General features: G+C 46.8%; 39 protein-coding genes and 4 pseudogenes. 26 read left to right on the top strand and 17 right to left on the bottom strand.

The genetic code is table 11. The features are described 5' to 3' along the window. The 6 genes and pseudogenes from NDI34_RS17790 to NDI34_RS17765 all read left to right on the top strand — a co-directional run. Positions 1-96 (top strand): annotated as a pseudogene (locus NDI34_RS17790) (IS5/IS1182 family transposase); the annotation flags it as partial. Continuing rightward, positions 86-2,383, top strand: a complete 2,298-nt coding sequence (locus tag NDI34_RS17785) for a CHAT domain-containing tetratricopeptide repeat protein (RefSeq protein WP_348233342.1) — start codon at positions 86-88, stop codon at positions 2,381-2,383. The pseudogene NDI34_RS17790 and the gene NDI34_RS17785, both read left to right, overlap by 11 nt. A gap of 102 nt (positions 2,384-2,485) precedes the next feature. Further along, positions 2,486-5,152: a M48 family metalloprotease gene (locus tag NDI34_RS17780; RefSeq protein WP_348233341.1), complete on the top strand. Its 2,667-nt coding sequence runs from the start codon at positions 2,486-2,488 to the stop codon at positions 5,150-5,152. A gap of 704 nt (positions 5,153-5,856) precedes the next feature. Continuing rightward, positions 5,857-6,264 (top strand): hypothetical protein, encoded by a 408-nt coding sequence (locus NDI34_RS17775; protein WP_348233340.1) that lies wholly within the window; start codon positions 5,857-5,859, stop codon positions 6,262-6,264. Between the two features lie 72 nt (positions 6,265-6,336). After that, positions 6,337-7,821, top strand: a complete 1,485-nt coding sequence (gene gatB / locus NDI34_RS17770; RefSeq protein ID WP_348233339.1) for an Asp-tRNA(Asn)/Glu-tRNA(Gln) amidotransferase subunit GatB — start codon at positions 6,337-6,339, stop codon at positions 7,819-7,821. A 24-nt stretch (positions 7,822-7,845) separates the two neighbouring features. After that, a complete protein-coding gene (locus NDI34_RS17765) occupies positions 7,846-7,980 on the top strand; it encodes a hypothetical protein (RefSeq protein WP_277877538.1) in 135 nt (44 codons plus the stop codon). Between the two features lie 408 nt (positions 7,981-8,388). On the opposite strand, the gene NDI34_RS17760 is transcribed toward NDI34_RS17765, so the two are convergent. From NDI34_RS17760 to NDI34_RS17740, 5 genes are all read right to left on the bottom strand, one after another. Then, positions 8,389-10,437: a response regulator gene (locus NDI34_RS17760; protein WP_348233343.1), complete on the bottom strand. Its 2,049-nt coding sequence runs from the start codon at positions 10,435-10,437 to the stop codon at positions 8,389-8,391. Positions 10,438-10,619: 182 nt separating this feature from the next. Further along, on the bottom strand, positions 10,620-11,234 hold the full coding sequence (locus tag NDI34_RS17755; protein WP_190411999.1) for a chemotaxis protein CheB: 615 nt from the start codon (positions 11,232-11,234) through the stop codon (positions 10,620-10,622). Positions 11,235-11,398: 164 nt separating this feature from the next. Continuing rightward, complete coding sequence (locus NDI34_RS17750; protein WP_190411949.1) at positions 11,399-12,235, bottom strand: protein-glutamate O-methyltransferase CheR; 837 nt, start codon at positions 12,233-12,235, stop codon at positions 11,399-11,401. Between the two features lie 91 nt (positions 12,236-12,326). After that, the gene (locus NDI34_RS17745; protein ID WP_190667542.1) at positions 12,327-19,106 is read right to left on the bottom strand and encodes a HAMP domain-containing protein; all 6,780 of its coding nucleotides are present in this window, start codon (positions 19,104-19,106) and stop codon (positions 12,327-12,329) included. Positions 19,107-19,572: 466 nt separating this feature from the next. Continuing rightward, the gene (locus NDI34_RS17740; protein ID WP_348233338.1) at positions 19,573-20,403 is read right to left on the bottom strand and encodes an Npun_R2479 family HD domain-containing metalloprotein; all 831 of its coding nucleotides are present in this window, start codon (positions 20,401-20,403) and stop codon (positions 19,573-19,575) included. Positions 20,404-21,655: 1,252 nt separating this feature from the next. On the opposite strand from NDI34_RS17740, the gene NDI34_RS17735 reads away from it, so the two are divergent. Then, on the top strand, positions 21,656-23,671 hold the full coding sequence (locus tag NDI34_RS17735) for an AAA-like domain-containing protein (protein ID WP_348233337.1): 2,016 nt from the start codon (positions 21,656-21,658) through the stop codon (positions 23,669-23,671). A gap of 158 nt (positions 23,672-23,829) precedes the next feature. After that, the gene (locus tag NDI34_RS17730) at positions 23,830-27,315 is read left to right on the top strand and encodes a GAF domain-containing protein (RefSeq protein WP_190533648.1); all 3,486 of its coding nucleotides are present in this window, start codon (positions 23,830-23,832) and stop codon (positions 27,313-27,315) included. Between the two features lie 87 nt (positions 27,316-27,402). On the opposite strand, the gene cysE is transcribed toward NDI34_RS17730, so the two are convergent. Beyond that, positions 27,403-28,137, bottom strand: coding sequence for a serine O-acetyltransferase (cysE, locus tag NDI34_RS17725; protein WP_190415958.1), 735 nt, complete (start codon positions 28,135-28,137; stop codon positions 27,403-27,405). 215 nt (positions 28,138-28,352) lie between these two features. Between cysE and NDI34_RS17720 the strand changes: the two genes are divergently transcribed. After that, positions 28,353-28,640 (top strand): Rrf2 family transcriptional regulator, encoded by a 288-nt coding sequence (locus NDI34_RS17720; protein ID WP_339380844.1) that lies wholly within the window; start codon positions 28,353-28,355, stop codon positions 28,638-28,640. An 11-nt stretch (positions 28,641-28,651) separates the two neighbouring features. Here the strand turns inward: NDI34_RS17720 and NDI34_RS17715 are convergent, their stop codons facing one another. Further along, positions 28,652-28,780, bottom strand: coding sequence for a hypothetical protein (locus NDI34_RS17715; protein WP_277877696.1), 129 nt, complete (start codon positions 28,778-28,780; stop codon positions 28,652-28,654). A gap of 32 nt (positions 28,781-28,812) precedes the next feature. On the opposite strand from NDI34_RS17715, the gene cysK reads away from it, so the two are divergent. The 4 genes and pseudogenes from cysK (at position 28,813) to NDI34_RS17695 (ending at position 32,294) form a co-directional block, all read left to right on the top strand. Next, the gene (gene cysK / locus NDI34_RS17710; RefSeq protein ID WP_348233336.1) at positions 28,813-29,775 is read left to right on the top strand and encodes a cysteine synthase A; all 963 of its coding nucleotides are present in this window, start codon (positions 28,813-28,815) and stop codon (positions 29,773-29,775) included. Positions 29,776-29,875: 100 nt separating this feature from the next. Continuing rightward, on the top strand, positions 29,876-30,004 hold the full coding sequence (locus NDI34_RS17705) for a hypothetical protein (RefSeq protein ID WP_277879682.1): 129 nt from the start codon (positions 29,876-29,878) through the stop codon (positions 30,002-30,004). A 176-nt stretch (positions 30,005-30,180) separates the two neighbouring features. After that, a pseudogene (locus tag NDI34_RS17700) lies at positions 30,181-30,701 on the top strand (MgtC/SapB family protein). 576 nt (positions 30,702-31,277) lie between these two features. Beyond that, positions 31,278-32,294 carry a sulfate/molybdate ABC transporter ATP-binding protein gene (locus tag NDI34_RS17695; RefSeq protein ID WP_190427684.1) on the top strand — a complete coding sequence of 339 codons (1,017 nt, stop codon included), beginning with the start codon at positions 31,278-31,280 and terminating at the stop codon, positions 32,292-32,294. 46 nt (positions 32,295-32,340) lie between these two features. Here NDI34_RS17695 and NDI34_RS17690 read toward each other — a convergent pair. Both NDI34_RS17690 and NDI34_RS17685 read right to left on the bottom strand, forming a co-directional pair. Then, positions 32,341-32,532, bottom strand: a pseudogene (locus tag NDI34_RS17690) (DUF202 domain-containing protein); the annotation flags it as partial. Between the two features lie 85 nt (positions 32,533-32,617). Beyond that, positions 32,618-33,208, bottom strand: a complete 591-nt coding sequence (locus NDI34_RS17685; RefSeq protein ID WP_348233335.1) for a Crp/Fnr family transcriptional regulator — start codon at positions 33,206-33,208, stop codon at positions 32,618-32,620. A 201-nt stretch (positions 33,209-33,409) separates the two neighbouring features. On the opposite strand from NDI34_RS17685, the gene NDI34_RS17680 reads away from it, so the two are divergent. Both NDI34_RS17680 and NDI34_RS17675 read left to right on the top strand, forming a co-directional pair. Next, positions 33,410-33,538 carry a hypothetical protein gene (locus NDI34_RS17680; RefSeq protein WP_348233334.1) on the top strand — a complete coding sequence of 43 codons (129 nt, stop codon included), beginning with the start codon at positions 33,410-33,412 and terminating at the stop codon, positions 33,536-33,538. A gap of 33 nt (positions 33,539-33,571) precedes the next feature. Then, positions 33,572-34,102, top strand: coding sequence for an isochorismatase family cysteine hydrolase (locus NDI34_RS17675; protein ID WP_348233333.1), 531 nt, complete (start codon positions 33,572-33,574; stop codon positions 34,100-34,102). Between the two features lie 97 nt (positions 34,103-34,199). On the opposite strand, the gene NDI34_RS17670 is transcribed toward NDI34_RS17675, so the two are convergent. The 3 genes from NDI34_RS17670 to NDI34_RS17660 all read right to left on the bottom strand — a co-directional run bounded on the left by NDI34_RS17670 (position 34,200) and on the right by NDI34_RS17660 (position 40,021). After that, complete coding sequence (locus tag NDI34_RS17670; protein WP_348233332.1) at positions 34,200-35,276, bottom strand: hypothetical protein; 1,077 nt, start codon at positions 35,274-35,276, stop codon at positions 34,200-34,202. Positions 35,277-35,335: 59 nt separating this feature from the next. Then, positions 35,336-36,343, bottom strand: a complete 1,008-nt coding sequence (locus NDI34_RS17665; protein ID WP_348233331.1) for a hypothetical protein — start codon at positions 36,341-36,343, stop codon at positions 35,336-35,338. Positions 36,344-36,631: 288 nt separating this feature from the next. After that, positions 36,632-40,021, bottom strand: a complete 3,390-nt coding sequence (locus NDI34_RS17660; RefSeq protein ID WP_348233330.1) for an ATP-binding protein — start codon at positions 40,019-40,021, stop codon at positions 36,632-36,634. Positions 40,022-40,392: 371 nt separating this feature from the next. Between NDI34_RS17660 and NDI34_RS17655 the strand changes: the two genes are divergently transcribed. The 7 genes from NDI34_RS17655 (at position 40,393) to NDI34_RS17625 (ending at position 48,019) form a co-directional block, all read left to right on the top strand. After that, on the top strand, positions 40,393-41,340 hold the full coding sequence (locus NDI34_RS17655; RefSeq protein ID WP_348233329.1) for a circadian clock protein KaiA: 948 nt from the start codon (positions 40,393-40,395) through the stop codon (positions 41,338-41,340). 104 nt (positions 41,341-41,444) lie between these two features. Then, the gene (gene kaiB / locus NDI34_RS17650) at positions 41,445-41,759 is read left to right on the top strand and encodes a circadian clock protein KaiB (protein ID WP_190415941.1); all 315 of its coding nucleotides are present in this window, start codon (positions 41,445-41,447) and stop codon (positions 41,757-41,759) included. A gap of 94 nt (positions 41,760-41,853) precedes the next feature. Next, positions 41,854-43,419 carry a circadian clock protein KaiC gene (kaiC, locus tag NDI34_RS17645; protein ID WP_190415940.1) on the top strand — a complete coding sequence of 522 codons (1,566 nt, stop codon included), beginning with the start codon at positions 41,854-41,856 and terminating at the stop codon, positions 43,417-43,419. A gap of 426 nt (positions 43,420-43,845) precedes the next feature. After that, positions 43,846-44,691, top strand: a complete 846-nt coding sequence (locus NDI34_RS17640) for a class I SAM-dependent methyltransferase (RefSeq protein WP_348233328.1) — start codon at positions 43,846-43,848, stop codon at positions 44,689-44,691. A gap of 318 nt (positions 44,692-45,009) precedes the next feature. After that, positions 45,010-46,671: a Mu transposase C-terminal domain-containing protein gene (locus NDI34_RS17635; RefSeq protein ID WP_348233327.1), complete on the top strand. Its 1,662-nt coding sequence runs from the start codon at positions 45,010-45,012 to the stop codon at positions 46,669-46,671. Positions 46,672-46,673: 2 nt separating this feature from the next. Further along, on the top strand, positions 46,674-47,510 hold the full coding sequence (locus tag NDI34_RS17630) for a TniB family NTP-binding protein (RefSeq protein ID WP_348233326.1): 837 nt from the start codon (positions 46,674-46,676) through the stop codon (positions 47,508-47,510). Then, entirely contained in the window at positions 47,510-48,019 is a 510-nt protein-coding gene (locus NDI34_RS17625; RefSeq protein ID WP_190529036.1) for a TniQ family protein, read from the top strand. Before NDI34_RS17630 ends, NDI34_RS17625 begins: the two co-directional genes overlap by 1 nt. A gap of 44 nt (positions 48,020-48,063) precedes the next feature. On the opposite strand, the gene NDI34_RS17620 is transcribed toward NDI34_RS17625, so the two are convergent. From NDI34_RS17620 to NDI34_RS17610, 3 genes are all read right to left on the bottom strand, one after another. Then, positions 48,064-49,377, bottom strand: a complete 1,314-nt coding sequence (locus NDI34_RS17620) for a hypothetical protein (protein ID WP_348233325.1) — start codon at positions 49,375-49,377, stop codon at positions 48,064-48,066. Between the two features lie 104 nt (positions 49,378-49,481). Further along, positions 49,482-49,775 (bottom strand): helix-turn-helix domain-containing protein, encoded by a 294-nt coding sequence (locus NDI34_RS17615; protein WP_348233324.1) that lies wholly within the window; start codon positions 49,773-49,775, stop codon positions 49,482-49,484. Next, complete coding sequence (locus NDI34_RS17610; protein WP_348233323.1) at positions 49,768-50,076, bottom strand: hypothetical protein; 309 nt, start codon at positions 50,074-50,076, stop codon at positions 49,768-49,770. Before NDI34_RS17610 ends, NDI34_RS17615 begins: the two co-directional genes overlap by 8 nt. Before the next feature lie 111 nt (positions 50,077-50,187). Between NDI34_RS17610 and NDI34_RS17605 the strand changes: the two genes are divergently transcribed. After that, complete coding sequence (locus NDI34_RS17605; protein ID WP_348233322.1) at positions 50,188-50,448, top strand: helix-turn-helix transcriptional regulator; 261 nt, start codon at positions 50,188-50,190, stop codon at positions 50,446-50,448. Between the two features lie 65 nt (positions 50,449-50,513). On the opposite strand, the gene NDI34_RS17600 is transcribed toward NDI34_RS17605, so the two are convergent. Continuing rightward, the gene (locus tag NDI34_RS17600; protein ID WP_348233321.1) at positions 50,514-50,666 is read right to left on the bottom strand and encodes a hypothetical protein; all 153 of its coding nucleotides are present in this window, start codon (positions 50,664-50,666) and stop codon (positions 50,514-50,516) included. A gap of 25 nt (positions 50,667-50,691) precedes the next feature. Between NDI34_RS17600 and NDI34_RS17595 the strand changes: the two genes are divergently transcribed. After that, positions 50,692-50,889 carry a hypothetical protein gene (locus NDI34_RS17595; protein WP_348233320.1) on the top strand — a complete coding sequence of 66 codons (198 nt, stop codon included), beginning with the start codon at positions 50,692-50,694 and terminating at the stop codon, positions 50,887-50,889. A gap of 74 nt (positions 50,890-50,963) precedes the next feature. Here NDI34_RS17595 and NDI34_RS17590 read toward each other — a convergent pair whose 3' ends face one another. After that, a complete protein-coding gene (locus NDI34_RS17590) occupies positions 50,964-51,206 on the bottom strand; it encodes a hypothetical protein (protein ID WP_348233319.1) in 243 nt (80 codons plus the stop codon). 121 nt (positions 51,207-51,327) lie between these two features. Between NDI34_RS17590 and NDI34_RS17585 the strand changes: the two genes are divergently transcribed. Then, complete coding sequence (locus NDI34_RS17585; RefSeq protein ID WP_348233318.1) at positions 51,328-52,431, top strand: helix-turn-helix domain-containing protein; 1,104 nt, start codon at positions 51,328-51,330, stop codon at positions 52,429-52,431. Next, positions 52,419-52,649: pseudogene (locus NDI34_RS17580) on the top strand (MoxR family ATPase); the annotation flags it as partial. The gene NDI34_RS17585 and the pseudogene NDI34_RS17580, both read left to right, overlap by 13 nt. Positions 52,650-52,757 lie beyond the last annotated feature (108 nt).

The raw sequence follows: 52,757 nt of genomic DNA, 5'->3' as shown, positions 1-52,757 counted from the left end.
TTTTCAGGACGTTATCGCAATCGCAGGCAGAGATTTGGTTTGCGCTTAAACCTAATTGCTGGCTTGCTGAACTACGAACTGGCACATGCCTCCTGATTCATGCAGGAGGTCTATTGTTACCGCATCCGATGATGGTACTGCCCGTATATGGAACTTGTCTGGCAAGCAAATTGCCATTTTGGAGCCGCTATTAAAAATTGCTACGACTCCACAATTAGAAGCAGATAGACTGCGAGACTTAGAATTCTACGCCCCCAATTGTTCAGCAGCGTTTCAGCCTTGGCAAACAGCATTAAAAATCTATCGGGAAATCGCAGACCACGAAAATGAAAGTTTAATGCTGGAAAAATTGGGCAATGCTTATTATTGCCTGAGTGACTATACCAATGCGATCCCATCCTACTCCCAGGCATCGGAAATCGCTAAAGAATTTAATTACCTCAAAATCCAGGTTAAAAATCTCTCAAATCTGGGCAGTGTTTATAATTCCTTAGCTGACTATAACAAAGCAATTCAGTATTACAACGATGCCTTAAAAATCTTAGAGCAGAACCAAGACCAACAAAGCAAAGCAGAAGTTATCAGAGGTAGAGGCAATGCTTACAACTCCCAAGGTAGATCTGACGAGGCAATTAAGGATTATTTGCAAGCATTAGCCATCGACCAAGCAGAGAAAAACAGTTCTGGCGTGGCAGAAGCTAAAGTCTATTTGGCAAGAATTTATCAGTTTTTGGGTGACTATAACAAAGCTCTTCAATATTATAAAGAAGTAGAAGAATTTAACCCAATTGAAGCCCTGACAGGTTTGGGAAATACTTACTTAAATCTTGGCGACACGGCAAAGGCGATCGCTTTACACTCCTCAAGTTTAGAAAAAGCACGGCAACAGGAAGATAAAGAAGGCGAGGCTAATGCTTTAAATAATCTAGCTAATGCTCTTCGTCAAGCTGGTAATTTTGCAGAAGCCGAACAACTCCTACGCAAGGCAGTTGAGATTTGGGAGAATCTGCGAATTAAATTAGATGATTCTAATAAAGTGTCAATCTTTGAAAGGCAAGCTCGTACTTACCGCCTACTACAAGAAGTTTTAATTGTTCAGAACAAAACTAATGAAGCACTGGAAATTGCCGAACGGGGCAGGGCGCGGGCTTTTGTGGAATTACTGGCTTCTCGATTATCTCCTAACCCGAAAGAGCAATTTAGCATTACTACGCCCAATATCGAGCTGATTAAACAAGTTGCCAAGAAACAAAATGCAACTCTTGTTGAATATTCGGTTATTTACGATATTTTCAAATTTGAAGGGAAAGAAAAAAAACTAGAATCAGAACTCTATATTTGGGTTATCAAGCCTACAGGTGAAGTGACGTTTCGGACATCTGACCTCAAACCCCTGTGGCAGAAACAGAATCTTTCTCTACAAGACCTTGTTGCTAACACCCGTGAATCTATAGGGGTAAGGGGGCGTGGTGGCGGTATTGTAGCGGAACTGATAGAGGAAGAAAGCCCGACCAAACGATTACAGCAACTCCATCAACTGCTGATTGAACCCATTGCGGAAGAGCTACCTGTTGATCCAAATGCTCGCGTGATTTTTATCCCACAAGATGCGCTGTTCCTCGCGCCATTTCCAGCTCTCCAAGATGCTTCTGGTAAATACCTGATAGAAAAACATACCATTCTGACGGCTCCCTCGATTCAAGTGCTGGATTTAACCCATCAGCGCACAAAACGGGTTTTGAATGGGGATACACGGACTTTTTCTAGCAAGAATGCGTTGATAGTCGGCAATCCCACGATGCCTAAGGTGGTGCTGAAACCTGGAGAACCCGCCGAGCAGTTATCGAACTTGTCGGGGGCGGAACAGGAAGCTAAAGAGATTGCTAAACTGCTCAAGACTCAGGCGATTACCGGGAAACAAGCGACTAAAGCCGCGATCGCGCAAGCATTGCCTTCTGCCCGAATTATCCATCTGGCAACACATGGGATATTTGATGATATCCAGGGATTGAACAGTGCGATCGCTTTGGCTCCATCCGGTTCAGATGAGGGTTTGCTCACGGCTTCTGAAATCTTAAACCTGAAGCTCAATGCAGAATTAGTCGTTTTGAGTGCTTGCGACACCGGACGCGGCAAAATTACCGGGGATGGCGTGATTGGCTTATCACGTTCATTTATTAGTGCGGGTATCCCCAGTGTCATTGTCTCTTTGTGGTCGGTTCCCGATGCACCGACAGCCTCTTTAATGACCGAGTTTTACAAAAATCTCCAGCTCAACCCCGATCGCTCCCAAGCATTGCGGCAAGCGATGCTAACAACCATGAAACACCACCCCGACCCCAGAGATTGGGCGGCTTTTACTTTAATTGGTGAATCCAACTGAAACGGGTAGCCATCTGCGGTTGAAAATTCAAAATTGGCTGAATGATAGGCGATCGCTGAAGTGAGGGTATCTTGGAAGGAAGCCGAGTGCTGTTGAATTTTTATGGCTTCTGTTCCTAATCCCTCTCTGGAAGCTGGTCTAGCAGCCCTGAAACAGGGAAATTATCCAGATGCGATCGCCCACCTAGAAGGCGTTTGCGAGTTTGAGTTAAGTCAAAAGACAGTCCTCCGCGCTCAGATGGGACTGGTGGTTGCCTATGAACGCACTGGCGAAATCGAGAAAGCGATCGCGCTTTGTCAAACCCTCAGTCAAAGCAAATATCCCAAGGTGAAGGACTGGGGAGAGCGGAATTTGGCTAATTTGGTCAATCGTTATCCTCAACTTCAAAAAACGCCTTCCCCTCCACCAACGTCGGAGGCGACCGGGTTTGTCCCCTTACAAACACCTGCCACTTCACCCGCACAAGGGGCTGCGCCTGCGTCAGATGTCACCGGATTTATTCCCTTAGACCAACCGCCTCAAAAGCCTCAGCCATCCGTGTCGCCTGCTCTAGACGCGACCGGGTTTGTCCCCTTGCAAACGCCTGCCACTTCACCCGCACAGGGGGCAAAAGCCGCTCAACCTGCCTCTAAAAGCGTCAGGGCGAACAGCACTAAGCCAGTACAAAAGGTAACACCCTCCAACTCACCCTTAGTACAGGGCAAAGGGAAAGAAGCGGAAAGCAACCTAGAGGCAGAAGTAGCCGCCCCGACAGAAGCACCGATTGCGCCAGATACAGCAGCAGACACAGGGGTCATTTCTGAGACGTCATCTGAAACGCCATCTGAGACGCCAACAGATGAGAAAATTCTAGAATCGAATCCCAGTATTATTGGCTGGCGTCAAGCAGGACGCGCCAAAGGATGGCGAGCAATGCCAGCAGTGAAACCAGAACGTCTGTGGTTGCTTCAAGCAGGGACTGCGATCGCGCTTTTTTGGGTAATTCGCGTTTTCGTGCAGTTCTTGATGACGACGACGAACAACTTCCTCATCAACCTGCCATTTTTGCAGCCTATCCCAGCTTTTTACGAAGACCCGACTTGGCCTATCGTGACCGTGTTGGTGCTGCTAGCGTGTCTGTCTCCCTGGCTACTAGACTTCTTCCTCAAGCAATTTGAGAAGATGCAACCGCTGTCGCTGTCAGCGCTGTCTAAATTCAGCCCAGAAGCCGCCAAGATGCTACCCCGATATTGCGGACAGCGCCGTTTGCCCGTGCCGACTTTGCGGATCTTACCCATCAGCGCCCCAGTCGCACTCACTTATGGAAATCTGCCTCGCACTGCCCGAATTGTGGTCAGTCAAGGACTCTTAGATCAACTGGCAGACGATGAAATTGCCACAATTTATGCTAGCGAGTTGGGACACATTGTCCAAAACAAGCTAGTCGGTTTGGTGATGGCAACCATAATGTTCCTGATTGGAGGCTTTTTTAGCCTGTTGAGGAACTCAGACTGGGCTTGGACTTGTTGGTGGATTGCCCTGGCTTGTTTACCGTTGGGATTGAATTTGGCAGTGATGTCCCTCATCATGCTAATCGCCCAGATTCCTTACACCTTGTACCGACAAGTCGCGCAGTGGGGAGACCGCTTACAAAGCCCCCTGCTAAAGATTCCAGCGGTGGTTGTTTCGGCTTTGAGTTACGGCTTATTTTGGCTAGTTTGCTTTATCGGTTTGTGGCTGTCGCGGCTGCGAATTATCTATAGCGATCGCATAGCGGCAGATATCACTGGCAACCCAAATGCCTTCTCCCGCGCTTTATTGAAAGTTACCCGTGGCATTGCTGCTGATATCCAAAAACACCAGTCTACCCGCTGGCTTTTGGAAGGCTTTGATTTACTGACGCCAGTGGGATATCGGCAAGCCATCAGCTTGGGCAGCTTTCCCGCCCAGACGCCTTGGGAATCCCTGTTGCAATGGGGCTACCTCAACCCCCATCGGCAGTGGATGGTCATCAACAATAGTCATCCTTTAATGGGCGATCGCCTTTACTTGTTATGCCTCTACGCCCGCCACTGGAAGCTAGAGACAGAACTTGACTTCACTCAAATGTCCGAACAGCGAATTCGAGCATCTTCGCTCAAAACTAAAAAGTCAAAACTTTGGTTACAAGGTGCCCCCTTCTTTGGCATTTTGTCTGGTTTATGCTTGGGGTGCTTGTTCTGGCTGTTGGGGTGGATTGGCAGCTGGCTGGGAATCCAGCAACTAGCTTGGATACTCGACGATTACTGGACGATCCTCGTCGGTTGTCTACCGATAGGTTTTAGCATTGGCACCTTTTTGCGGATCAATCCCTTCTTTCCAGATATCAAAGCTTCCACTCTGCAAACGAACCCCAACCTATCCGATTTATCGACTCGGCTCGATGCTTTACCTGTCGATAGTCAGCCGCTGCGTCTGCAAGGAAAACTCTTGGGGCGTCAAGGGATTAGCAACTGGCTGGGACAGGATTTAATCTTGCAAACCGACACCGGCTTGGTTAAGTTACATTATTGCTCTGGGCTGGGTTCTATTGGTAATCTTTTACCCTTGTCCACTCGTCCCAGCGACTTCGTAAATCGGCAAGTCACTGCAACTGGATGGTTTCGGCGAGGCGCGACTCCCTGGATTGACTTAGAAACCCTACGAACCCAAGGCGGCATTACCAGTCTCAGTCGGCACCCTATCTGGTCAACGATTATTGCCTGTTTAGCTGCGGCTTGGGGAACTTACATTATCTTGTTCGGCATTTAATGCACAAGTTGGCACACGCACAAATGACTGTTTGTAAATAAATATTGCAGCTTTTGAAAAAAATGTGTTACATTCCTTAACAAGGGACGACTTAGTGTATCGAGACGCAGGTTGGCTATCTACGGGATAATTGCATAGCTTTTTCGTCTTGGCATCAGGTTTTCCTCCTCCCAACACAGCAAGCTTGACCAGTCGCCGCGAGTGGCTGGTTTTTTTTAGCATATTCACAAGCCAAAAGGCGTATGCAAAAAGAGAGAATTTCAGCGATCGCGCTTCTTCAACCTGAATCGTCAAAAGATTTAGATCCGTCGTGAATTCATCTATTTCTGTTCCTTTGTTTTCTCGGCGTCGCCTGCTAAGCAACGAGCGATTTTATATTCCTAAAAATAAAATCGGCAATCGTTAGATTAGGAATAATTTCAAAATTTATATTGTTAAATCATTTCGCTTGTATAGACCCATTTTGGAAGTTAACTCGGCTTCTGACTATCTAGCGGAAGCTAAATTCCTAGAGAGTAATCCCGATAGCGCCGAATTAAGGCAGTTCGCAATTTTTAATCTCTCGCTGCAAGATTTAAACTGGACTAGAATCGAGCGATCGCAAGCGTGCATCCTCTACTTTATCCAGATGAAAATGAGCGGATAGACATCTTTAGTTCTGATGCTAAGATGTTGGGCATTCCCTAATTTAGGAGAGTTGGTTGATGAAATCCTCAAAGGTTATTCTAGGAATTTTATTAAGCCTAACTTTATTAGGAGTCGGGGCGAGACTAGGACTCCAAAAAACGCCAGATGATGTCAGTCAAGGTGAGAAGTATCGCGATCGCTATGTTGCCTTTGTTCTGCCTAAGCTAGTTCGGGAAGTTCAAATAAGGCTGAACCTGGGAAAGAATCCAGGGGAAATCAAGCACGATTTAAAAGAATTTGCTCCAAAATATGAAGAACTGATTGCAGACGCCGGTCGAAAAGCAGACGAAAACCTGGCGAATGAACCAAGAGACGCAGCCTTTGCCGAGCGATTCTGGGCGGAGAAGAAACGGATTTTAAAAGCAGAGTACGGAATCGATTGGAAATCCCCAGCAGAAATGAATCCAGAAGTTGTTTTTGATTAATTGAGGGCTGAGAGGTTAAGACAAAGCTAAAATAGAGCCGAAGTGTTGCAATTATCTGCACTCTGTAAGCTCATGACGACTGCTGCTCCGGTTAAAACTCAGTACGAAGCCGTTATCGGTCTGGAAACTCACTGTCAACTCAGTACCGAAACCAAGATTTTCTGTAATTGCTCCACCGAATTTGGTGCGACGCCCAATCAGAACGTCTGTCCAGTGTGTATGGGAATGCCTGGAGTATTGCCAGTGCTGAATCAAAAGGTGCTGGAGTACGCGGTTAAAGCCGGTTTGGCTCTCAACTGCGCGATCGCTCCTTATAGCAAATTTGACCGTAAGCAATATTTTTATCCCGATCTGCCCAAAAATTATCAAGTTTCTCAGTACGATTTGCCCATTGCCGAACATGGTTGGCTGGAGATTGAGCTAACTGACGCAGATGGCAACCCCATCCGCAAAAAGATTGGCATCACTCGTCTGCACATGGAAGAAGATGCTGGAAAATTGGTTCATGCGGGTAGTGAAAGACTCTCTGGTTCTACCTATTCTTTAGTAGACTACAACCGCACCGGCATTCCCTTAGTAGAAATTGTCTCCGAACCGGATATCCGTTCGGGGGTTGAAGCTGCTGAATATGCCCAAGAACTGCGCCGGATTGTCCGCTATCTGGGCGTCAGTGATGGCAATATGCAAGAAGGTTCGCTGCGCTGCGACGTGAATATCTCCGTGCGTCCGGTTGGTCAGAAGGAGTTTGGCACGAAGGTCGAAATCAAAAATATGAACTCCTTCAACGCCATCCAACGGGCGATTGAGTACGAAATCGACCGGCAAATTGAAGCCATCCAATCCGGCGAGCGAATTATTCAAGAAACCAGGCTTTGGGAGGAAGGTAGCCAACGCACAGTGAGTATGCGGAAGAAGGAAGGCTCTAGCGATTACCGCTACTTCCCAGAACCCGACCTAACTCCCATACAAGTCTCCGCTGAGCAATTATCTAAGTGGAAGTCGGAACTGCCGGAACTGCCAGCGCAAAAACGTCATCGTTACGAAAGTGAATTGGGTTTGTCTGCTTACGATGCCCGCGTCCTAACCGACGATAGATCGGTGTCGGAGTATTTTGAAGCGGCGGTTTCTGCCAAGGCGAATCCCAAGCAAGCGGCTAACTGGGTGATGGGTGATATTTCTGCCTATCTCAACACCGCTAAACTGAATATCGCTGAAATTGCCCTCAAACCCCAGATCCTCGCGGAACTCATCTCCTTAATTGAAGACGGAACTATCAGCGGCAAAATCGCTAAAGAGATTCTGCCAGAGTTGCTGTCTAAAGGGGGTTCTGCGAAAGAACTGGTAGAGAGCAAAGGAGTCAAGCAAATCTCTGACAAGGGTGAGCTGGAAAAAATCATCAATGAAGTTCTAGCGGCAAATCCCAAAGAGCTGGAACAGTATCGCAGCGGTAAAACTAAGCTGTTGGGTTTCTTTGTGGGGCAGGTGATGAAGCAAACAGGAGGTCAAGCTGACCCGAAACTCACGAACCAAATGATGGCTAAGAAGTTGAACAGTTAGTTAGACAAGCCAAAATATACCGCCTTGCGGAGTCGTCAAAACCTACTCCGCAAGGCTGAAGCCCAGGCAACGGGTGCTGGTAGAAAATGTAGCGGATGTGCAGGCGATCGCTCGCAGAAATACGTATCTGCTACATTTGCCGCACAACCCTTTGCCTGATTTATGTTGACAATTATCTTCGTCTTCACTTCACATAAAAGCGAGGAAACTTCACGAAAAAAACAAAATAAGGGGTGACACCCCTCATCCCCAAGTGATATATTTTGTTTAGTAGATGCACCCTGATGATCGGGAGAGTCGCCCAAGTGGCTCTCCTTTTTTTATGCCTTTTTTTGTATGGGAATGGGTCACAGCTTCATCGGCTCGACCTACAAGCAGACACGCGAAGCGTCGCTCAAGGCGCTGTACCGGACGTTCGACTTCTTCGACAAGACGATCGGCGCGAACAGATAGTCCTGCTCCCATCGCGGGATATCTATCTCCTAACCAACGCTTACAGCCGTGCGGCTAGCAAGCAATGTCGTTATAGAAATCGCCTGATTGAAAGAACGATTGGTTTAGAGATTGCTACACGTCTGCGAGCTTTGTACTCAGCCCCGCCAAGTTTGCCACAGAAGCAATTAATTTGATTGCCTCAACGGGTTTAGGCAGGTGTACCTGGAAACCTGCTTCGAGTGCCTGCGATCGCTCCTCACCCCTGGCATAAGCAGTCAGCGCGATCGCGGGAATGCTCGTTTCTCCTCGCTGAGATTCCAAAGCTCTAACTTTGCGGATCAAGCCATAACCGTCCTCATTCGGCATTCCGATGTCGCTCACCAGTACATCGGGTTTTAAGTGTTCCAGAGCTTGCATCGCTTCCTGAACCGATGCCACAGCCGTCACCTGAGCGTGGTATTGTTCTAGCGCCGCCCTCAAAAAATCGCGGGTATCTGTATCGTCATCCACCACCAGCACCTGCAACGTTTCTAGAGAGGGAGGAGACGCGATCGCGACTTTTTTACCTGAGGAGATAGACTCCAAATCGCAAGTCTTGAGCTGATCGGATACTACTGGCAGCTTCACGATAAATGTTGACCCTTTCCCTTCTCCCTCACTTCTTGCCTCAATCGTGCCGCCTTGCAGTTCCACTAAGTTGTGGACAATTGCTAAACCAAGTCCCAAGCCACCATAGCGCCTGGTGGTGGTGCTATCTGCTTGACGGAAGCGATCGAAAATATAGGGGAGAAAATCTGGGCTGATGCCCACGCCGGTATCGCTGATGCTAATTTGAGCGCGATCGCCATCCTTGAAAAGGCGCACCTGCACCTTTCCCCCTGAAGACGTGAACTTGATCGAATTGGAGAGTAGATTCCAAACAACTTGCTGCAAGCGGTTAGGATCGCCAGGAACCAGTTCCACGGCGCGATCGAGTACGCTTTCCAATTGAATCCCTTTATCCTCAGCCGCCGGACGAACCGCATCCAGCGCCGCCTCAATCACGGGGACAAGATTAACTTGACAGATATTTAACCGTAGCTTCCCGCGAATAATCCGCGAGACATCGAGAATATCCTCAATCAGTTGCGCCTGTAACTTGGCGTTACGCTCAATCGTTTCCAGGGCACGGGCTGTCGTCTTTTCATCATACTTGCGACTGCGGAGCAGTTGAGTCCAACCCAGCATCGAGTTGAGGGGAGTGCGGAGTTCGTGAGAGAGGGTGGCGAGGAACTCATCTTTAATCCGGTTCGCCGCCTCGGCTTCCTGTCGTGCCACCTGTTCGCGGATCATCTGAGCGCGGGCTTCCTCTGCGGCTTTGCGCTCGGTGATGTCTTCTAGGGTGCCGACATGACCGATAAGTTCGCCGGTATCGGTCAGCATCGGGGAGGAGCGCAGGTAAACCCAACGCACAATCTCCTCCGGAGTTTGGCAGCGAAACTCGTTAGAGCATTCCTGACCGATGCTCATGCAAGTAGACCAATGTCTATAGACGCGATCGCGGTCTTCTGGATGTACCGACTGCAACCAGCCTTCTTCATAGAGCGAGGCTAAAGTTCCCGTTCCTACATCAGGCGTCAAGCCACAAATCGCTTGGCAGCGCGGATTTGCGTAGGTACAGCGCCCTTCAATATCGGTCATAAAAATGCCCAAGGGCGAGCAGGCACTTAACGAGCGAAAACGCTCTTCACTTTGCTTAAGTTCTGAGTTAACAGCAGTCAGTTGTGCCGCTTGTCGTTTCACCTCTGCGGTTTTCTTGAACAAGTCAACAAACACCCCCACCTTGGAGGTTAATATTTCCGGCTCCAGCGGTTTCAGCAGGTAATCTACTGCACCCAGAGAATAACCTTTGAAAACCAGAGAGTCGCTGCTGCTAAATGCGGTCAGGAAAATAATCGGCGTGTGGCGCGATCGCTGTCGTTGTCGAATCAGCTTTGCCGTCTCAAATCCATCTAGACCGGGCATCTGGACATCAAGCAAAATCACGGCAAAATCCCGCTCAAGCAGACATCGCAAGGCTTGTTCGCCCGATGTAGCTCTGACCAAATTTTGACCGAGGCTGCCCAGGATCGCCTCCAAAGCCAGTAAATTTTCTGGGTGATCGTCCACAAGGAGGACGTTAACTATTTCTTCGGGCTGCATTTTCTGGAAGGTCGGGACTTGTTTGAGCGGCTTTGTCGAGCCTGCCACTGTTTCGCTATTGATACCACTATCCAAAGTTACAAATTTTAGAAACCAGAATCCAGGGTTTTTAGATGAAGATTTGATGTGTCTAGATTCGGCTGTTGAGCTACTAGGGCTTTGGCGTCACATATCTGATTTTTTCACCTCACAGCCGATTGACAAAGGTTGACTAAAAGAGGGGCAATGTCTTGGAGCTGCACAATCCAGTCTACCGTTACAGATGCGATCGCGGCTTCTGGCATGATCCGGCTTTCTGCTGTTGCAGGCTCTTGTACTATAGCCCGTCCGCCGCGTGCTTTAATTTTTGCCAAGCCTTTCGCACCATCCTGGCTTGCTCCGGTTAAAATCACCCCGATAACTCTCTGTGCATAAGCATCAGCCGCCGATTCAAACAGCACATCAATCGACGGTCGGGCATTGCATACAGGAGCCTCAGTGGAGAGTGCTAATGTGGCGATGCCTCCGTACCGACCTTGGCGGTGTCCCCATGCCTGTCGGGGTTCCACCAGTAAGTGATAATCAGCGGGAGCTAGGTATACCCGTCGAGGCAGAATTTCTTCTTTATCTTCCGCTTCCGCCACCGGCAAAGTGCTGTACTGCTGGAGAAAGAAGCTCAGCGTGTTATCAGAGGCTTTGTGACGGTGTTGGACGACAACCACAGCCGCTGGGAAAGTATTTGGTAGACCTGCGAGCATTACGGTTAAAGCTTGTAACCCACCTAATGATGTGCCGACAACAACAATATCAAAAGTCATACTCACCATGAATCAGTAGATGGGCAAAACTCAATAAAACGGGTGGGTAGTGAAGGATTTCCAATTACCTACTACTCTTGACCTAAAAAATGTTCACCTCCTTTTTATTCCATTGATTTGGGAAATCTTGCATTTATGTGTAATTTGTAATTATAAAGTTTTAATTAAGCCAATTTTCGGTAAATCTTTTCATGATTTTCTAACTCCTCATAGTGTTTTTCGTATAGAGTGGTTTTCAGGGATTCCTGACGACCTAATCCTAAAATCCCAAATCTACAAAGGCTATCGTACAAAAGATTGTGAACCCGTTCCTGAAGAAATGGATTGAAATAGATTAGGACGTTGCGACATAAGATGACATTAAATTCATTAAAAGAACCATCAATCGCTAGATTATGTTGAGAAAAAATAATGTTTTCTTTGAGTGACGCCCGAAAAATAGCGCTATCATAAGCAGCGGTATAATACTCCGAAAAAGACTTAATCCCGCCTGCTTTGAGATAATGCTGAGTATATTCCTGCATTAAATGGAGGGGAAAAATGCCACTTTTGGCTTTTCTTAATACCATCTCATTCATGTCGGTTGCATAGATGCGGCAACGGTGATAAAGCTCTTCTTCTTGCAACAAAATTGCGATTGAATAAACTTCCTCTCCAGTTGAACAACCTGCACACCAGATCCGAATAAATGGATATGTTCGCAATAAGGGAACAACTTTATTTCTAAATGTTAAATAAAAGGTCGGATCGCGGAACATGGCGGTCACGTTGACGGAGAGACCGAGCAGAAATCGCTCCATCGCGTTTGCATCGTGGAGGACTCTTTCCTGAAGCGCGGATACACTGCTTAAATGCTCCGCACGAATCGCATTCCAGATGCGGCGCTTGAGTGAAGCGGGAGCATAATTTCGGAAATCAAATCCGTAGTAACGATACACGCCCTCCAATAGCAACTGAATTTCAATATCTTCAAGTTCGCTGCTATTTTTGGGCGTGTTCATACAGTAAAAAGTAAAAAGTAGAAAGGTAAAAGAAACAGAGACAAAGAAACAGCAAGAACTTTTGCTGCTTCTTTGCCTTTTTTCTTTTGCCTTATCGATAGAGCCAGACGCGAAGCAGGGAGAGCAATTGCTCGGTATCCACAGGTTTGGTGATGTAGTCGGACGCACCCGCTTCAATACACTTTTCGCGATCGCCTTTCATGGCTTTGGCGGTGAGAGCGATCATCGGTAGTGTTGCGAATGAATCGAGTTGGCGAATGGCTTGCATGGTTTCGTAACCGTCCATTTCCGGCATCATCACGTCCATCAGGACAATATCAATGTCGGGGCGTTCTTGCAACTTCGCAATGCCATCTCTGCCATTTTCGGCATACAACACTTCCATTTGATGGAGTTCCAGCATACTGGTGAGGGCAAAGATATTCCGCACATCGTCATCAACAATCAAAACTTTCTTGCCAGTCAGAACCGGATCGGTTTGATGCAATTGTTCCAGAATTTGTTGTTTCGGGCGGGGTAAATTTGCCTGCACTCGGTGAAGGAACAAGGCGGTTTCATCCAGAAGACGTTCTGGCGAGCGCACGTCTTTGATGATAATCGTCTCGGCAATGCGCTTGAGTTCGGTTTCTTGTTGTTTGGTTAATTCCCTGCCGGTATAAACAATGATCGGGAGTGTCGTCAGGCTAGGCTCCTGTTTGATTTGCTCCATCAACTCAAATCCAGTCATATCCGGCAGTCCCAAATCCAGTACCAGGCAATCATAGTGCCCGGTTCTCAGCTCTTCGAGTGCCTCTGTCCCAGTGCCTACCGCTGTCGTCTGCACGTCGCTATTGCCGATTAGTTCGACAATGCTGTGGCGTTGAGTTTCATCATCTTCTACGACCAGCAAGTTCTTCACGGGGCGCTCGACAAATCCCTTAATGTCAGATAGCGCCTGCGCTAACGCTTCGCTGCTGACAGGTTTTTGTAGATAAGCGATCGCTCCTTGTTGCAAGCTGCGCTGCTGGACTTCTTCGACGGAGATGATATGCACGGGGATGTGACGAGTGCCTGGGTCGTGCTTCAAACGGTCTAACACCGTCCAGCCATCCATCACCGGCAACCGGATATCTAGAGTAATCGCATCCGGCTGATATTCTCGCACCATTGCCAGAGCCGTATCGCTTCGCAACGCCACCAGCCCTTTGAAGCCCTGTTGTCGTGCCATATCTAACAAGATCCGGGCGAAATTGATATCGTCCTCCACAATTAGCAACACGCGATCGCCCGCTTGGATATCGTCCCGGTCATCGCTAATGTCAGCCATGTGTGCAGAACGCGGGTAGGGACTCGCGGCGACACTTGCCTCTCCGAGACTGGAGGAACGAACGCCGTCGTTTCGATTCGCCGGTGGAGTCGCCAGTGGAGTTGCTGGTGGAGTTGCTGGTAGAGTTGCCGATGGAATCGCCGGTCGAACATCAAGGGTCTGAGGGATACTGGGTGCGAGGGTACTGGGGGCGACGGGACTCCTCGCTCCTGGAAGGATACTTCGCACTTCCGGACTCATTCCTGCTGCCCCATCTTGATAAGCTTGCGGCAAATAGAGGGTAAACGTGCTTCCCTGTCCCGGACTGCTCACCAGACGAATTTCTCCGCCCAGCAGTCGGGCAATTTCTCGACTGATTGACAAGCCCAAACCCGTGCCGCCGTATTTGCGGCTGGTTGTTCCATCCGCCTGCTGAAAAGCCTCAAAAATAATTCTCTGCTTATCTGGTGCAATCCCAATCCCTGTGTCGCTGACGGCAAAAGCAATGACGGTCTGGGCGCGATTTAAACTCCCCTGTTCGGAACTCCAGCCGCCTGTGGCTAGCTCGACTCGTAATCGGACTGCACCCTGATCCGTAAATTTAAAGGCATTCGAGAGCAGATTCTTCAGGACTTGTTGTAACCGTTTCGAGTCGGTATACATTCCCTTGGGCAGTCTTTCGTCGGATTCGACAGTAAAGGCGAGTCCTTTGTCGTGCGCCACTTGCTGGAACGTTCGCTCCATCTGGCTCCGCAAATCGGTAAATAACATCTGATCGATGTCAACTGACATCGTTCCCGATTCAATTTTTGCCAGATCCAAGATGTCGTTAATCAGTCCCAACAGATCGGTGCCTGCGGAATGAATGGTGCGGGTGTATTCGACTTGCTTCGGCGTCAAGTTACCCTCTGGATTATCAGAAAGTAGACGAGCCAAAATCAACAAGCTATTTAGCGGCGTCCGCAATTCGTGGGACATATTCGCCAAGAATTCCGACTTGTATTTCGAGGTGAGCGCCAGTTGCTCGGCTTTTTCCTCCACCGACTGTCTTGCCTGTTCGATTTCTCGATTCTTGCGCTCGACTTCGCGGTTTTGCATCGCGAGTAAGCGCGATCGCTCTTCCAGTTCTTCGTTGGTTTGCTGCAACTGTTCCTGTTGATTCTTGAGCAGTTCCTCGGATGCCTGGAGTGATTTGGCTTGTTGTTCCAGTCGCTTATTCGTTTCTGTGAGTTCTTTTTGCTGGGTTTGGAGTTCTTCTGCTAGGGCGGTGGATTGCTTGAGCAATTCTTCGGTACGCATCGAAGCGGCGATCGTATTCAGAACGATGGCAATGCTTTCGGTGAGTTGATCGAAGAAAGTGAGGTGAATCTCGCTAAATCGTCGGAAAGAAGCCAGTTCAATCACTGCGGTCACTTGTCCTTCAAAGAGGACGGGCAACACAACAACATTCAGCGGAGTCGATTCCCCTAAGCCAGAGCTGATCTTGATATAGTTGTCCGGCACCTCGCTGAGCAGAATCCGCTCTTTTTCCAGGGCGCATTGTCCCACCAAGCCTTCTCCTAAATGGAAGTGATTGGCGAGATGCTTGCGCTCGCGGTAGGCATAGGTACTCAGGAGTTTCAAGAATGCCTGATGTTGCTCGCCACTTTCCATCAGGTAAAACACACCGTGTTGCGCGGATACCAGAGGAGCGAGTTCCGAGAGAATGAGTTTGGAGACGGTTTCCAAATCTCGCTGTCCCTGAAGCATCCGGGTAAATTTGGCGAGGTTGGTTTTTAACCAGTCCTGCTCGGTATTTTTCTGCGTTGTTTCCCGCAGGTTGGCAATCATCTGGTTGATGTTGTCTTTGAGGATGGCGACTTCGCCTTGTGCGGCGACGGAAATCGATCGGGTGAGGTCGCCTCTGGTTACAGCGATCGCGACTTCTGCGATCGCTCGTACCTGCGTGGTTAAATTCGCCGCCAGTTCGTTCACGTTGTCGGTCAGCGCTCTCCAGGTTCCGGCAGCTCCAGGCACCTTCGCCTGTCCCCCCAGCTTCCCTTCAATTCCGACCTCTCGCGCCACTGTCGTAACTTGATCGGCAAAGGTTGCCAGGGTGTCGATCATCTCGTTGATCGTATCGGCTAAGGTTTCAATTTCTCCCTTCGCCTCCAGCATTAGTTTTCGCTTCAAGTCCCCATTGGCAACTGCCGTTACCACTTTGGCGATGCCTCGCACTTGCGCGGTTAAGTTCCCCGCCATTGAGTTCACGTTGTCGGTCAAATCTTTCCAGGTTCCGGCAACGCCGCGTACCTCCGCTTGACCGCCCAATTTCCCTTCGGTTCCTACCTCTCGCGCCACCCGCGTCACTTCTGAGGCGAAGGAGGAAAGCTGATCCACCATCACGTTGATCGTGTCTTTGAGATCCAAAATCTCACCTTTGACATCAACCGTGATTTTCTTAGAAAGGTCGCCATTTGCCACCGCCTTCGTCACTTCGGCGATGTTCCGCACTTGTGCGGTTAGATTCCCCGCCATCAAGTTGACGTTATCGGTCAAATCTTTCCAGGTTCCGGCAACCCCTCGGACATAAGCTTGTACGCCCAATTTGCCTTCCGTTCCCACCTCTCGTGCTACCCGCGTTACCTCCGAAGCAAAGGAGTTGAGCTGATCCACCATCGTATTGATCGTGTTCTTCAGCTCTAAAATCTCGCCTTTAACATCGACGGTGATTTTCTTAGATAAGTCGCCGTTCGCCACCGCCGTTGTCACTTCCGCGATGTTTCGCACCTGCGCGGTCAAGCTTCCCGCCATGAAGTTCACCGAATCGGTGAGATCCTTCCAGGTTCCGGCAACGCCGCGCACCTCCGCTTGTACGCCGAGTTTCCCTTCCGTTCCCACCTCTCGCGCTACTCGCGTCACCTCCGAGGCGAAGGAGTTGAGCTGATCCACCATCGTGTTGACGGTGTTTTTCAGCTCCAAAATTTCCCCCTTGACATCGACGGTAATTTTTTTAGATAAGTCGCCATTCGCCACCGCCGTCGTCACAGCGGCGATGTTTCGCACCTGTGCGGTCAAACTTCCTGCCATGAAGTTCACTGAATCGGTGAGATCCTTCCAGGTTCCGGCAACCCCTCGTACATCTGCTTGCACGCCGAGTTTCCCTTCCGAACCCACCTCTCGCGCTACCCGCGTGACTTCTGAGGCAAAGGAAGAAAGCTGATCCACCATGATATTGATCGTGTTTTTCAGCTCTAAAATTTCGCCTTTAACTTGGACGGTAATTTTCTTAGATAAGTCGCCATTTGCGATCGCAGTTGCCACTTCCGCAATGTTTCGCACTTGTTCGGTGAGGTTCCCCGCCATCGAGTTCACCGAGTCGGTGAGATCCTTCCACGTTCCGGCGACGCCTCGCACTTCTGCTTGTACGCCGAGTTTCCCTTCCGAACCCACCTCACGCGCCACCCGCGTTACTTCTGAGGCGAAGGACGAAAGCTGATCCACCATCGTGTTGATCGTCTTTTTCAGCTCTAAAATTTCGCCTTTGACATCAACCGTGATTTTCTTAGAAAGGTCGCCGTTCGCTACCGCCGTCGTCACTTCCGCGATGTTCCGCACCTGTGCGGTTAGATTCCCCGCCATCGAGTTCACCGAATCGGTGAGATCCTTCCAGGTTCCGGCAACGCCTCGCACTTCTGCTTGCACGCCCAGTTTCCCTTCCGTTCCCACCTCTCGCGCCACCCGCGTCACTTCTGAGGCAAAAGAATTGAGCTGATCCACCATCGTATTGACGGTGTTTTTTAGCTCTAAAATCTCGCCCTTAACATCGACGGTAATTTTCTTAGAAAGGTCGCCATTGGCAACCGCCGTCGTCACTTCCGCGATGTTCCGCACCTGTGCGGTCAAAGAACCCGCCATGAAGTTCACCGAATCGGTGAGATCCTTCCAAGTTCCGGCAACGCCCCGCACCTCCGCCTGACCACCCAGCTTCCCATCTGCGCCTACCTCTCGCGCCACCCGCGTTACTTCCGAAGCGAAGGAAGAAAGCTGATCCACCATGATGTTGACGGTGTTTTTCAGCTCAAAAATTTCCCCTTTGACATCAACGGTAATTTTCTTCGACAAGTCACCATTTGCTACCGCCGTCGTCACTTCCGCGATGTTCCGCACCTGCGCGGTTAGATTCCCCGCCATCAAGTTCACCGAATCGGTGAGATCCTTCCAGGTTCCGGCAACTCCACCAACTTCTGCTTGTACGCCCAGTTTCCCTTCCGTCCCCACCTCACGCGCTACCCGCGTCACTTCTGAGGCAAAAGAGTTGAGCTGATCCACCATCGTGTTGACGGTGTTTTTTAGTTCTAAAATTTCCCCGCGCACATCGACGGTAATTTTCTTAGAAAGGTCGCCATTTGCCACCGCCGTCGTCACTTCTGCGATGTTCCTCACCTGGGAGGTTAAACTTCCCGCCATGAAGTTCACCGAATCAGTGAGATCCTTCCAAGTTCCGGCAACTCCCTTCACTTCTGCCTGACCGCCCAACTTCCCATCTGCACCCACCTCACGCGCCACCCGTGTGACTTCCGAGGCAAACGAGTTCAGCTGATCCACCATCACGTTGATGGTGTCCTTCAAATCTAAAATTTCGCCTTTGACATCAACCGTGATTTTCTTGGAAAGGTCGCCATTTGCTACTGCCGTCGTTACTTCTGCAATGTTCCGCACCTGCGCGGTCAAGTTCCCCGCCATCAAGTTCACCGAATCGGTGAGATCCTTCCAGGTTCCGGCAACGCCGCGAACTTCTGCTTGACCGCCCAGTTTACCTTCTGTACCCACTTCGCGGGCAACCCGCGTGACTTCTGAGGCAAAGGAGTTCAGCTGATCCACCATGACGTTGACGGTGTTTTTCAGCTCTAAAATTTCGCCTTTGACATCGACGGTGATTTTCTTAGAAAGGTCGCCATTTGCTACCGCAGTCGTCACTTCGGCGATGTTCCGCACCTGCGCGGTCAAATTTCCTGCCATCAAGTTGACGTTATCGGTCAAATCTTTCCAGGTGCCTGCGACGCCCTTCACTTCTGCTTGCACGCCCAGCTTGCCTTCCGTGCCTACTTCACGGGCAACCCGCGTGACTTCTGAGGCAAAGGAGGAAAGCTGATCCACCATCGTGTTGACGACCTGTGCGGTTTGGAGGAATTCCCCTTGCAAGGCTCTACCTTCAATCTCCGGTGCGATTCTCTGAGATAGGTCGCCATTGGCAACTGCCCGGATCACGCGAGCGGTTTCAGCGGTCGGTTGAACTAAATCTGTAATTAGGGTATTGACAGAATCTACACTTGCTGACCAGGAACCCCCTGCCGTTCCAATCGAAGCACGCTGGGCGATTTTTCCTTCTTTCCCAACAACCGTGCTGATCCGTTCTAGCTCAGTCGCCATCCTCTGATTCATCTCAATGATGTCGTTGAGCGTATCGGCAATTTTCCCCGCCATGCCAGTCTGGTCAATCGGCATCCGGACAGAAAAGTCACCTTTTTTAACAGCTACGAGCGTTCTCAGGAGCTGTTTGGCATCGAGATTATCGGTATCGGGGGTTGCCTGTGCAGTGGGCATAGCTTTATCCTTCGAGGATGGTTACTTTTTGTCGCAGCCTGAGTAACTGGTGCAAAATTCTGTCATATCAATGATGATTCTGACGCACTGCGACCCTTTTTGAATACTTTTGGGCGACTCAAACGTGTTAACTTCTCGTTACAAGACGCAGGCTGAGCATTGCTACTTATCATTCAACAGCCGCGTTGTCGCTAACCAGTGGTGCGTAGATGCTTGTGTTCGGAGACTTGTTTGAGTTTATGAGTACAAGGTCGCTGTGTCAGTCATTAATATATCAAGAATCAGTTGGGTTGAGGGGTAGGCGCTAAGGGCAAGGGAGAGAGGATGCGATCGCATCCTCTCTCCCTTACAAGCAGAGTAGCCTAGAAACGAAGACAATTTTGTAGGGACATCCACAAGAAGTACCCCTACACAATTTCAATTGTCAGCAATGCTAAACTTTGAGCATTAATTTTGGGCATGAAATCTATTCGTGTTCTACCACAAATATATTGGCATAGAGGTTTGCTAATATCTGCTTTCCCTCTTGCGTCAGCTCTAAGTAGCGTAATCCATCCTGGATGTAAGGATAAACGACATTCCAGTAAAACTTCGGGTAGTTTCTTCGCAAATCTCCGGGAGTTTTGTAACCCAATGTTTTATTCACCCCGGTTTCTTCAAATTCGTAGAACAATCCACTAATTTTTTGCAGGTAGCGCGGATCGCTAAGTTGACCAATTAAATCGGCGGCGCGAATTAAGCCTGGAAAGTTATTAGTATCTTGATGATCTGCATCTGCTGGCACAGGAAAACGAGTTAACTCAATATTCTTCTTGATCGTTTCTGTATCTATCAGTTTGTGACCGCCAAAACGCTCTTCAATAAACAGTTTTCCGCGATCTACATGATAAGGTGTAAGGCTGGCATCGGTTAATCCAGTTGGCAGCGAAATGAGCAAGTTGTCAATACCTGTGGCATACACCCTTTCACGGGGTCTATCTTGCAGGCAAACTCCTTTCACGTAGCCAATATCATGGCACAACAAAGAAATGATACAGTGCAACCAATCTTCGCAATACACTCCCCCAAAGCGGATATGTTTGCCCCGCAGAATTGCTTGTCCCACTAAGGTGACAAAGATGGTGTGTTCGACGTTGTGATAAAGGGCGTCGCTGTTAGCAATATTTTCCAGAGCCATGTTTCCAGCCCAGACGATGATATCAGGGTAGTCTGGTTTAAGACCGCCGTAAGTGCGGCAATAGGCAGCTCGCAGGCGTTCAACGAAGGTATCGATCATCACCATTGTGGGATTAAACATCTCTAGTCCCCTGATAAAATTGAGAGCGCATTTAGAAAATTCAATTAAAGAAAATCAATTGTTATAAATTGATTAAAATTTTGAAGCGTCTACTGATTGGCCTAAAACTACTCTTCTAGGGCGTTTAATTTTATTCATTTTCTAAATTAAAACACGCTTACTTGCTACTTCTATCAGTAGTTTCACTTACCTTTATGCAGACCGCAACCAGGAAAGCTCAGAAGTTCTGAGTGTTTTTCAGGCTACAGCAAAACTGAAGACGCGAGAGCATTCAGTTTGGCTAACCCCTGTTACACATCAGACCTAATTAATTCAGGAAACCCCAGGAAAGTTCAGGAAATCTCTAGTCTTTCCTCTGTTATCTGCTATAGGAGATTGTTTTTGCTTGCACTTTCCCAGGGTTTCTCAAGGTGGTGTAATACCATTTCAGTAATTGCCTTGCAACAGAGCCGACGAATTGCTGCGATGGGAGCGCCGCTACTCTAGTAACAAGAAGGAGAAAGAGAAAATCGCCAGTATAGTGCCAGTAAAGCTAATAGGATCTCTCAGAAGTGTCAAAAGTTGCCCTTTTTTCTAGCGTTAGCGTTCGCGAAGCGGCGCGGATGCGCGATCGCACATCCCTTTCGCGCATCCGCGCTGCTTCGCGGGGATGCAAGGGATATCTCTACCGTTTAAGCGTCTCAATTAGGACTTTTCAGGCATTCTCTAATAGGTGTAAGAAGATTAATAGCAGGAGAGCGTCACGCTTTAGACTCAGCCATCAGGATTCCCTTAGAGCTTAGAAAGAAGGAGTCCCTGGCTCAGGGGAGTTTTGTCCGCTTTATTGCCATCGACGGGCTGTGGCAGCTACATTTTTATAATAGGAAGTAATCCTAGGCTTACTGTTTGGTTGCACTTATAAAAAGTTATCAAATATACGCAAGGTGCAATTTTAAATAGGCCCTTGATTCCATCAGTTTCTATTTTCAGATAAAGACTGATCAAGATTTTTATTGGCAAGAGGTGAGAACGCTATGTAAACTTAATCGATCGATCTCTTAAAATGAACCTTCTTATGTGAATCAGGTTGCAAAATTTATTAAATGTTAAATATAGCAAATTTGCTCGATTTTTAATCTGTTTTTAAGAAACCGCGAAAGACGCATTAGCCTTAATTGAGCTATACACTTTCTTCGCTAGAGCAAAAAGAAAACGATAAAAAAGAAGTTTCTGAACACCTAAAGTTGTTATCAAATAGCCCTTTCAAGCAAGCATGGAAATTAACGAAGCATTAAGATTTATAGACAATTTAATTTTTGTTAAAACAGGAAAGCACTTAAACGATCTGGAAAGGGAAATATTTCTAGGATCTTGGGAAGGAAAAACTTATGAAGATATTTATCCTTTGAATCCTCAATATGTAGAAAAAGATGTTGGCTATAAATTATGGAAGAAGCTTTCGACCGTTTTGGAGGAAAGAGTTAGCAAAAAAAATTTCAAAGGAGCCATAGAACGCGCTCAAAAGCAGGAGTCGCACTCAGCAGAAGTGCCACCCTTGAAGGACCAGAACCATTCCCAAAAAGAAGTAGAGGGATTTACGAAGAGAATCTTTATCTCGCACCGCGCACAGGAGCCAGATAGGGGACTAGCGACTCAATTTTACGAAACCCTGAATGCTTCTGGATACACAGCCTTTATGGCGAGTGTAGGCGCACCTACAAGGGATGTCCAGAAAGGCGAGGGTCAGAGACATTCCTCAGAAAAAATCGGATGGTCAGCGCCGCCTCTTCTTTCTCAAATTGATACAGAGTTACAGCAATGCGACTACTTTTTGCTGCTAATTTCTCCCCAAACGGCGGTAAGTGAAATGGCGATCGAAGAGTTGCGACGAGCGAAGGAATTGCGCTCTATTCAGAATAAGCCAGCCGTGCTAACAATTCGCGTTAATTGTCCCTCGAATACTCCGCTAAATCACGATTTACGCAGCTATCTTGATGGAAATGAACAATTTGAGTGGAACTCGCCTGCTGACACTCCAAGTATTGTGCAAAAAATTCTGAGTTTACTGGCAAGAAGCGTGGAGTCCGGCGTTGTAGAGGCAGATTTAACTAGGATATCCGTGGGGATACCTGAGGAATCAATCGATTCATCTCTAGAGAAGCCTGAAAGCCTAACTCCTTTAATTTCCCAGGAGGATGAAGGGACATCCGTCATCCTGCATTCTTCAGATGCACCCCTGCCAGTAGCAGAACCAGAGTTACCCAATGGTCAGGTGCGTCTGGCTTCTGCGTTTTATGTAGAGCGAGTTCCTTATGAAACTCAGTGTTACAAGGAGATTTTGCAACCAGGCGCTTTGATTCGGATCAAGGCACCGAGACAGATGGGGAAAACTTCGCTGATGGCGAGGATTCTTTATCGAGCAAACGAGCAAGGTTATCGGACGGTACCGTTGAGTTTTCAGCACGCGGATACGGCAGTTTTTACAGATTTAAATCAACTTTTGCGGTGGTTTTGTGCCCGAATTTCTCGAAAGCTGCGCCTTCCTCATCAATTAGATGATTATTGGACGGATACTTTTGGTAGTAAAGATAATTGCACGATTTATTTTGAGGATTGTTTGCTGTCAGCATCTGACAGTCCGTTAGTATTAGGGTTAGATGAAGTGGATCGGGTTTTTCAATATCCCAAAATTGCTGACGATTTTTTTGGGTTGTTGCGGGCTTGGTACGAGGAAGCTGGCTATGGGAATGGCGATAGCGATCGCTGGCAACAACTCCGGCTGGTGGTGGTACACTCAACGGAAGTTTATATCCCTCTGAATGTCAATCAATCCCCGTTTAATGTAGGGTTGCCGATTGAGTTACCGGACTTTAGCCCGGAACAGGTGCAAGATTTAACTCAGCGGCATGGACTGAATTTGAATGCAACGCAGGTTGAGCAATTAATGAGGCTAGTTGGTGGACATCCTTATTTAGTCCGATTGGCGCTTTATCATATCGCGCAGCAAACGATTACGCTGGATCAACTGTTAGAAACTGCACCCACAGAGGCGGGACTTTACGATGATCATTTGCGAAGACATTTATGGAATCTGCAACAACATCCAGAGTTAGCAGATGCTTTCGCTAAAGTAGTGATGGCAGACACACCCATTGAATTAGAGTCGGTGCCAGCATTTAAATTGCATAGTATGGGGCTGGTACAGTTGCAGGGCAATTATGTTACGCCGCGCTTCGATTTATATCGGCAATATTTTAGCGATCGCTTGTCAATTAAAAATGTCAATTAAAAACTAAAAATTAATAGGGATCAGTTGAGTTAATAGTTGAGCTATCTCTTAGGCAAATTTTAGATAACTGTTAGCTAAAAGTATAGATCAGTTATTCATTACTCACAAAAAACTCATTTGTCAGAAGCATGGTGTTTTCTACCCAATCAGAACCCCTTATGAGTCAAGAGCCAAACTTAGCCTATAACTACAAAGTGGGTGGACATTTACCGCTTGATGCTCCTACTTATGTAGTGCGACAGGCAGATTTTGACCTTTACGAAGGGTTGAAGGCGGGAGAGTTTTGTTATGTGTTGAATTCTCGACAGATGGGGAAAACTAGCTTGCGGGTGCGAACGATGCACAAGTTGCAAGCGGAAGGATTTGCCTGTGCAGCGATAGACTTGACGAAAATTGGGAGCCAAGATATTACGCCGGATCAGTGGTATGCCGGAGTGATGCGGCGGTTGGTGACGAGTTTCCAGCTTTCAGACAAGATTAACTTACAGAGTTGGTTGCGCGATCGCGCTTTTTTACCTCCGGTACAGCGCTTGAGTGAATTTATCGAACAAGAGCTGCTAACATCAGTCAGTCAGAAAATTGTTATTTTTATCGACGAAATTGATAACGTCCTTAGCTTAAATTTTAAGACTGATGACTTTTTTGCGTTTATTCGCGCTTGCAATGAATACGAACGTCTGACTTTTGCCTTGCTAGGAGTAGCGAGTCCCTCTGATTTGATGCAAGATAAAAACCGGACTCCTTTTAATATCGGTCGGGCGGTTGAATTATATGGCTTTCAATTACACGAAGCGCAGCTTTTAGCGGGGGGGTTAGCCGGGAAAATTAGCAATCCTCAAGAAGTGCTAAAAGCGGTATTAGATTGGACGGGAGGACAGCCGTTTCTTACCCAAAAACTTTGTAAATTAGTCCTTCAACAAGCAGAGCAAAACTTATTACCCATTAGCCAAATCCCAGATTGGGTTGAGAGATTAGTGCGCTCGCGGATCATCGAGAGTTGGGAAGCAATGGATGAACCACCGCATCTAAAGACGATACGCGATCGCATTCTCCGAATTGGACAGCGCAGCCGTGCGCTACTAGATATCTATCAGTTAATTTTGCAACAAGATGAATTAGCATTTGACGAAAGTCCAGAACAAATCGAAATACTACTATCAGGAGTAATTGTCAAGCGGCAAGGGAAGTTAAAGGTATGTAACCGCATTTATGCCTCTGTATTTAACGACAGGTGGGTAAACAAGGCGTTAGCGGATATGCACGCCGACTTCATGCAAGTTGTTGCTACCCAAGAACAAAAACTTCTATCGATGCTTAGCGTGATGGAAGGCAAAACATTTGATGATATTCTTTCAGAAATATTAGGTTCTATTACTTTAAAAATGGGCGAACTACTGAGTGTAGATCGCACAACAGTTTTCTTTATAGATGAAGAAAAAAGTGAACTTTGGTCAATTATTGCTAGGCATGAAGACGGAAATCATCCCGAACTTCAAATTTTGTCAAATAAAGAAACTAAAGGACGATTAACATATTTCAAAAAATTTGTCAGCACTCCCTTTAGTTTTTGCGACGATCCCGCTGAGTTGGAAGCGGAGGAATCAGATACAAATAAGGGATATCGCACCTACAACGAGTTAATTTTACCAATATTAAACGAGCAGGGGGATTTAGTTGCTGTTGTTCAATTACTGAATAAGTTAAAGCAGCCGAATAATCCACAAGCTCGCTATTCAGAAAGAATTGATAAATACGGTTTCACAGAAGCCGATCAAAAACAGTTTGCTGACTATGCTCCGGCAATTCGACGAATTCTAGAAAGATGTCAGTATTGTTACAAATTAACCCAAAGACTACAAGCCTCAGAAGCACTGACAGAAGCAACGCGATCGCTCTCTCAAAGCAGCCTCGATTCTGAAGAAGTCTTGGGTCGCGTCATGGATGCGGCAAAAAAACTGATGAATGCCGATCGCAGCACGCTTTGGCTAATAGATCGAGAGGCAAATGAACTATGGACAAAGATTCCTTTTGAGGACGGTTCTGTTCGAGACTTGCGAGTCAAAGTAGGGCAAGGTTTCGCTGGCAAAGTGGCTGCATCGGGAGAAACTTTAAATATTCCCTTCGATCTGTACGAGCATCCTGATTCGGAGACAGCGAAGAAAACAGATCAGAAGACGGGTTATCGAACTTGTAGTTTACTGTGTATGCCCGTTTTCAGCCCTGATGGTGAATTACTGGGTGTTACCCAATTAGTGAATAAAAAGAAACCGGGTGTTTTTCCAGAATATAACCCAGATCATTGGCCCGAAGCCCCCGAATGCTTCAAGGCTAGTTTTGATGGGAATAGTGAAAAATATATGCAGATTTTTAACTCTCAAGCGGGGGTGGCTCTGCAAAATGCCCAGAAATTTGCCAGCGTCAAACAAGAGGCAGAATCTCAACAAAAAAATGTGGTCAGTCAAACTCTGGCGATGCTCAATAGTGTCATGGATAACCAGGGTTTTGATGATATTTTAGATAGCACCTTGCGTTCGATTACTCTAAAAATGGGTAAATCTTTGAGTGCCGACCGCACGAGTATCTTTTTATTAGATGAAGACAAACATGAATTTTGGTCAATTATCGCCGAAGCCGATGGAGATGGTTCTTTAGAAATTCGGATACCTGCTAATAAAGGAATTGTGGGCGAAGTGGCAGCCCGCAAAGAAGTTATCAATATTCCCTTCGATTTCTATGACGATCCTCGCTCTGATGCAGCAAAAGAGCAAGACAAAAAAAACGGCTATCGCACTTATACAATGTTGGCGTTGCCACTCTTAAATGAGCAGGGAAATTTAGTCGCAGTTATTCAGTTACTCAACAAATTAAAGCGATTTGGCGATCGGACTACATCCTTAGCAGAAAGAATCGATCGACAGGGCTTTACCAAAGCAGATGAAGAACGATTTGCGGAAAATGCCCCAATGGTTCAAATGATTTTAGAAAGCTTCCGCTCTTATCATAAAACGGCTAGAGGGCAACGAGTGGCAGCCGCATTAATGGCAGCAGCTCGTTCAGTGAATCAAAGCAGTTTGGATCTTCAAGAAATTCTCAAACGGGTGATGGAAGCAGCTAAGAAACTGATGAATGCCGACCGCAGTACTTTGTGGATTTTAGATCAAAAGCCTGGTGAATTGTGGACGCAGATTCCCTTTGACGATGGCTCGGTAAAAGAATTGCGGGTGAAAGTAGGACAAGGTTATGCTGGCAAAGTTGCCGAATCTGGAGAGCCTTTGAATATTCCTTTTGATTTATATTCTCGCCCAGATTCGGAGACAGCCAAAAAAACCGATCTTCAGACAGGTTATCGCACTTGTAGCTTACTATGTATGCCAGTTTTTAGCCCCGATGGTGATTTGATTGGCGTGACTCAATTAGTGAATAAAAGAAAGCAAGGAGACTTTCCAGAATATGAAAGTCCCGATCAGTTGGCATTTCTACAAGAGGAAGCTCCGGAATATTTTAGGGCTAGTTTTGATGACAGCGATCAAAAATATATGCAAATTTTTAATAATCAAGCTGGAGTCATCCTCCAAAATGCCGAACTTTTGGCAGCCGTTAAAAAACAAGAGCGATCGCTTCGAGACAACCTGAGTGAATTGTAAATTTAAGCGTTGGTTCAGTACTTTGGGAATAACCCCATCCCGCCTTACTAAGAAACAGTGTTGAAGTTTTAAATTATCTAAAATTATCTAAATGCCTGCCCCGTCGAGGAACTCCGTAATCAGCCGATTAGAAGCATTTGAAATGATCGCCTTCTGAAGGCTAGCGTGCATGGCAACGGGTACCTTTCTTTGAATTTTTAACGATTCAATTTCCTCTTCTAAAAATTGAATCCGGTCAAACAAAGCCCGTATTACTTCCGCTTCTGGATCTTGCAGGCTTTCATTGTTAACGGAAGCATCCAAATTATCTTTGCGGCGGACAATTCGACCCGGAACGCCAACTACCGTCGAATGAGACGGAATATCCCGCAAAACAACGGAACCGGCACCGATACGGACGCTATTTCCAATGTGAATATTTCCTAATACCTTCGCACCCGCTCCCACTACGACATTTTCTCCTAAGGTTGGGTGGCGTTTGCCTATTTCTTTGCCAGTACCACCGAGCGTTACGCCTTGGTAAATTAGGGCGTTGTCTCCCACAATTGCAGTTTCTCCAATCACAACGCCAATGCCGTGATCGATGAAAACGCCTTTGCCAATTTTAGCTCCCGGATGAATTTCAATTCCCGTGAAGAAACGAGCCAAGTGGGAAATCAAGCGAGGAATGAAGGGAAACCCAAGGCAATAAAGCCAGTGCGCCACCCGATGAAAGAAAAGTGCCTGTAAGCCTGGATAGCAGAACAGCACCTCCAGCCAATTGCGTGCTGCTGGGTCGCGCTGAAAAATTATTTGGAAATCAGCGATCGCAGTTTTCAGCAAGAGGCGCTTCTCCCTTCAAGTGTGAGATGGACAGCAAGCAAATTGAATCCCCCGTAATTTTGTAGGGATACCGTAATTTTGCTTCTAAGTAGGAGTATGCCATAGCCTATCTACAAAAACAATCATAAAACTGCATAATTCCTATCGACGAACCGTAGTATAGTGGAAAACGTTCTTGGCTTGAGAGAATCCCATGCGATGGACTGTCCTGTAAGGTGAGGTACGCTTTCCTGGCTCTCCTAGAACTAGCCAGCCACCACAAGCCGCGAGACTTCCTGCAAATAGACCACATCGCTGCCGGTCAACAAATACCAGACCGCTATTTAGCGCAGGTGTTGATGACGTTGTGGCGCTGCGGTTTAGTCCTCAGTCAACGAGGCGCTTTCATCAGGTTATTTGTTGGCGGAGGAACCCCAGCGAATTACGGTGTGACAGGTGCTGGCTTGTTTAGAGGGGACAGAGAAACTGGAACCCTTGAGTCTAACTGCTTCGCAAACCCTTGAAGACTTTGCGATTAAGGAAATTTGACAGGAAGCACCGACAGATAGGATTCGCCACGGGCGATCGCTTCACGCCGTCTTGCAGTGCGAGACGTTACAGGATCTGCTCTCGAAATGGGATGAGAGTCAACAGTTGAGTCCATGTTTTACATCTAACTTTGGCGGAGTAGTAAAGATGCGAATTGCTCATAATGTCACGGAATTAGTTGGTCATACGCCTCTGGTTGAGCTGAATCGGATTCCGCAATCTGAAGGCTGTGTAGCGCGAATTGTTGCGAAGTTGGAGGGGATGAACCCGACCGCTTCAGTAAAAGACCGCATTGGCGTCAGCATGATTCAAGCTGCTGAAGAAGCGGGTCTAATTCAGCCGAGAAAAACGATTATCATTGAACCGACTTCTGGCAACACTGGCATTGCACTGGCGATGGTAGCGGCGGCGAAAGGCTACGCCTTGATTTTGACGATGCCAGAGACAATGAGCCAAGAACGGCAGGCGATGCTCAAAGCCTATGGTGCCCAACTGGAACTGACTCCTGGCGCTGAAGGCATGAAGGGAGCGATCGCCCGTGCCGAACAAATTGCGGCGACAACTCCGAACGCTTTTGTACCGCAACAGTTTCGCAACCCAGCAAATCCCAAAATCCATCGGGAAACGACAGCCGAGGAAATTTGGGCTGATACTGACGGTGAAGTAGATTTCTTGGTTGCGGGAATTGGGACAGGTGGCACGCTGACGGGAGTGGCTGAGGTCATCAAGGCACGAAAACCGAGTTTTAAAGCGATCGCTGTAGAACCCGTCAGCAGTCCAGTTCTCTCTGGCGGTCAGGCGGGAGCGCATAAAATTCAAGGGATTGGTGCTGGATTCATCCCAGAAGTTCTCCGAACAGAGCTAATCGATGAAGTGATTGCTGTTACGGATGAGGAGTCGATTTATTACGGTCGCCGCTTGGGTCGAGAAGAAGGGTTGTTGTCGGGTATCTCTGCGGGAGCTGCTTTAGGTGCTGCAATTCGGATTGCTAAACGTGAAGAGAATGCAGGTCGTTTGATTGTTATGGTGCAACCCAGTTTTGGCGAACGTTATCTGAGTACACCGTTATTTCGAGAACCGGAAATTCAGGATTATCCAGTTCTGGTTTAAACCAACGGTTGGAGTCGTTGTATCAGTGCATTAGTGCTAATACTTTGATGCAAGACGCGATCGCATTTATTTTATTTGCGATCGCCCAGTAAAAACATTCATGGCACCTCTGGGAGGTGACATCACTCTAGGCAGGGCACCCGCCAGAGGTGCCCCTACATTCTCTGCAAGCGGAGAGAGCGATCGCCAGTTTAGTTTTATGGTTGCTTTTAACCGATTCTTAACCTAAATTGATTTTTAAAGTACAGTAAATCGGGCGGATTACCGTATTTACTGTGAAATAGGGAAGATATCGCCTAGCCAGTCACAAGTAACTGGACTACCATAGCCCAGTTTTCAATCAGTACGTTGGGGGACTGAGGGATCGGTATTCTAGTTGTTCTGGGAGTTCCAGCAATGAGTTCGATGTTTTTCAGCCCAAGCGATTGGCAGAGTGTAACTTTTAGGCTTTACTGGTTGGCGGTGCGATTGGCATGAACCGCCAGCAGCCTGGTAGACCTGCTGGCTTGAGAACTTTTATGATCGTTAGCTTAGGCGCTGCCGCATTTGTAATAATTCCTTTGCAGGTGGATGGTGACAATACCTTTTCTTCTTCCAATGCTCTGAGTCGCACCATCCAAGGCGTTGCTACGGGAGTTGGGTTCTTGGGTGCGGGAATGATTCTGCAACAATCTCATCAAACACTTAGAAAAGCCGAAGTCAAGGGGCTAACTTCCGCCGCAACTATTTGGTTGGCGGCTGGATTGGGAGCAGCCGCAGGCTGTGGATTATGGCGAATGAGTCTGATTGGAACGCTATTTGCATTGGTGGTTCTTAGTGGAGTGAAGAAACTCAAGAAGTCTCCCTTGATTCGTCTTCACGATGACAATCGGACGAAAACACCGGAAAAAGACGCTGCATCGAATCAAGATGCAGCGCAGCAATAACTTCGCTTTTAGGGCTTTTAAGAGCGAGGGGTGAAAGTAAATTCAGTTGCAGTAGATTCCGGCGTCCTGCCGCCTACATTGGTCAGATATGGCGCGGCTTCGATGTGAAGCGATGCGATTCTTGTAGTCTGGGCTTTTGATTATCTCTACGGGTACGTCAGGATGCGATTTTCCCTTCTTCATCGCACTTAGCTGAGTTTGTTTAGCCAGCCTAGAAAAGATGAATTAGAAGAGATTTTGACCGCAAATTAAGGAATCTTGATCCGTAAACTGTAGATTGAATTGCCTAAATCTTACAGCACTTAGGAATTAGAAAAGAGTGCGTGTGTATGGCATCTCCTCGCCCCTCAGTGCCTTGAAATCAAAGCGTGAGCGACGTTCTCGTGAGCGATCTTCCCGACGGAGTTCCTCATCGAACCAGCCACCCTCATCCTTCAGGTAGAAGTGTTCTCAGTTTTATGGTATTAAATGTACAGTAAGTTGAGCGATAAACCGTAGATTCAAGGGATTCATCTAACCTAATTCGGTTTTTTGTCAAGGAAACCCGCACGTTAAGAAAATTGGGAAACAGTCGCTATGAGTATTTTGATTGAAGACGTATCGAAACGATTTGGCTCTTTTCAGGCGGTTTCAGGGGTCAATTTAGATATTAAAAGTGGCTCTTTAGTGGCGCTTTTGGGACCTTCTGGATCGGGGAAATCCACTTTATTACGGCTGATTGCAGGTTTAGAGACTCCAGACAGCGGTAGAATCAGAATCGCCGATCGGGACGTGACCCAGCAAAGCGTGCGATCGCGCGGCATCGGCTTTGTGTTTCAGCACTATGCGCTGTTTAAGCACATGACCGTCCGCCAGAATATTGCCTTTAGTCTAGAGTTACGCAAAGCGCCCAAAGTCAGGATTCGACACCGGGTAGAGGAACTTTTAGACTTGGTGCAGCTTAATGGGTTTGGCGATCGCTACCCATCTCAGCTTTCTGGGGGACAGCGGCAACGGGTGGCTTTGGCGAGAACCTTGGCTGTCGATCCCGAAGTATTGCTGTTGGATGAGCCATTTGGAGCTTTGGATGCCAAAGTACGTAAAGAACTGCGAGCTTCGTTGCGACACTTACACGAACGGGTAAATGTCACCACTGTGTTTGTTACCCACGACCAAGAAGAAGCAATGGAACTTGCCGATCAAATTGTGGTGTTTAACAAAGGTCGGGTGGAACAGGTAGGGACTGCCGCAGAGATTTATGACCATCCAGCAACCCCGTTTGTGATGAGTTTCGTTGGCCCGGTGAATGTTCTACCAAGTTCTGCTGGTATTTTTCGCTTGTCGAACTTGGAGTCGCCAACTTCTCATGTGTTTTTGCGTCCCCACGATGTCGCGATCCATACGGTGCCTGAAGAAAATGCTGCCCCAGCCAAGGTCAACCGCATCGTGCATCTAGGTTGGGAAGTTCAAATTGAGTTGCGTTTTAAGGATGGTCAGGAAGTCACAGCTTATATTACGCGCGATCGCTTAAACCAGTTGCAACTGCAACCCCAGCAGCTAGTTTATGTCAAACCCCAACACGCCAAGACCTTCCCCGCATACTCTTTAAATTGAGCAATTAAGTAGAAACAATGTTACTGTTAGGTGCTGCAATGACTCAAGTACAAAGTAGCACCGTTACCAGACCCACTAGAGAGAAGACTAAACCCAACTTCCAGCCATTGCCTGGACGGTGCGCCTGGGGCGGAAAGAAGTTGCGAAGGCGGACGATGACGACGCCAAAACCCATCAAAGCGATCGCTGTCCGCATCCACCCCAGATAGGTGCGCTCGTCTGCCAAGCGATCGCGCACCCGCGATGAACTCTACCGCCCTTTACTTTTTGTATCGCTCACCGTTCGCACTCTATACCCCTGAAACTGATGTAGTTTAGTCGGATTAAATTTCGTAGTGCCAGAACGGTTGTTGCTCTTGCAGCACAATGAAGCGGTGAGGCAGGCGCTGAATAATTCCCCGCTTCTCAAATTCATTGAGCAGTCGCGTCACCGTGACTCTAGTGGCACCGATGAGTTCGGCAATTTCCTGATGCGTCAAACGCAAATCAATCTGTTTTCCTTGCTCGATTTCACGACCGAACCTTTTTGCCAGCCAAGTCAACAGTCGCAGGAGTGAAGCGTCCACTGATTTGCAATGCAGAATCTCTATAAATTCTTGAAATTGCTGAATATGCAGAATCATCGACTCGGTGGCTTCTTGACACTTGCTAACTGGCAGAACTTTTACCTCTACCAGGGTTAGGCATTCAATTTGATAAGGGTCAGCCTTAGATAGCACTCTGCCAACAATATCTCCTGGCCCCCATAAACCGAGCGTAATGGGTGTGCCGTCTTCAAGCCAGGTCAAGGTGCGAACGACCCCAGTCTCGATTCGCCAGAGATAATTCTGCTCTAAAGGCAGTAGAGAGCGCCGTGAAAATGTCCGTCGCTTCAGGTGAGCAGCGCTAGGTAATAAAAACGGGGAAGCAGTCATGGATAGTCATCCAATTTTAAAACAGCTACGAAAATCCAGAGCGATCGCAGTTATGCTTGCCGAACCCTGGTTGCAGAGATGCATTGAAGAGGTTTCAACCAAATATACTATATTCCGCTCGGAAAACTGTAGATTAAGAAACTAAAATCCTAGCATTCCCGAAATTGTGCGGCAATAGATAGCACTGGATGAGAACAAGAGTTGCTGGACTCGGCGCAATTACCCGATCGTCAGCGTCCAATTGACCTTGTACAACCAGAAGACGATCGCGCGATCGCTCTAATGTACGATGCGGCTATCAGGGGCGGTTACGAGATAATCAGCTCATAGTAGAAAGCAAGGCTGCCCAAGGAAAGCGTTTAAATGTCCGAGCCATTACTCATCGTCGATGTGCAATCTGGTTTTATCAACGACTTCACGCATCATATTCCGGAGCGTGTTGTCCGCTTGATCCAGCGCCACGAGTACGCGCCAATTCTGTTTACACGCTTTATCAATGTGTCCGACGGGCCGTACTGTCGCTTTCTGAACTGGCACGGCTGCGACAGCGACGCAGAAACAAACCTGGCTTCAGAACTCGAACCTTTTGTCAAGCCAGAACTTGTGTTCTCAAAGTCGGGACTGTGCGGAATGCCAGACAAACTGGCGCATTACCTGCGCGAAAATTCGATTGAGCGGATCTTTGTCGTCGGTATCGATACCGATATGTGCGTGTTAAAGATTGCGATGGATTTGTTCGATATCGGCATTGAACCACTTGTGCTGACTGACTGCTGCGCCAACACAGCCGGTTTGCAAGCGCATTTGGCGGGACTGGCGGTACTCAGCCGCAATATTGGTGCCCAGCGGTTGCACGATGCGGGTCTTGGAGGAGGGATGCTAGCTGCGCCGTAGAAGCAGCAGATAAATAGTTCGGTTAGTAAAAAGACGCGAGAGACGCGAAGCAGCACCGCTTCGCGTCTCTACAATTTATGCAACCCAACGAATAATCTTATTTGTTTTTCTGGAGAGTTTTCGCTTGCTCCAGCGTGATTTCTTTCAGTGACTGATAGGAACTAGCATTTGATGCCCCTTCAATTGCTTTCACAGCTAGATCCTGAACCTGCTTAAGCGCAGAATCGAGTTGTTTCGAGAGGCTGAGAATCCGGGAGTCCTGATTGCGAATCGTCTCCTCTAAAGACTGAATTCTCTGTTCGTGCAAACGCTTTTGCATTTCCACATCTTTAGCATATAAATCCGACTTAATTTTGGTTTGGTAATGGGCAATGCCTTTACCTTCTTCCTTGGCTTTTTTGATAGCCGCTTCCAGTTCCTTGGGAAATGCTTCTACCTTAGCTTTCGCCTCGTCATATTGTTTTTCTTGTTCAGCGATCGCTTTCTCCCGCTCATCCCATTTTTTCTCTTCTTCTTGCTGGAATTCTTCCAGTTGCTTATACAAACCTTTCTTGGTTTGATCGTACTCATCTTGGTTAATTTTGCGCTGGAGTTCTAGATCGTACTGATACTCTTGCACATCCCGTTGTCGCGTTTTAGCTTGCGTTTCATTCCGCTCCTTAATTGAGCGTTTACGTTCTTCTTGTTCTTTGAACCAAGCGTTTTTTTGCTCTAGTGTTTCTTGCTCTAAATTTTCCCGCCTTTGGCTGAGTTCCTCTTCAAAAGTTTTAGAGCTTTCTTCATACTGTTGGATGAGCGTATCCAACATTCCTTCGGCAATTTCTAAACTATGCAGGTCTTCTAATTCTTTAACCTCTGTGGCGACAGAACCCCTGAGTTCTTGGAGCTTAGAAGCTTCTAATGTCAGTTTCTCGGACAACTCGCTGACAGCACCCCCGAATCCTAATTGCAGCTTTGCCAGACTTTCAATTACCCGATCCATTTTTTGTTGATCCGCAGCAGCCTGATTCATTGTTATCCTCGATTCCAATGGTTGTTTCTCTTTAATCGCTGGTGGTTTACTTTGATTCAGTTGCTTCAGTTGCGAGTCCAGCGCTGCTTTCTCTTTACTTAATTCCTCATACGCCGCTAAGATTTCAGCCTTGGTGTTTTTGTCGTTGAGTTTTCTTGCCATTGATAATCTCCTATTTTTGAGAAACGCTATTTACTCTGGAGCCAGTTAGAAACGAATTTCTAATTTCTCTTTTCGGTACCTGTCAATTTAGCGGAGGAGTTTTCAAAGGCTCTCATGGCAATATCTTGCGCTTGCTTCAAAGCGGCTTGAAGTTGGGCAGTCATTTCTGCTATTTGTTCAGATTGTTTTTGAATTGTCTGCTCTAGGGATTGAATTTTAAATTCATTCGCCTGTTTAGTCGCTTCCCACTCTTTTTCATACAAATCAGCTTGCACTTTAGCGTCTTGGTGAACGTCTTTAATTGCCTCTTCTCTGGCTTTTTTAACAGCATCCTCCAATTCTTTAGGAAATCCTTCTATTTTCTTTTGATGCTCCGTAAATTCTGCTTGACGCTTTGTCAGACTGTTTTCTCGCTCTGACCACTGTTTTTCTTTCTCTTTTTCAGATTGTTGCAATTCCCGTTCCAAGTTTCGCTTAATTTCTTCGTACTCATCTGTCTCTATTTTCCGAGTACGTTCTAAATCGTATTGATATTCTTCAACTTCCCGCTGGCGTTCGGCAGTTAATAGAGCATTTTGTTCTTGGAGTGTCGTTTCAAATTCTTCCTGTTCTTTTTGCCAAGATTTGCGGATGGTAGACTGTTGTTTTTCCAGTGCTTCCCGTTCGCTGGCTATTTTTTGTTCAAGTGATTTTAGGTTTTCTTGGTGTTCTTGCGTTAAGATGTGCAGCGCATCTGCGACGACTCTGATTTGCTGAAGTTCTTGCAAATGCTGCGTTTCAATGTCTAGCGCCCGTTTTAGTTCGTCTAACTTTGAAGTTTCACCCGTTAATTTTGCGGAGAGTCCAAAAACAATTCCGCCAAACTCTAATTGCAGATCGGCTAGACCTTTGACAATACTATCAATCGTATAAGTAGAAGCTGCTTGAAGAACTTCTTTGTTCTTTTCTTTTTCTGCTTCTTGTTCCTTGGTCGCTATTTTTGACTCGATTTTTTTCTTGTCTGCAATTATTTGTTTGAAGGCTTCCAGAATCTGTTCTTTGCTGTCTTTGGACGCCAATTTATTCATGCTTTTTCTCCATAAAAAAGTTGCTCCGTCGTAGGTAAATTTCCTACAGCAGAGTGTCGCAATCTAACCAGGAACACAGCTTTTAAGTAGAACAAATGTTCTACTACTAGTGCAATATACTCAAGGAATTATGGCATTGTCAAGGGAAAATACTCCGGGAAACAGGTGTATAAAAAGTTACTACTTATAAATGGCTTGAGTAGGTAGTCGCCCATGCCAACATTTCAGCAGGCACGGCAATGCCGTACCCCTGCACCGGGGAACGAGAAGGTGAGGTGGGGATGAGAGTTAGTAGGTTGATTGGGTAAGGGTTTGGTGAATTTGGTCTAACACTTCTGCCATCGATAGGGTGGGCACGCGCAGAATTTTGGTAGCGATCGCGCTGAGGATTTCCGGCAACTCTGAGGTAGCTTCATCGACCCCATCATTTTGATGCTCAAGCACCAAAATCGGCGGCAGAAAAGGCATCTGTCTCAAGGAAGCCAGCGCCTCCATCAAGCCTGGATTTAGCTCCATGTCTGCCAGATCGATCAGCAATAAATCAACGTTTTGCTGTTGAAGTTGCCGCAATACTTCAGTCCAAGACCGCGAAAGTATACTTCTAAACCCGGCTTTTTGTAGGTAGTGAATCAGAGGCGATGCCTTCGAGCTGCCCCGCTGGGGTTTAGCGAACAATCGAGGGTCGAAGGCTTCGCTGGTCGGGTAGCGATTGACGCTTGCCGACAAATCCATCAGCGATCGCGCATCGACGACTAAAATGCTTGGCTTACAGCTCATCCCGACGGCAATCTGAATCACCTGCAATAAGGCGGCGGTGTGATCGTTCCCATCTCCTGCCAAACAGGGAAAGACACAAAGACTGCTCACTTGATTTGCCGCCTCAGTCGTCGGGCGATCTAGCGTTACTAAAGGTAGAGAAGCTAGGGTCGTCTGTGAGGCAAGTTGTTGGAGATAGGCAAGCGGATCTTCTAGACCCCCACCATCGAGGATAACGACATCCGGCTGCCAAACGCGAGCCAGAAGTTCTGCCTGCTCTAGATCGTCGGCTTCTAGAACCCGGTGATTTGGCGAGAGTCCCAATGCGGTGGGCGAAAATTCTATCGCGGCTTGCTCAAGAGAAGTGAGATGTAAAATCGTCAGGCTGACGTTGGTGCATTGCTTTGGCTTGGTTAAACAAGTCAGGCTGTGGCGTAAAGTTTCCGCCTGGACTGGCAGCGTTAAAAAGCCATCTGCTCGGTTGGAGGCGGCTTGCTCTTTTTCGGCGTTAGCGGCTGTCACGATGACTGGAATGTGGCAGGTTTGGTCGTCTGATTTGAGCAGAGTCAGCACGTCCCAGCCGGAAAGCAGGGGCAAGCACGGGTTGAGCAGTATGGCTTGTGGCTGAAATCGCCGTGCTTTTTCGAGGGCTTCTGTCCCGGAACGAGCGATCGCAGCTCGATAGCCTAAACTGGTGAGTTGCTGAGTGAGATGGTCGATGTACTGGGGTGCGGCTTCAACGATCAAAATCAACCGATTGCGGTTCAAGGATGAACGATGGGGAGTGAAGGATGCATCCCGATTTTTTTGAGCCTTCATCCGGCTTCCTTCCTCCTTGCGCGTCGGGGGAATCGGAGGAAGTAGCAGGGTAAACTGGCTTCCCTCACCGGGTTTGGAGATAAAGGAAACATCCCCACCGTGCAGACGAGCCAAACCTTGGGTTAAAACCAGCCCCAACCCCGTCCCGTCAAAGCGGCGGGTCATCGGGTCTTCTAGCTGTTGAAATTTTTGAAAAATTAAATGTTGTTTTGCCTCTGGGATACCAATGCCAGTGTCCCAAACAGTAAAAGCAATCCAGCCTTCCCACCGACTAACTTTCAGTCCAATTTCGCCGCCCGCTTCGGTAAATTTGAGGGCGTTGGAAAGCAGGTGAGTGAGCATCTGGCGCAGACGCAAATCGTCCGCCACAATCGTTTCTAATCCAGGTTCGATACTGAGCGTAAAACCCAGTTCCTCTTTGGCGTTGCTGACTGGTTCATGCCCCGTTGCCGGTTGGTCTTTTAAGGTCTGGAGTTGTCTCGCTTGAGATAAGGCGCGATCGCACACTGTCAGAAGATTCACGGGTTCTGGCGACAGTTCCAACTGCCCCGTCTCCATGCGGGTCAAATCTAAAATATCGTTGACCACCGTCATCAACTGACGCCCACTCTGATGAATCAGCTTTGCATAGCGTTCCTGACGCTCGTTCAGCTGTCCCAGTACCCGATCCTTGAGCAAGCTGGATAAACCCAGCACGGAAGTTAGGGGAGTCTTCAGTTCGTGGCTGATACAGGCTAAAAACTCATCTTTCATCCGGTTGAGTTGCACCAAATCCGCATTTTTAGCCGTTAGTTCCTTGGCAACCTGCTGCTGTTCCGTGATATCAGTTGCCATCACCAGCCATAAGTCAGTGCCGAGTGCTGAAGATTGCGGGTCAGGATTCAGTGAAGAGGAAGAAGCGGGAAGATAAGAATTTCCTCGGAACTCCTGTACTGGGGTTTTGCCTAAGGTTTCGAGAAGTTCTAACTCAGCCCCGTTCTGCCACAGGGGAATTTTGACAAACTGCCAAATGCGCTCGTTGCTCTTTTTCCAGGTTCTAGAAGGTTGGGTTGCTGAGGAATTATCGAGAGGGTTATTTAGAGTCAGGGTGGCTTCTGTCGCTGACATCACGCTGGCAGAATCACTGCTAACAGAGGCTTCATCTGCACCCAAATCGATTCGGTTGCTTTGCTTTGAAGGCTCCCATCGCCGAGCAGGCTGAATTTCCTGGGCGCTAGAACTTCCGGCGAATATCTCGCTCCACACCGAGGGCAAGGAATCTAATCTGGCAGGTGCCTCTTGCTGTACTACGGGTGGGTTAAAGCTTTCCCCAATCTGCTGACGCCAAGTTAGGTTCTGGGCGATCGCTTGTCCAGAACTTGTTTGCAACCTTAAAGGCAATGGCAGTTGTTCCAACAGTTGCACTAAGGTTCTGTGCCCGCCGTGCGATTGCCCCACGTGTCCCCCTGTCGGCTTCTCCGCAGCAGGGCGTTGAACTGTGTTTGTTGCGACTGACCAAGGGAAGGGCGGTTTGCGTAGATGTCCGGATGCCTGGAGGGCAGCTTCTCGGAGCGGGGTTGCTTCCCGCAAGGCGATCGCGTCTTCTTGGAGTTCTCCTGGGGTATAGGCTTGGGAAGCTCTCTTCTGACTACTGCCGATGCCCCATTCCTCGCTGCCTTCGGCGGTTGCCATGAATTTCAAGATCCGCTGGCTATCTAACAAACCCAAGAATTGATGAGTGGGATCGACCACAGCCCAATGTTGCGGTGTTTGGGAATTGCATGAGCGCAAATACAGGCGAAATTCCTTCAGAGACAGCTGACTCGGTAACGTTGTCAACCGTTCAATCAGCGGAAAATTTAGATGACACAGGGGTTGCTGTAAATCCAGCGTCAAAGGAGCAACTAAATAATTTTTTTGGCTGAACGAATTTGTTACTAGAAGATGAGGCATCATTGCCCGCAGATTGATGACTCCCAGTGGATGTTGTTGTTCGCTGACCACCACCAGGCGATCGCAACTACCAGAGCTAAAAATCTCCAGCACCCTCACCAATGCCACTGTTTGTTCGCAAACGGGAACTGGCTCGATAAATTCCTTTAAACTGGGAGTGGATATGGACATGACCAACCTGGCTAGGGGAAAGTGCAACAAGAACGCACGCAGTACGTCGCCGCTCGAATTCATCGCTGAGGCTCAGTAGGTGCGGAGAGCGCTTGGGTTTTTCCCTGCCTACAGCCTATAGGTATTTAAAAAGGAGTTGACAAAGGTTGAATTTCGTAGAGCTAGTTTTAAAAAAGCAAAAACAAGGTACTGCTCAATTATGCCTCGGTCGAGGGGGCTTCTTGAGCCTACTAATTACAATTAATAACAATTGGATTAATGATTAAATTAATATTAAGTAGTTAATGAAGAATGCCGGTGAGAGATCCTCCTCCTGAGCGATGTCTCCAGACAAACAGTAATTTAATTTCTACTCTAGAATAGTTAAAGTTTTGCATCATCCGCTGTCTATTTGTACTTTTGTGCGCTCGGAGTCGCTGGCACAGTCCTTACGCGATTCATTGTGCAGCCAATCCCCCAAAGAAGCGATCGCCATAGAACATCGCTATCTTCTAAACCAGATATCGTCCTTACCGGAGTTGTTTGACTGGGTTGAGCAGTACAAGCAACAAATTGATTGTTTGGTTTTACAAGAAGACTCATCGTTGCGCCCCCTCGTCAATCGTTTATACGAACAAGGCATACTGCTGCCAGTTGTGATTTTATCCGGGGTAGCGGACGAAGCCAGTCAGGGATCGACCACCCTAGAGGGGCAAAATCCCCCCCGTACCGCCCCGAATTCTACCCAAGCCTTGGAGACTTACATCTACCACCCTGGGGAAGTTTATGTAGCTGCAACCGAAGCGGACAAGATCGCGCGGTTGATTGAACGGGCGATCGCTCAGTTTCTTACTCTTGCTCCCACCTGTCTCCTGCCAGATCGCTCCATCACCGTCGATCCCATCACCGAGTTGCATACTCAAAATTTTCTCATGCTACAGCAGCGACGGCTGTCTGAAAAACTTAAGGAGCGATTAGGATACTTGGGTGTGTACTATAAGCGAAATCCACAGTCTTTTTTCCGCTATCTATCCCGAACGGAGAAGCAAGAACTTTTACAGCAACTACGGGCAGAATACCGCAAAATTGTTCTCAGTTACTTTTCCACAGAGAGTACACTGAATCAAATAATCGACCAATTTGTGACAACGGCTTTTTTTGCCGATCTCTCTGTTTCTCAAATTGTTGAAATTCACATGGAATTAATGGATGATTTTTCCAAAAAACTGAAATTAGAGGGGCGGAGTGAAGAAGTCTTACTGGACTATCGATTGACTTTAATTGATGTCATTGCTCACTTGTGCGAAATGTATCGCCGTTCCATTCCTAGAGAGTCATGAGCCTACGCTTTAAGCGATTCATTTAAAGCAGACTCCGAAAAAAACCTTAGACTTTAGACAATCCCGATTTCCCACTCCAAAACTCTTACCCTAATCCCTAAGCTATGAGTGCGCTAAAGAAAACTTATGTTCTCAAGCTCTACGTTGCTGGAAATACTAGCAATTCTGTACGAGCTTTGACAACACTCAAAAATATCCTCGAACACGAGTTTCAAGGTGTCTACGCTCTCAAAGTGATCGATGTTCTCAAAAATCCGCAACTGGCAGAGGAAGATAAAATATTAGCCACACCCACCTTAGCAAAAGTATTACCGCCTCCAGTCCGCAAAATCATTGGGGATCTTTCTGATCGGGAAAAAGTCTTGGTAGGGCTAGATATTCTCTATGAAGAACTTGCTGAAGCCGAAGCGGATTTATAAACTTTAATTCGGACTGGAGACTTTAGACTTTAAACTGTTGTAGGTTTCCTAGCCCGTTTCTGCAAGTAGAGCCAATTTTTGCGACGGAAGAGCGATGAGTAAAACTAATCCGATTGAGCCACAAGCCGAATTGGCTCCGGTGGGAGTACAAAAAATCCGGACGATGATTGAAGGCTTCGATGATATTAGTCATGGAGGCTTACCTTTAGGGAGAACTACCTTATTCAGTGGTACTTCTGGAACTGGCAAGACATTATTTGCCGTTCAATTTCTTTATCATGGAATTGCCTATTTTGATGAGCCTGGGGTATTTGTTACCTTTGAAGAATCTCCTACCGATATCATCAAAAATGCCTCCAGTTTTGGTTGGGATCTGCAACGCTTAATTGATGAAGGAAAGTTATTTATTCTGGATGCTTCACCCGATCCGGAAGGGCAGGAAGTCGTCGGGAACTTTGACCTTTCCGCCCTAATTGAGCGGATTCAGTACGCCATTCGTAAATACAAAGCTAAGCGGGTTTCTATCGATTCTGTCACCGCTGTTTTTCAGCAATATGATGCTGCTTCTGTGGTACGAAGAGAAATTTTTCGCTTAGTAGCTCGCCTCAAACAAATTGGCGTCACTACGGTGATGACGACGGAACGGCTCGAAGAATATGGCCCCGTGGCGCGGTTCGGAGTAGAAGAGTTTGTTTCCGATAACGTGGCAATTGTCCGCAACGTTTTGGAAGGAGAACGCCGTCGTCGCACGATTGAAATTCTTAAACTTCGTGGCACCACTCACATGAAAGGGGAATACCCTTTCACCATGACCAATAATGGCATCAATATTTTCCCGCTAGGAGCGATGCGGCTTACCCAGCGTTCTTCTAATGTCCGGGTGTCTTCGGGTGTCAAAACCCTCGACGAAATGTGTGGAGGTGGATTTTTTAAAGATTCTATCATTCTGACAACAGGTGCCACGGGTACTGGCAAAACGCTTTTAGTCAGCAAATTTTTGCAAGTTGCCTGTACGAACAACGAACGTGCCATTTTGTTTGCCTACGAAGAATCTCGTGCCCAACTGTCTCGCAACGCCTACTCTTGGGGCATTGATTTTGAGGAGATGGAACAAAAAGGATTGCTGAGAATCCTTTGCACCTATCCAGAGTCGGCTGGGTTAGAAGACCACTTGCAGATGATTAAGTCGGAAATTGCTGAATTCAAGCCGTCTCGCATTGCCATTGATTCGCTTTCGGCATTAGCTCGAGGCGTCAGCAACAACGCCTTCCGGCAGTTTGTGATTGGGGTTACAGGTTATGCCAAGCAAGAGGAAATCACTGGCTTTTTTACCAATACCACAGACCACTTTATGGGTTCCCACTCGATTACGGATTCCCATATTTCCACCATTACAGACACGATTTTGATGCTGCAATATGTGGAAATTCGCGGTGAAATGTCCCGCGCTATCAATGTCTTTAAAATGCGGGGTTCGTGGCATGAAAAAGGCATCCGCGAGTACACGATTAGTGATGCAGGAGCTGAAATTAAGGATTCGTTCCGGAATTACGAACGAATTATCAGTGGTTCTCCTACTCGGATTGCGGTTGATGAAAAGAGCGAACTCTCCCGAATTGTCAGAGGGATGAGGGAAAACACTGACGATACAGAAATCTAATACTGCTTTCAGCATCTGGAATCGGTAACGACTCTATCTTTAGGCTTATATCCGAAGATATACGGATATAAGCATTTTCTCACCCACAACCCGGAGTGCGGTCATTTTTCCTAATTTGGAAACAGATTGAAAACGGTTAAATCGCCTAGAAGCCTTGATTTTACGAGAAAATCCAGAATTTATTGTCTTGAGAATTTCAGTCTTCTTTACAGAAACTTTATACTTCTGCGGTCAGCTCTCTTTTTATTTAAAGCTTAAGTAAAGATAAGCTCTCAGCCATAGCAATATTTTTGAAGGAAAGATTAAATATAAAGAACATCAGTCCGGATATTTACGGAGTTACCCGAATCTTTAAGGCTGGGGTACTGAAGAATACAAAATAGTCGCTTTCATCCAACCACAGCCTAGGGGAGGAGATTGAGTCAAATGCCGACCTTAAAAAAATCTCAACTTCAGTTAAACAATTTTCAACTGCTCAATGAGATATTTTTCCCGAAAAACTATGAAGCTGATTCCAGATTGAATCTGAAGCAAATCTGGGAGAAAGCTGCACTGCAATGGGAACAAACTACCCCTTCTCAAAAAACTCCTAAAGAAATTTGGGAGAATATTCCGACAGGCAAACATTTTGATTCGATTTTGGATCTGGGTTGTGGATATGGCAGACATGCTGCCTATCTTTCAAAACAAAAAAAAATTACCTGCAATCGGTATTACGGAATAGATATTTCCGAAAATATGCTGCGTCGGATGTTGACCTTTCATAAGGCATACAATTTATTCTCTTCATCGGATTTTTCTTTGATTTGTATGCCAATGGGTCAGTTGCCCTTTGAGGACAATTCAATAGAATTTGTAATCTCAAGTAGTGTTTTTCTTCACCTAGAAAAACAACAACTCAGCAAGAACCTGGCAGAAATTGCTCGTGTCATCAAGCCAGGGGGAGTCTTTATTTTTGAGGATTTATTTTACAACCGATACTGTCCGGCAAATATTCTGGATAACGTTTTGAGGAAAGTCAGGAAATCCGGACTCAATTTAGCCGATTTAAAGCAATACTCGTTGCGGGAAATCAACTGGCTGCTGAAAAATTCCCAACTCTCGCAAAAATGCCCCCAATACACGATAAAACCCCATAAATCTGCCCTGCTACCAGAACAACTGAGGGGAGTTGATATTTCTGCTTCGCCAGATATCGAGCGGGAAGTGAATCCTTCCAAATTTTTAAAAGGGATTTTGGCGAGTGGTTATTGCGTTTACTCGAAAGGTTAAAGTTTAAAGGCTAAAGAAGAGACGCGATCGCGCCTCTTCTTTTTAGGGCTTTTGTCGATTGACTAATTAAATGTCATTTTGACAAATTATTTGTCACAGATAAATCAAAGCCTGTAACCATCACTATACAAGGGTTACAGGCTATTTTACTATCTTTACCCTCATTTGGAGTCAATTGACAAATTAAGTGTCTAATCTCTGGAAATTGCCAAATTAGTTGTCCAAGTTCGGAAATGAGGATTTTTATCATCTTTGACAGATTGTTTGTCGCTATCAGTATAATTGTACTATGTTGCAATTAAACAGTATTGTTGAAAGATGACGGCAGATAACCATGATGCCTCTGCAATTGTGACCGAACTCTCGCATGAGGCGAAACTGAAGCTAGACATTATTGAGAGTTTGCTGGAACCGTGCGATCGCCAAACTTACGGGCAACGACTCAAAGAAGCTGCCAAGAAACTTGGCAAATCAGTAAGAACGGTGCAGCGATTGGTAGAAAAGTGGCAAGCAGAAGGTTTACTAGCCTTAACTGGCACAGAGAGGGCAGATAAAGGCAAGCATCGCATTTCTCAAGAGTGGCAAGACTTTATTATCAAAACCTACCGTGAGGGGAATAAGGGTGGTAAGCGGATCTCCCGCAAGCAGGTTGCTTTAAGGGTTGAAGTTAGAGCTAAGGAATTAAGAGAAGCGGATTATCCGAATTACCGCACGGTTTATCGAGTATTACAGCCCTTGATTGAAGCGCAAGAGCAAAAGAAAGGGGTTCGTAGTCCAGGGTGGCGAGGTTCACAGTTATCGGTTAAAACCCGCACAGGTGACGATATTTCAGTGGAGTACAGCAACCATGTGTGGCAGTGTGACCATACTTGGGTCGATGCGCTGGTGGTTGATATAGAGGGAGAAATTATAGGTCGCCCCTGGTTAACGACAGTAATTGATACTTACTCACGCTGCATTCTGGGCATTCGCGTGGGGTTTGATGCGCCAAGTTCTCAAGTAGTAGCGTTGGCGTTGCGTCATGCGATGTTACCCAAAAACTATGGGGCTGAGTATGGGTTGCATTGCCAGTGGGGAACGTATGGCAAACCAGAATACTTATTTACAGATGGCGGCAAAGATTTTCGCTCGGAACACTTAAAGCAAATTGGCGTACAGTTAGGTTTTAGTTGTATTCTACGCGATCGCCCTAGTGAAGGTGGTGTGGTTGAGCGTCCGTTTGGGACTCTGAATACAGAGTTATTTGCAGGATTACCTGGATATGTTGGCTCAAATGTACAGCAACGTCCAGAACAAGCAGAAAAGGAAGCTTGTTTAACTCTGCGGGAATTGGAAAAGTTAATTGTCCGCTACATCGTAGATAGCTATAACCAACGGATAGATAAGCGCATGGGAGATCAGACGCGCTATCAGCGTTGGGAAGCAGGTTTGTTAGCAACGCCAGATTTAATTGGTGAGCGAGATTTAGATATTTGTTTGATGAAGCAGACCAATCGCTCAATTTACCGAGAGGGTTATATCCGCTTTGAGAATTTGATGTATCAAGGAGAGAAGTTAGCGGGATATGCGGGGGAACGGGTGGTTTTGCGCTATGACCCTAGAGATATTACCAGTGTGCTGGTTTATCAACGGCAAAAAAATAAAGAAATATTATTAGCTAGGGCGTATGCCACTGGATTGGAGACAGAACAAATATCGTTGGAAGAAGTTAAGACAAGTAATCAGAAGATTCGGGAAAAAGGGAAAACCATCAGTAATCATTCGATTTTGGAGGAAGTAAGAGACAGAGATATTTTTGTTGCCAAGAAAAAGACCAAGAAGGAACGACAGAAGGAAGAACAAAAACAATTACACTCTGCTGTCTTGAAATCCAAGCCTGTTGAGGTTGAACCAGAACCAGAGATTGAAGATACGCCAGTACCGAAAAAGAAACCAAGGGTATTGAATTATGACCAGTTAAAAGAGGATTATGGGTGGTAATCATGGCAGAAAATAAAGCTCAATCTGTCGCCGAACAATTAGGAGAAATTAAGTCGCTAGATGCCAAATTACAAGCGGAAATTGAACGATTAAGAGGCAAAAGCGTTGTGGAGTTGGAGCAAGTTAGCAAACTCCATGATTGGTTAGAAGGGAAAAGGCGATCGCGTCAATCTTGTAGAGTTGTCGGGGAGTCGCGGACAGGAAAAACTGTAGCTTGTGATTCTTATAGATTAAGGCACAGACCAATTCAAGAAGTAGGAAAACCGCCGATTGTGCCTGTAGTGTATATTCAACCTCCACAAGAATGTACTTCAGGCGAATTATTTCGGGTGATTATTGAGCATCTGAAATACAAAATGGTTAAGGGAACGGTGGGAGAAATTCGTAGTCGGACACTACAGGTTCTTAAACGCTGCGGTGTAGAAATGTTGATTATTGATGAGGCGGATCGGTTAAAGCCCAAGACTTTCGCTGATGTGCGGGATATTTTTGATAATTTGGGTATTTCTGTGGTTTTGGTAGGAACAGATCGCCTTGATACCGTGATTAAGCGTGATGAACAGGTTCATAACCGTTTCCGTGCTTCTTATCGTTTTGGCAAGTTGCAGGGGAATGAGTTTCAAGAAACTGTAGAGATTTGGGAACAAGATGTATTGCGTTTACCTGTACCGTCAAATCTGGGTACTAAGCAAATGTTGAAGATTTTAGGCGAAGCAACGGGTGGTTATATCGGGTTGATGGATATGATTTTGCGGGAAGCGGGAATTAGAGCTTTAGAGAAGGGATTGATGAAGATCGATCAGGCAACTTTGCAACAGGTAGCACAGGAATATAAGTGATGGATCAGATTCAACCTTGGTTGTTTGCGATCGCACCACTAGAAGGCGAGAGTTTAAGTCATTTTCTAGGGCGTTTTCGACGGGAAAATAATTTATCTACTTCAAGGTTAGGGAAAGAGGCAGGAATCGGTGCTGTTGTAGCACGATGGGAAAAATTCTATCTCAATCCGTTTCCATCGCGCAGGGAGTTGGAAGCGTTGGCGAAGGTGGTTCAGGTGGATGCGGATCTCTTGTGGGAGATGTTACCGCCTGAAGGGGTGGGGATGAAGCACGAACCAATTCGTTTGTGTGGGGCGTGTTATGGTGAGTCCCCTTGTCACAAGATTGAGTGGCAGTTTAAGACAACACAGGGATGCGATCGCCACCAGCTAAGTTTACTTTCAGAATGTCCCAACTGTGGGGCAAGGTTTAAAATTCCGGCTTTGTGGGCAGATGGATGGTGTCAGCGTTGTTTTACAACTTTTGCAGAAATGGGAAAAATGCAAAAGGGTAAAAGAAACAGTCTGTGATGATTTACCATAACTGCATAATTTTTGTAGAAAACTAATTTAGCTCACTTACCTTCATCAGAGACAACACGAATAGCTTCTTGGATTGATTCGAGGGCGCTACGGATTTCAGCTTTGAGTGCTTTGGCTTGCGTCTGAATTGCGTCAGCGTTAGTCCGTAAATTAGTTAGGTAAGTATTAATTTTGGTAATACAGTCTAATGCCGTTTCAATTCGCTGTATCTGCGCCTCTATAGCACCGCAATCCAGTTGAGACGAATAATTTTGTTGACTCGCTAATTGTTGGCGAATAATCAAAAACTGAATGGCGACAGTTAGCATTTCGTGGCTAGTTGCTACCCATTGACCGTATTCGCATTCGCCTACCGCCCAATTGCCAATCTCTTGAGCCAAACCATCGCGAGAACGGCTCAAGAAAATAGCAGCGTTGGTTTGACGTTGAGCCATTGCCTGAGTTAGTTGTCGAGCGATTCTTTGTCTGCCCCAACGCTGCGATTCCCTGTCTCTGACTTCAATCACAATGGAGATTGGTGTAGGAATCAGCGAGTTGGGAGTCAGTTTAATGACAATATCACCAGATTCTTTATCATTACCGACATAATAAACTTCCGCATTACTAAATTTTGACCAGTTTTGCAGTTCAGCTACTACAGACTCCTCGTAGGTAATACCTTTAGCGATTGTCTGTTGAAGAACTGATTCGGCTACTTCTCGTTCGCGAAATTGTTGAGTCAGTTTGTCTACTTCGGTAGTCAGAGGTTTGATTGATTCACTAACGACAGTTTTGATAACTTTAGCTAAAGTGCCATTTTCAGCAGTGACGCTTTTGAGGGTGGTTGTGAATACGCCTTGAATTGAGTCACTGCGTTTGGGGTCTAAGAAGGTTTTGAGATTTTTGAGAGTGCTGCCCAAAACAGAAGATTCTTTAGTAGGGTCTATATCATTAGACAGCAAGGTTTTGACATCATTCAATCGCGATGTGAGGACAGTTGATGCTAGATTAATTTGAGCATTGATTGGCGCTAACACTTGACCTTCAGCCGTACCAATTTTACTAACTAATTCTTTCTGAACAGTTTTCGGAATAACGGTGACAGCGCGACTGACTTCAGCCATTAATAACTCAATCTGCCTTTTGACAAATTCGGTATCTTGGCTGGTTTGGGTTCTTTCTAGGCAAAATATACCCACCTCAAATGCTCGAATACAAGCTTGTTCGTATTCTTCTTCTGGTAATCTTTGCAGGTAGCTTACTGCATCTGGGCTTACTATCTCTAAGTCGCAAATCAATATGGTATTATCGCAAATCTCAATTGGAGGAAGAGATTGATTGTCGTAATACTTGGGAATCCGGTTCATTGAACTAAGAGCATATTTATTAAATTACTTGCACTGTAGTACCAAATTTTTATGGAGGTCAACTCTCTGCTAAAAAGTTTTGTCAAATTGCAAAACTTAGTTAGCTAAAGTTCTTTTCTCATTGCTTGCCATTGTTCTATTAATGGGTAAACTAGATCGCTATTCTCCAGTAGCATATCGGTTACAGCCATAATGCGCTGATAGGGTTTACCAGTTTCTCTACGGCTGGCTTGTCCGGCTAACCAGTGATAAGTGGTGGATTTAGAGATTTGACAGATTTGCGCTAGTTCTTGATAACCCAAACCCCATCGAAAGCTGAACTCACTAGGAGACATAAACATCTGGTTGTGTAGTTCTAGCAATTGTTGCCGTTTTTGAGCTTGAGGATCGTCAGGCATCGTAGCCCCTCATTGCTTCTAGTTCTAGTTGACTTAAAGGTTGGATATCGTCTTTAAAGGCAAAGTCGCAATTAGTGATGTGGTAGGAAGAGCTTTTCTCATCCAGCCAGACTAGATAGTGTCGTCTGGCGGCAAGACAACTGGCTTCGTGCGTGTGGAGGACACCGATGATAAGACCAAAATCTCTGTTGAGAACTTGATGCCAGTAAACCCATTCACCCAATTGGCATTGGAGTTGGGGAATGCGTTCTGGGAAAACCTCTGGTAAAGCGAAGGGTGGAGCCTGGGTAGCGTTAGACATAGGAACTTGCTTGTCTGAGGCTGTATTACTTCCCCCTTATAACACTTATAGTGTGCAGAAACTCACTGATAATAGATGGATTTAGCTGCGGTACTCGTTCAGTATTGTTTTGTGACACAAAACAACAACACTATTGAGTACCGCTTTGGCAAAGCTATTAGGCGGCGAAGGCGAGAACTAGATTTATCCCAAGAAGAACTGGCTGAAAGAGCTGAGCTTCACCGCAATTACGTCTCAGGCATCGAAACGGGAACTCGCAATCCCTCGCTGAAAAATATTGAGAAGCTGGCAAAAGCGCTGGATATATCTATTGCTCGTTTGTTCACTGATTACGGTGTTGAGGTAGAAGGTGAGCAAGAAAATCTTTCTTGACCTGGCAAGCTTTAGGACTACAACACTCATCCAGTCTGGACTTTAGCTTACTTATTAGCGATGTGTTAGTGCCGATTGCAATTCCCAAGCCTGTCTTGTCCCTGCCAGGAATCCAGCACAGTTTGTCGCCGTACAGTAGTGGCAATCTCTGTGTCTAAAATCGGTGGAAGGCGATCGCATCCAACAATTACAGCAGCAGATTGAGGTGTGGCAAGCATTGCTGGAAAAGTTGGCAGGGGATGAATGAGCGATCACACTCAGCAGGCTACAGGCGATCGCTTTTACTTCTCACACATTCCTAAAGGTCATAACTTGACCCCTTCTAAGCTAACCAGCGTTTGGGATCACAAGAGTCAGGAACATCTGCTATGTACTGAAGCTGAGCCAATTGCTCTGTTTACTCCGGATAATGTCCACTACAGGCTAAGCCATCAAGCTTAACGAGTAAAAATACTCAAAAAGCTTTCAGACAAATATCGCGCCTCCCTTAATGAAGAGGGTGCGATTCATCATCCCTATGGCTTTGCTTCAGGTGGAGTTTCGGTTGAGGGAAGCTCCTTGGTGTCTGGGTATTGCTCCATCGCCTCATATCTGTTTGTGGCTGACTGGTCTTCTTCGTTGTTCTCGTCTTCGTCTTCGAGCAGGTAGTACACAGCTCCCAAAGCAACGACCCCTGCTAGAACTGGTGCATACTGGGGAAAGGTCAGGAAAATCACGATGATTTCCAGGATTGTTTTGACTGCCTCTAAGATTCCCATGATCGGCTTACTTTATAGTTCTACACTTTCATCAAAATCGGCGACTGTCGGAATGAGTGTCGCTCCGACAAAAGTCCGACAAAAAACCGACATGAGGAAAGCCACTGCCAGAAGATGAGCGATGTCGCTTAAGGTTGCGCTAGAGTACATCGGCAGAGCTAAGTTAGCCTATAAACGCAGTGGTTTTCCCAGCCAGCAGCGTTTGGCTGAAGCTTTGGGAATACACAGAGAAACTGTAAGCAAATTTCTCAATGGCAAGCCTATTAGTTATCTGAATTTTGAGGAAATTTGCCAAAAATTAGGGCTAGACCTAGAAGAGATTGCTGATTTTGGGACTCAAGAGGATGAGAGTTCAGAACCGCCTGTTAGGATTGATTCTCTCCAAGAGCGGCTGCTTGGTTATGCGGGACTCTCAGATACTCAATCCACGCCTGATGAAGTAGAACCCATATCAGCTCAAACATCTCCTTTTCTTTTTGAGCAAATTCTCCAGATTGACTTTAGAGAGCAGTCTCGGCTATTCAAACAAGTTATTCAATCACATCGAACCGCAGGGTTTCTGATTCACGGTGAGCCTTGCTGTGGACAGCAATTTTTGGTTAATCGGCTTTTGCGATTAAAGCGGGGGTGGCAGAATCACTCTCCAATCAAAATTGATGTGAGCTATAGCGGCGTGGGAAGGAGTATCCCTAACTTATGGCGAGAACTCACGCCTTGGTTTAGTCTGCCGAGAGATGCTCGACCAAGCGAGATTATGGATCGGGTTTGCGATCGCTGGCAGACTCAGGATGTCATTTTTATTTTTTACACGGTGGACTATATGCTGCCAGGGATGCTTTCGGCATGGCTTCAGGAGTTCTGGGAACCGCTTGTGGCAAGGGCAACAGAAAATATGCCCAAATGCGAAACGCATCTGTTGATGTTTCTGGTTGATTATTGCGGCAGCGTTTGTCAAACAAGTGTCAGGCTAGCAGAGCAATGCGAGCATCCGGAGTATCCCCGCCTTCCCCTGTGCTTGCCGCCAGCTAGTCCGTTTCCACTGGATGCGCTCGATGAGTGGATAGACAATCTGAGTATATCGAGCCAAGTGCAGATACCTGCTGGGTTGACTTCCCGAATCCTGTTAGAAAGGTCAAGTAACGGTGTTCCCCAATTTGTCTATGAAGAAATTTGCAAGCACTGCGGTCTTAGTTGGGAAGGAGTATTGGCAAAATGGTTAGATTAGCAACCCCACTTGCTGCCAGTGGCAAGCCATTCTACACTGGCAAGCCAATCTCACAGGAGGAGTGTGAGAAGGACGGACTCGTTCCTTACTTGCCATCGAAAGAACTGGTTAATGCCGTCAACCTAGCTATCTTTCTGGAGAAACGCCCTTTGTTGCTCAAGGGTGAGCCTGGATGCGGTAAAACGCGGTTAGCTCAAGCTGTCGCTTATGAGCTAGGGCGTGTCATCAATTAGATAAGCTAGAGCAAGAGAGAGAAGAAAAGGCTGAGCAATGACACGACGGTATGCCCTGCGCGATGACCAATGGGAGCGGCTCAAAGACTTGTT

It is taken from the genome of Trichocoleus sp. DQ-U1, from assembly GCF_039961925.1.
Lineage (GTDB): Bacteria > Cyanobacteriota > Cyanobacteriia > Cyanobacteriales > FACHB-T130 > FACHB-T130.
Note: the sequence above shows the minus strand (reverse complement) of the source record. Positions and strands in the feature narration are given on the sequence as shown.

Excerpts from the sequence above, each read along its gene's own strand:
- NDI34_RS17785 (WP_348233342.1), top strand. The coding sequence starts at position 86 with ATGCCTCCTGATTCATGCAGGAGGTCTATTGTTACCGCATCCGATGAT.
- NDI34_RS17780 (WP_348233341.1), top strand. The coding sequence starts at position 2,486 with ATGGCTTCTGTTCCTAATCCCTCTCTGGAAGCTGGTCTAGCAGCCCTG.
- NDI34_RS17775 (WP_348233340.1), top strand. The coding sequence starts at position 5,857 with ATGAAATCCTCAAAGGTTATTCTAGGAATTTTATTAAGCCTAACTTTA.
- gatB (WP_348233339.1), top strand. The coding sequence starts at position 6,337 with ATGACGACTGCTGCTCCGGTTAAAACTCAGTACGAAGCCGTTATCGGT.
- NDI34_RS17760 (WP_348233343.1), bottom strand. The coding sequence starts at position 10,437 with ATGCAGCCCGAAGAAATAGTTAACGTCCTCCTTGTGGACGATCACCCA.
- NDI34_RS17755 (WP_190411999.1), bottom strand. The coding sequence starts at position 11,234 with ATGACTTTTGATATTGTTGTTGTCGGCACATCATTAGGTGGGTTACAA.
- NDI34_RS17750 (WP_190411949.1), bottom strand. The coding sequence starts at position 12,235 with ATGAACACGCCCAAAAATAGCAGCGAACTTGAAGATATTGAAATTCAG.
- NDI34_RS17745 (WP_190667542.1), bottom strand. The coding sequence starts at position 19,106 with ATGCCCACTGCACAGGCAACCCCCGATACCGATAATCTCGATGCCAAA.
- NDI34_RS17740 (WP_348233338.1), bottom strand. The coding sequence starts at position 20,403 with ATGTTTAATCCCACAATGGTGATGATCGATACCTTCGTTGAACGCCTG.
- NDI34_RS17735 (WP_348233337.1), top strand. The coding sequence starts at position 21,656 with ATGGAAATTAACGAAGCATTAAGATTTATAGACAATTTAATTTTTGTT.
- NDI34_RS17730 (WP_190533648.1), top strand. The coding sequence starts at position 23,830 with ATGAGTCAAGAGCCAAACTTAGCCTATAACTACAAAGTGGGTGGACAT.
- NDI34_RS17715 (WP_277877696.1), bottom strand. The coding sequence starts at position 28,780 with ATGGACTCAACTGTTGACTCTCATCCCATTTCGAGAGCAGATCCTGTA.
- cysK (WP_348233336.1), top strand. The coding sequence starts at position 28,813 with ATGCGAATTGCTCATAATGTCACGGAATTAGTTGGTCATACGCCTCTG.
- NDI34_RS17705 (WP_277879682.1), top strand. The coding sequence starts at position 29,876 with ATGGCACCTCTGGGAGGTGACATCACTCTAGGCAGGGCACCCGCCAGA.
- NDI34_RS17695 (WP_190427684.1), top strand. The coding sequence starts at position 31,278 with ATGAGTATTTTGATTGAAGACGTATCGAAACGATTTGGCTCTTTTCAG.
- NDI34_RS17685 (WP_348233335.1), bottom strand. The coding sequence starts at position 33,208 with ATGACTGCTTCCCCGTTTTTATTACCTAGCGCTGCTCACCTGAAGCGA.
- NDI34_RS17675 (WP_348233333.1), top strand. The coding sequence starts at position 33,572 with ATGTCCGAGCCATTACTCATCGTCGATGTGCAATCTGGTTTTATCAAC.
- NDI34_RS17670 (WP_348233332.1), bottom strand. The coding sequence starts at position 35,276 with ATGGCAAGAAAACTCAACGACAAAAACACCAAGGCTGAAATCTTAGCG.
- NDI34_RS17665 (WP_348233331.1), bottom strand. The coding sequence starts at position 36,343 with ATGAATAAATTGGCGTCCAAAGACAGCAAAGAACAGATTCTGGAAGCC.
- NDI34_RS17660 (WP_348233330.1), bottom strand. The coding sequence starts at position 40,021 with ATGTCCATATCCACTCCCAGTTTAAAGGAATTTATCGAGCCAGTTCCC.
- kaiB (WP_190415941.1), top strand. The coding sequence starts at position 41,445 with ATGAGTGCGCTAAAGAAAACTTATGTTCTCAAGCTCTACGTTGCTGGA.
- kaiC (WP_190415940.1), top strand. The coding sequence starts at position 41,854 with ATGAGTAAAACTAATCCGATTGAGCCACAAGCCGAATTGGCTCCGGTG.
- NDI34_RS17640 (WP_348233328.1), top strand. The coding sequence starts at position 43,846 with ATGCCGACCTTAAAAAAATCTCAACTTCAGTTAAACAATTTTCAACTG.
- NDI34_RS17635 (WP_348233327.1), top strand. The coding sequence starts at position 45,010 with ATGACGGCAGATAACCATGATGCCTCTGCAATTGTGACCGAACTCTCG.
- NDI34_RS17630 (WP_348233326.1), top strand. The coding sequence starts at position 46,674 with ATGGCAGAAAATAAAGCTCAATCTGTCGCCGAACAATTAGGAGAAATT.
- NDI34_RS17625 (WP_190529036.1), top strand. The coding sequence starts at position 47,510 with ATGGATCAGATTCAACCTTGGTTGTTTGCGATCGCACCACTAGAAGGC.
- NDI34_RS17620 (WP_348233325.1), bottom strand. The coding sequence starts at position 49,377 with ATGAACCGGATTCCCAAGTATTACGACAATCAATCTCTTCCTCCAATT.
- NDI34_RS17615 (WP_348233324.1), bottom strand. The coding sequence starts at position 49,775 with ATGCCTGACGATCCTCAAGCTCAAAAACGGCAACAATTGCTAGAACTA.
- NDI34_RS17610 (WP_348233323.1), bottom strand. The coding sequence starts at position 50,076 with ATGTCTAACGCTACCCAGGCTCCACCCTTCGCTTTACCAGAGGTTTTC.
- NDI34_RS17600 (WP_348233321.1), bottom strand. The coding sequence starts at position 50,666 with ATGCTTGCCACACCTCAATCTGCTGCTGTAATTGTTGGATGCGATCGC.
- NDI34_RS17595 (WP_348233320.1), top strand. The coding sequence starts at position 50,692 with ATGAGCGATCACACTCAGCAGGCTACAGGCGATCGCTTTTACTTCTCA.
- NDI34_RS17590 (WP_348233319.1), bottom strand. The coding sequence starts at position 51,206 with ATGGGAATCTTAGAGGCAGTCAAAACAATCCTGGAAATCATCGTGATT.
- NDI34_RS17585 (WP_348233318.1), top strand. The coding sequence starts at position 51,328 with ATGTCGCTTAAGGTTGCGCTAGAGTACATCGGCAGAGCTAAGTTAGCC.